Source organism: Pseudomonas sp. RHF3.3-3, assembly GCF_048069595.1.
GTDB lineage: Bacteria > Pseudomonadota > Gammaproteobacteria > Pseudomonadales > Pseudomonadaceae > Aquipseudomonas > Aquipseudomonas fuscovaginae_B.
This window is the reverse complement of the sequence record NZ_CP182250.1, coordinates 4,982,501-5,037,732: the sequence shown is the minus strand read 5'-3', so window position 1 is coordinate 5,037,732 and position 55,232 is coordinate 4,982,501. Positions and strand designations below refer to the sequence as shown.

Here is a 55,232-nt window from a genome sequence, read left to right as displayed (position 1 = left end):
ACAGCTCGCAGGTGTTGGAGCCACGCATGCCCAGCTTGTCGAACTTGTTGCTGCGGCTGAAGCCCTTCCAGTCGCGTTCGACGATGAACGCGGTGATGCCGTGGGGTCCCTTTTCCAGGTCGGTCTTGGCGTAGATCACGTAGGTGTTGGCGTCGGGACCGTTGGTGATCCAGGTCTTGCTGCCGTTGAGCGCGAAATGGTCGCCGCGCCTGTCGGCGCGCAGTTTCATCGATACCACGTCGGAACCGGCGTTGGGCTCGCTCATGGCCAGGGCGCCGACATGTTCGCCGCTGATCAGCTTGGGCAGGTACCTGGTTTTCTGCGCGTGATTGCCGTTGCGGTTGATCTGGTTGACACACAGGTTGGAGTGGGCGCCGTAGGAGAGGGCGACCGAGGCCGAACCGCGGCTGATTTCTTCCATCGCCACCACGTGGGCCAGGTAACCCAGGCCGGCACCGCCGTATTCCTCTGCTACGGTGATACCCAGCAGACCCATGTCGCCGAACTTGCGCCACATGTCGGCGGGAAACAGGTTGTCCGTGTCGATCTGCGCGGCCCGCGGCGCCAGTTCCTGGGCGACGAAGCCCTGCACCTGATCACGGAGCATGTCGAGGGTTTCGCCGAGGTCGAAGTTCAGGGTCGGATAGCTCATGGGGTCGCCTTTTGTTATGGGGAGTTGTGCGTTTTGCTTACCTTTACGTTAACGTAAACCTGATGGCGTTGACTGTCAATCGAGCCAGGATGACGAGCGGGGAGGGGGCAGGCGGGAGTGGGTTGCGAGCAGGGGGGCAAATGGCAGAAACACGAAGGGGAGCCGAAGCTCCCCTTGAATGCGTTTGCGTGCTCTTTTCTTGTTATTGAGGGGCGGCCTGTTGTTGTTTTTGTCGACCGTGGCCCTGGACCGCTGTTTTTGGCGACCCCCATCCGGGGTCAAAGAGCAAACATATTTTTTTGAGCGCTGATCTGCCCTATCAGGAGATCCAACCAGTTCGGGCGCTACCTTGAGGTAGTTTTATTGTTCTCTGCCCGGTTGCGGGTGACCCGGAGGTTCCCTGAAAGCACACCGACTTCAAAAGAATCTGTTAGCTGCGTCTCTGCCGTGTTGTTCTTGTTATGTCAGAGCCGATACGTCTTATTTTTATGGGTTCGCTGCTTTTTTGTTCTTGTTGTGCCAGAGATATAGCAGGTGGCGTGCCAACTTTTTAAAATCCTTTAAAATCAATGGCTTGATTGTTTTGTAGGACAATCGTCCGTCGGCAAAATCGCCGAATCTGTTTCCGTGTTACTCGTTTGTGTTTCCAGCCGGTAACACCCTGACACACTCAGCCCGCCTGCCGCGCCCTGGCGACCCGCGAACCGGTCGCACGGCCCAGTACCGCGCAGATCTCCTGGCCGGCCAGCAGCAGCCGGTCGAGGTCGACCCCGGTGCCGATACCCAGGCCGTCTAGCATGTAGAGCACGTCTTCGGTGGCGACGTTACCGCTGGCGCCCTTGGCATAGGGGCAACCGCCGAGGCCCGCGATGGAGCTGTCGAACACCTGGATGCCTTCGAGCAGGCTGGCGTAGAGGTTGGCCATGGCCTGACCGTAGGTGTCGTGGAAATGTCCGGCGAGCTTTTCCCGCGGGACGCTGGCGGACACCACTTCGAACATCCGGCGGGTCGCGCCGGGTGTGCCGGTGCCGATGGTGTCGCCCAGGGACACTTCGTAGCAGCCCATGGCATACAGCTCGCGGGCGACCGCGGCGACCTGCTCGGCGGCCACCGCGCCTTCGTACGGACAGCCCAGCACGCAGGAGACGTAGCCGCGCACGGTCACGCCGTGCTGGCGGGCGGCGTCCATGATCGGCGTGAAGCGCTCAAGGCTTTCGCTGATGGAGCAGTTGATGTTGCGTTGGGAGAAGGCCTCGGATGCGGCGGCGAACACGGCCACCTCCTTGACCCCGGCGGCCACGGCATCCTCGAAACCGCGCAGGTTCGGCGCCAGGGCGGCATAGGTGACGCCGGGCTTGCGCTGGATGCCGGCGAAGACCTCGGCGGAGCCGGCCATCTGTGGTACCCATTTGGGCGAGACGAAACTGCCGACTTCGATGTAGTCCAGGCCGGCATCGGTGAGGCGGTCGACCAGGCGCACCTTGTCGGCGACGCTGATGGGCTGGGCTTCGTTCTGCAGGCCGTCGCGGGGACCGACTTCGACCAGGCGTACGTGGGTGGGTAGGGACATGGACGGGTACCTTCTGGAATGTGGTGGGCCGGTGCCCCCACAGGGTAGGGGGGCGATCTATTCGACGGTCTGGGCCAGCGCCTGGATGCAGCGTTCTTCGGCGGTGTCGAGCTCCAGTTGCATCTGTTCGATGTCCAGCAGTTGCTGTTCCAGCTGCGCGCGGCGTTCGGCGATTTTCGCCAGCATGCTGTTGAGCTGTTTCTGGTTGCCGCCGCAAGGGTCGTACAACTCGATCAGTTCGCGGCACTCGGCGAGGGAAAAGCCGATGCGCTTGCCGCGCAGGATCAGTTTCAGGGTCACCTTGTCACGGGCCGAGTAGACGCGCTCCAGGCCGCGGCGCTCGGGGGCGAGCATGCCCTGTTCCTCGTAGAAGCGGATGGCCCGGGTGGTGATGTCGAGCTCGCGGGCGAGGTCGGAGATGCTGTAGGTCTGGCTGCTCATGAAAGCGCTCGGAAAAGATCATGTGGCCCTAAGCTAAAGGCGGCTTGACGTATACGTCAAGCTGAAGGCGGGCAAGCCCGTTCGCCATGGGCCTGCCCGTCGCGGGGCGATGGTCGCTCAGGCCTTGTCGAGCTTCTTCTCGTGGGCGGTGACCTGCTGGCAGAGTTCGATGATCTGCTCGCGCATCCAGCGGTTGGCCGGGTCCTGGTCGGTGCTTTCGTGCCAGTAGAGGTGGGTTTCCACCGGTGGCACGTCGTTGACCGGCAGCGTGAAGTAGTGCAGTTCGTGTCGGCGGGCGAAACGCTCCGGCACGGTCATGACCATGTCGGTCTGCTGCAGGACCTGCGAGGCCATCAGGTAATGCTGCGAGCGCAGGGCGATCTTGCGCTGGATGCCCATCTTGCCCAGGGCCAGGTCGACGTAGCCGAGGCCGTTGCGGCGGCTGGAAATATGGATGTGGGTCAGCCCCAGGTAATCGTCCAGGGCCAGCCTGTCCTTGCCCGCCAGCGGGTGGCCCTTGCGCATGGCGCACACGTAGTGGTCTTCCATCAGGCGTACGTGACGCACCTGCGGGTCGGTGTTGAGCGGGGCGTCGACGGCGAAGTCGATGCGGCCGGCGGCCAGTTCCTTGGTGGTCTCGCGGCGCTTGGACAGGAAACTCTCGATCGCCACGGTCGGCGCCAGGCGGCGCAGGCGCTGGAACAGCGGCGGCAGGATCACCGCCTCGGTGAGGTCGGTCATGCTGATGCGGTAGGTCTTGTTCGCCTGCAGCGGGTTGAAGATGCGGCTTTCCTGGACCGACGTGCGCAGCAGCGACAGGGCGTTGCGGACCGGACCGATGATGTTCTGTGCCATCGGCGTGGGCACCATGCCCTGGGCGGTACGCACGAACAGCGGATCGTTGAAGGTTTCCCGCAGGCGCGCCAGGGCGTTGGACACCGCCGGCTGGGTGATGCCGACGATCTGCCCGGCACGGGTCAGGTTGGCTTCGGTGTAGATGGCGTCGAAGACGATGAAAAGATTGAGGTCGACCTTGCTCAGATTCATTTCGCGGCGCTCTTATTGTCAGTATTCGATCAGCCGATCATATATCGGTGATGAATGTTAATACACGCCGAGAATAGCTTTGGTAAATTTTCGTAGCCGGTACTAGCATCGATCCCATGTCTCCAACCACCTGTTCAAGAAGGTAGCTGCCCATGGATTTCGCCTATTCGCCCAAGGTCCAGGAACTGCGTGAGCGTGTCACCGCGTTCATGGACACCTATGTCTATCCGGCCGAACCGGTGTTCGAGCGTCAGGTCGCCGAGGGCGATCGCTGGCAGCCTACCGCGATCATGGAGGAGCTCAAGGCCAAGGCCCGTGCCGAGGGCCTGTGGAACCTGTTCCTGCCGGAGTCCGAACTGGGCGCGGGGCTGACCAACCTGGAGTACGCGCCGCTGGCGGAGATCATGGGCCGCTCGCTCCTGGGGCCGGAGCCGTTCAACTGCTCGGCGCCGGATACCGGCAACATGGAAGTGTTGGTGCGTTACGCCAATGAGGAGCAGAAGCAGCGCTGGCTGGAGCCGCTGCTGCGGGGCGAGATCCGCTCGGCGTTCGCCATGACCGAACCCGACGTGGCTTCCTCCGATGCCACCAACATGGCCGCCCGTGCGGTACGCGACGGCGACCAATGGGTGATCAACGGCAAGAAATGGTGGACGTCGGGTGCCTGCGACCCGCGCTGCAAGATTCTGATCTTCATGGGCCTGAGCAACCCGGATGCGCCGCGTCATCAGCAGCATTCGATGATTCTGGTGCCGGTCGATACCCCCGGCGTGAAGATTGTCCGGCCGCTGCCGGTGTTCGGTTACGACGATGCGCCGCATGGCCATGCCGAAGTGCTGTTCGAGAATGTGCGGGTGCCTTACGAAAACGTGCTGCTGGGTGAGGGCCGTGGCTTCGAGATTGCCCAGGGGCGCCTGGGCCCGGGGCGGATTCACCACTGCATGCGTTCGATCGGCATGGCCGAGCGCGCGCTGGAGCTGATGTGCAGGCGTTCGGTCAACCGTACCGCGTTCGGCAAACCGCTGGCGCGACTGGGCGGCAATATCGACAAGATCGCCGATTCGCGGATGGAGATCGACATGGCCCGCCTGCTGACCCTGAAGGCGGCGTACATGATGGATACCGTGGGCAACAAGGTGGCGAAAAGCGAGATTGCCCAGATCAAGGTGGTGGCGCCGAACGTGGCCTTGAAGGTCATCGACCGGGCGATCCAGATCCATGGCGGGGCGGGGGTCTCGAATGATTTCCCGCTGGCCTACATGTATGCGATGCAGCGCACCCTGCGCCTGGCCGACGGACCGGATGAGGTGCACCGGGCGGCGATCGGCAAGTATGAGATCGGCAAGTATGTGCCGCGGGAGATGATGCGCAGCGGGCATTGAGACCGCGTCGCCTTTTTCGCGGATGAGTCCGGCTCCCCAGGGGACGCGTTGCGCCCACGTGCAGGATTGATCCGCGAACCGGGCCCCGAGGTCTTCAGTAGACCCACACCTCCACCCGGCGGTTCTTGATCCGGCCTTCATCGGCGGTATTGGCCGCCACCGGCATCTGTTCGCCGAAGCCGAGGATGTCGCGCAACACCACGCCACCCTTGAGCAGTTCCCGGCGCACCGCCATTGCCCGCAGCCTTGAGAGCAGTTGTGCCCGCTGCGGGTCGCTCTTTGCGTCGCCGAATCCCACCAGGGTCACCCGGTCGTTCAACTTGCCGCGCTCGCGCAGGTAATCGAGTACCCGCTGCAGATCCTGGCGGGCCTTGTTGTCCAGGCTGGCGCTGCCCTCCTCGAAGCGAAAATTCACCGACAGGCGCTGGGCCCGTTTCGCCAGCGCCTGGTAGTCGGCGGGCATCTGCGCGCCGGCCTGCACTGACATGGCCTGTACCTTCTGCGCGATGAAACCGTTGCGGGCGACGATCGCCTGGCCGGCCCGGCTCTGGGCGAATTGCACCAGCGACTGGGCCCAGGGATTGGCGCTGTCCGGCGGCAGGTAGAAGAACAGTCGGCGCGACAGCGGATAGTCCTCGGTAGCGATCAGGCTGGCCAGCGGCAGCATCGGCTGCGAGTCGCCATCGACGATCGCCACGGCCTTGGCCTGGCGCACATAGGGCAGGCCGATGAAACCGATGCCGGCACGGTCCTGGCTCACCGCATCGGACAACTGCTCGCTGGACTCGAAGCGCCTGGCCGCACTGGCCAGGGCCTTGCCGTGTCGCGCCAGGACCAGCTCGCGGAAGGTGTCCCAGGTACCGGACCGGTCATCGCGGACATACAGATGGATCGGCCCGCCGATGCCGCCCAGTTCCTCCCAGGTTTTCACTTCGCCGCTGAAGATCCGCGCCAGCGTCGCGGTATCGAGCCGGGTCAGCGGGTTCTGCGGGTGCAGGATGATCGCCACGCCATCGATGGCGATCACCTGTTCGGCGTCGGGGCTTTTCAGGTCGCCGAGGTTTTCCAGGGCCTGGCGTTCGCTGTCCTTGATCGGCCGGGACGACGCGACAAGGTCGGCGGTGCCGGCCTTGAGGGCGGCAAAACCGGTGCTGGAACCATGGGCGGCGACTTCCACGCGCACCCGTCGCCCCTGCTCGGTGGTGGCCAGGACCCGCTGTTCGTTGTCCTTGCCGGTGGCGGCGTCATGCACGCCGTGCAGGCCCTGTTCCAGCAGCCAGCCCTTGACCAGAGCGGGGCCGAGGCTGGCGCCGATGGTGTTGGAGCCCTGGATGCGCAGCACCAGACCGTCCTCGGGGGGCGCGGGGAGGGTGGCCTGGGCCAGGGGCGCCAGGGTCCAGAGAAGCAGCAGGGAGAGCGCACGCAACATGGCGGCGGCACCTTCAGAAAACACAAGTGCGGCAAGAATGAGTCAGGGAGGTTGCAGAAAGATGACGAAGCGGTTGGCGCGCTGCGGGAGCCAGGCTTGCCCGCGCGCGGACAAGCCCAGCCTGGAAGGAGCGGATCAGCTCAGTTCCAGCCAGATCGGCGCATGATCGGACGGCTTTTCCATGCCGCGCAGTTCATAGTCGACCCCGCCGGCCTTGACCCGCGACAGCAGGCCGTTGGAGGCCAGGATCACGTCGATGCGCAGCCCGCGCTTGGGCTCGTCCTCGAAGCCGCGGCTGCGGTAGTCGAACCAGCTGAAGCGGTCGTTCACCTCGGGGTGCAGGTGGCGGAAGCTGTCCACCAGCCCCCAGCTCTTCAGGCGCCCCAGCCATTCGCGTTCTTCCGGCAGGAAGCTGCACTTGCCGGTCTTAAGCCAGCGCTTGGCATTGTCGGCACCGATACCGATGTCGCTGTCCTCGGGGGAAATGTTGATGTCGCCCATCACCACCAGCGGCGCGTCGTTGCGGAAGCGGCTCTCCAGCAACTGTTGCAGGTCCTGGTAGAACTTGGCCTTGGCCGGGAACTTGGTCGGGTGGTCGCGGCTTTCGCCCTGGGGGAAGTAGCCGTTCATGATGGTCACCGGGTTGCCGTTCTCGTCGGCGAAGGTGCCCCAGATGAAGCGGCGCTGGGCTTGCTCGTCGTCGCTCTCGAAGCCCTTGTGCAGGCTCAGTGGCGCCTGGCGCGAGAGCAGGGCGACGCCGTAATGGCCCTTCTGCCCGTGGAAGCTGACGTGGTAGCCCAGGGCCTCGATTTCCGCCTGGGGAAACTGGTCGTCGGAGACCTTGGTTTCCTGCAGGCCGATCACGTCCGGCTGGTACTTTTCGATCAGCGCCGCCAGCTGATGGGGTCGGGCGCGCAGGCCGTTGATGTTGAACGAGACGATCTTCATGGGCGGCAGTCCTGGCAAAACAGCGATGCTAGCCGACAAGTCGGATCCGGGCCAGCGTGGCGGTAGGACAAATGCGCTGCTAACGTTTTCTATCAGGCATGGCCGCAGAGGTGATTTGAACTGTCGGACGGCTTCAGCGTTCGTAAACGACAGCCAGCCATGCCCACGCAGCGTCCAGGGAGAGTGACCCCAATGCCCGACATTCCAGAAACCACGGCCGCCATTCACCTGCTCGACAGCGGTTATTCGCGCGAAGCCCGCTCCTTGCTGTATCACGCCTATCGCCACGAACCGACCTTCGGCTACCTGTTCGAGTCCGAGCGCGCCGGTTACGAACAGCGCGTGCGGGCCACCGTGCGGGAGCTGGTCAAGCAGCATTTTTTCCAGGAACTGCCGGCCATCGGCCTGCTGGTCAACGACCGGCTGATCGGTATCGCCCTGATCGCGCCGCCGCTACGGCGCCTGGGCATTACCGAAAGCTGGGCCTGGCGCATGCGCATGCTGCTCAGCACCGGTTTCAAGTGCACCCGGCGGTACCTGGACTATCACCAGGCGGTGCTGGCCTGCATCCCTTCGACGGCTGTGCACGTGCTGCCGCTGCTGGGGATTCATCCGCAGTTCCAGGGCCAGCACTACGGCGAGCAACTGTTGACGGCGGTGCACAACTGGTGCGCCGAGGACGAGCATTCCCAGGGGGTGGTCCTCGATACGGGCAACCCGCGTTATCTGGCGTTCTACAAGCGCCAGGGTTATGAGGAAATTGGCGAGGTCGCTGTAGGACCTATCCTTGAGCACGTGTTCTATCACGCCAATCCACAGGTGTTACAAACAGCAACGGCTTGAGTGTCGAACTTTTAAACGCTGTCGGGGTTCTATGACGGTCCCCAGCCCGTGGTAGCATCCGCGCCTATGACGTTTTCAGGAAGAGTTACCAGCGGCCTGCTCCTGCTTCTGTGCAGTACGGCAGCGCTGGCACAGAGTGAACTCGATGTTCGGGTCAAACCGGCCAACGATGAGTTGAAGTCCAATGTGGAAGGTTATATCGGCAGCCTCGGCGATCGTGGCGAGCGTGCGCTCGAACGCTTCAGCCGGGGGGCCGAGGAGCAGGCGCGCAAAGCGGCCCAGGCCCTCGGCTACTACCAGCCGCGCATAGACAGCGAGGTCGAGGGCGGCAAGACGCCGCGGTTGATCCTCAACATCGATCCCGGCGAGCCGGTGCACCTGCGCAATGTCACGGTGCGGATCGACGGGCCCGCCGCCAGTCTCAAGGCCTTCCGTGTTCCCAAAAGCGATGCGCTGCGTCCTGGCGCCGTGCTCAATCACGGTCATTACGAGGACGCCAAGCGGCTGATCCAGAACCAGGCCTCGCGCTACGGCTTCTTCAGCGGGCGTTTCACCTCACAGAAACTGCTGGTGGACCCGCAGGCCGGCGTAGCCGATATCGAGCTGGTCTACGAAAGCGGCCCGCGTTATGTCCTGGGCAAGGTGCAGTTCTCCGGCGACACGCCGTTCGACGAGGACCTGCTGCAACGCATGGTGCCGTTCAAGCCCAATACCCCGTACGACTCCGAGCTGATCGCCGAACTCAACCAGGCCCTGCAATCGAGCGGCTACTTCGAGGGCGTGCGGGTCGACGCCGTGCCGACCGCCGCCACTGCCCAGGTGATTCCGGTGGATGTCCAGCTGGACACCCGCAAGCCCCGCACGCTCGGCCTCGGCCTCGGCTTCTCGACCGACGTCGGACCGCGCGGCAAGGCCAGCTGGACGCGGCACTGGGTCAACGGCGAAGGCGACAGCTACGGCATCGAAAGCGAGATTTCCGCGCCGCGGCAGAACATCGGCGTGTGGTACGACCATCCGCTGGACCCGCCGCTGACCGACAAGCTGCGCTGGGCGGCCGGTTACCAGTATGAAGAGCTGGCCAACACCGACAGCCTGAGCAAGCTGCTCACCGTCGGCCCGGAGTGGCACAGCAAGCTGCCCAACGGCTGGCAGCGGGTGATCTCGTTGAAATGGCAGCGCGAGGAATATCGCCTGGGCGACGACTCGGGCCTCAGTACCCTGCTCATGCCCGGCGTCAGCTACTCGTACCTGCGCAGTGACAACCGTATCGACCCGCACAACGGCTACCGCCTGCAGTTCGATGCCAAGGTCGCCAAGGAAGGGCTGGGCTCGGACAACAATCTGTTGTACGGCACCGCCTTGCTCAAGGGCCTGACCACGGTCTGGGACAGGCACCGGTTTCTCGGTCGGGTGCAGTTCGGCGGCAGTGCCACCAACGGCTACAAGTCGGTGCCGCCGTCATTGCGCTTCTTCGCCGGTGGCGACCAGAGCGTACGTGGCTACGAGTACCAGACCCTGTCCCCGGAGAACTCCGAGGGTGACCGGATCGGTGGCCGCTACATGGTCGCCGGCAGCCTCGAGTATCAGTACTCGATTGCCGACAAGTGGCGGGTCGCGACCTTCGTCGACCAGGGCAACTCGTTCAACACCCTGGACTTTCCCAGCCTGAAGACCGGCGTCGGTATCGGCGTGCGCTGGGTTTCGCCGGTCGGGCCGATCCGTCTCGACCTGGCCCATGCCCTGGATGATCCGGGCGGTATTCGTCTGCACTTTTCCATGGGGCCTGAGTTGTGACGCGTGGTTTGAAAATTTTCGGCCTGGTGCTGCTTGCGCTGGTCCTGCTCATGGTCGTGAGTGTGACGACCCTGTTGGGCACCCAGGGTGGCAGCCGTTGGCTGCTGGCGCAGGTGCCGGGGCTGACGGTGGACAACTTCCAGGGGCGCCTGGGCGGCCAGTGGAGTGCCGATCGGTTGCGCTGGGAGCAGGACGGCAGTCGCGTCGAACTGAGCCAGCCACGCTTCGACTGGTCGCTGCCGTGCCTGGCGCAACTGAGCCTGTGTATCGATCAACTGGAGGTCGAGCGGGTCGAGCTGCAGTTTCCACCGGGCGGGCAGGCGGCCGATAGCGGGCCGCTGACCCTACCGGATCTGCACCTGCCGCTGAGCGTCCGTCTCGGCCAGGTACGGGTCGGCAGCCTGCTGCTCGATGGCAGCGAGCAGTTCCGTGAGCTGCAACTGGCGGCCCACTGGACCGCGGCCGGCCTGCAGATCGACACCCTGCATGTACGCCGCGACGATCTGAGCCTGGAACTGTCGGGCTTGCTGCAACCGGTGGCCCAGTGGCCGCTGACGTTGCAGGGCCGGCTGATATTGCCGGCACCCGGCGATACGCCCTGGGCGCTGGCCCTGGCTATCCAGGGCGACCTGCTCAAGACCCTGAACCTCAAGGCCGACAGCAGCGGCTATCTGCAGGGGCAATTGACCGGCCAGTTGCAGGCCCTGGCGCAGAACCTGCCGGCCCAGGTGAAGATCACCGCCGACGGCTTCAAGGCCAGTGCCGACCTGCCGGATACCCTGCAACTCAACCAGTTGGAACTGACCGGTAATGGCGACCTGAAGAACGGCTACCAGTTGCAGGGCAAGGCCAGCCTGCCGGCCGAGCAGGGGGCGGTCGGCCTGCTGCTGAACGGCCGGGTCGATGCCAAGGGCGCGCAGATCGATGCGCTGGAACTGGATGCCGGCGCCGACCAGCACCTGAAGGTCAGCGGGCAACTGGACTGGCAGAAGGGCTTCAGCGCCGATGGCACGGTCGACTGGCTGGACTTTCCCTGGCATCGCCTCTATCCGCTGGTCGACGAACCGGCGGTCAAGGCGCGGACCTTCGTCGGCGAGGTGCACTACACCGATGGCAACTACCTGGGCAACTTCAAGGCCGACCTCGATGGCCCGGCCGGGCGTTTCAGCCTGCTCAGCCCGTTCAGTGGCGACCTGCAGCAGATCGCCCTGCCCCAGCTCGAACTGACGGCGGGGCAGGGCAAGGCCAGCGGCTCGCTCAAGCTGCAGTTTGCCGACGGGGTGGCCTGGGACACGGCGCTGGACCTCAGCGCGCTCAACCCCGCCTACTGGGTGGCGCAGTTGCCCGGTACCCTGGCCGGCCCATTGCGCAGCAAGGGCGAGTTCAGGAATGAACGGCTCGAGCTGAGCGCCGATATCGACCTCAAGGGCAAGTTGCGCGGGCAGCCGGCGGTGCTCCAGGCCAAGGCTGGCGGCAGCGGCGAACAATGGACCCTCGGTGCCCTGGATGTTCGCCTGGGGGACAACCGCATCACTGGCAATGGCCGCCTGCAGCAGCAACTGGCCGGCCAGCTCGACCTCAATCTGCCGCGTCTGGGCCAGCTGTGGCCGCAACTGCGGGGCCAGCTCAAGGGCCGCGTCGACGTCGCCGGCAGTCTCAAGGCGCCCCAGGGCAAGCTCAGCCTGCAGGGGCAGCAACTGGCATTCGCCGATAACCGCCTGCAGAGCCTCAGCCTCGATGCCAACCTCGACCAGGCCCAGCGCGCCCGCCTTGAGCTCAAGGGCAACGCGATCCAGCTCGGCGAAACCGACTTGGGAAACCTGCACGTCAGCGGCAACGGTGATCTCAAGCGCCAGCAGGTGCAACTGGACCTGCAAGGCCCGCTGTTGAAGTTGGCGCTGGGTGTCGACGGTACGCTGGACCGGGGCAACTGGCGCGGGCGTCTGGCTTCGGGCGATATCCGCACCGGCGGGCAGGATTGGACGTTGCAGGGGCCGGCGAAGCTTGAGCGCCTGGCCGACGGTCGCCTGACATTCGGTGCCCACTGCTGGGCCTCCGGCGAAGCCAGCCTGTGTGGCGAGGACCAGCGACTGCTGCCCGAACCCAGGTTGCGCATGCACCTCAAGCAATTCCCGCTGGAAAGCCTGGCGCAGTGGATGCCTCGGGATTTCGCCTGGCAGGGCCGGCTCAATGCCGACCTGCAACTGGACCTGCCGGCCAGCGGCCCGAAAGGCCGGATCCTGGTCGATGCCAGCGGCGGCACCTTGCGCGTGCGCGAGAAGCGTCGCCAGTGGCTGGAGTTCCCTTATGAAACCCTCAGGCTGACCAGCGACCTGGCGCCACGGCGGGTCGACACCAGCCTGGATTTTCGCGGTGGCAGGCTGGGCGAACTGACCCTGCAGGCGCAGATCAATCCGCTGGCGAGGAACAAGCCGTTGAGCGGCGATTTTCGTCTCAGCGGCCTCGATATCGCGGTGATCCGGCCGTTCGTGCCGATGGTCGAGAAGCTGGCCGGGCGCCTGGATGGCAGCGGGCGGCTGTCCGGCGGGCTGCTGGCGCCGCAGGTCAACGGCAACCTGCTGCTCAGCGATGGCGCGGTGTCGGGGCCGGAGTTGCCGACCACCCTCAGCGACCTGCGGGTCCAGGCGCAGATCGCCGGGGAAAATGTCCAGCTCAACGGTAGCTGGAAGGGCGGCGAGTCTGGCCAGGGCAGCCTGAGCGGGCATATCGGCTGGGCCGAGGCCCTGGCGGTGGACATCGCGCTCAAGGGCGAGCAGTTGCCGGTGAACGTCGAACCCTACGCGGCGTTGCAGGTGGCGCCGGACCTGCGCATCACGATGCACGGCGACAGGTTGGCGGTGGTCGGCAAGGTGCTGGTGCCCAAGGGCGAGATCACCGTACGCGAGCTGCCGCCATCGACGGTGAAGGTCTCGGACGACACGGTGATCGTCGGGCACCAGACCGAGGAGGGCAAGCCGCCACTGGCGATCGCCATGGACATCGATGTCGTGGTGGGCCAGGACAAGCTCAGTTTCAGCGGTTTCGGCCTGACCGCGACCTTGCAGGGGCAGGTGCACATCGGTGACAACCTCGACACCCGTGGCGAGCTGCGCCTGAACGATGGGCGGTACCGCGCCTACGGGCAGAAGCTGAGCATTCGCCGTGCGCGCCTGCTGTTCGCCGGCCCGGTCGACCAGCCGTACCTGGATATCGAGGCGATCCGCCAGACTGGTGACGTCATTGCCGGGATTCGCCTCAGCGGCAGCGCCGAGCAGCCGACCACGCAGGTCTTCTCGGAGCCGGCGATGAGCCAGGAACAGGCGCTGTCCTACCTGGTGCTGGGACGGCCGTTGAGCACCACCGGCGAAGACAACAACATGCTCGCCCAGGCGGCACTGGGGCTGGGGTTGATGGGCAGTTCGTCGGTGACCTCGGACTTGGCGAACAAACTTGGCGTGCAGGATTTCGAGCTGGATACCCAGGGCAGCGGCAACAAGACGGCGGTGGTGGCCAGCGGCAAGATCACCGAGAAGCTGAGCCTGCGCTACGGGGTCGGGGTGTTCGAACCGGCCAACACCATTGCCTTGCGTTACCTGTTGAGCAAGCGGGTGTACCTGGAGGCGGCGAGTGGTGTGGCCAGTTCGCTGGATATCTTCTACAAGCGCGATTTCTAGTGTTTGGCTGGGGGCCCGTGTTGGATGCTTCGCGGGCAAGTCCTGCTCCTACAGCGGCGAGTCGCAAACAAACCTTGCGCACGCCTGCGCCCTGTAGGAGCCGGGCTTGCCCGCGAAAGCGACCCCAGGACCGCATGCTGCTCCAGGCCTAGCGATTGAGCCCCTGCATCACCGCCTCCGCATAACGGCTACCGGCCGCCGCGTCCATGGGGAACACCTCGTCCAGCGCCCGCAACTCGGTAGCGCTCAGCCGTACTTGCAGCGCCGCGACATTCTCTTCCAGGTACTTGCGCTGCCGGGTCCCGGGAATCGGGATCAGGTAGTCACCCTGGGCCAGCACCCAGGCCAGCGCCAACTGGCCGGTCGTGACGCCTTTTTCTGCCGCCAACGCGCGGACCTGCTCGACCAGTTGCAGGTTTTTGGCGAAGTTCTCGCCCTGGAAACGCGGGTTGTCGCGGCGGAAGTCGTCGGCGGCAAAGTCCTCCGGAGTTTTCAGCGACCCGGTCAGAAAACCACGCCCCAGCGGGCTGTAGGGCACGAACGCGATTCCCAGCTGTTGGCAGGCCCGCAGGCAGCCATTGTGCTCCGGGTCGCGGCTCCATAACGAGTACTCGCTTTGCAGGGCGCTGATCGGATGGACCTTGTGCGCCCGCTCCAGGGTGCTCGCCGAGGCTTCGCTCAAGCCCAGGTAGCGCACCTTGCCGGCCTTGACCAGCTCGGCCATGGCGCCGACGGTTTCCTCGATGGCCACCTGCGGGTCGACCCGGTGCAGGTAGTACAGGTCCAGGGTGTCGATGCCCAGGCGCTGAAGGGTACCGTCGATGGAGCTGCGTACATACTCCGGCCGCCCGTTGACCCCGCGCAGCGCGGGGTTGGCCGGATCGCGCAGGATGCCGAACTTGCTCGCCAGGAACACCTGGTCGCGCTTGCCGACCATGGCCCGGCCGATCAGTTCCTCGTTGCGGTAGGGGCCGTACATGTCGGCGGTATCGAACAGGGTCACGCCCAGTTCGAGTGCCCGGTGCAGGGTGGCGATGGCTTCGCGGTTGTCGTTGTCAGTGTTGCCGGTGGTGTAGAAATCGCTCATGCCCATGCAGCCCAGGCCAATGGCGGAAATCTGCGGGCCGTTCTTGCCCAGTTGGCGAGTTTGCATCGCTGACGCTCCGTTGAGGTGAGGTTGGCCCATTTTGGTCCTCGACAAAAAGCCGATAAACCGGCTAAAAGTGTTATCACTGTTTGTATTTTCCAAATAATCTTTGCCAAAGAATGGACGGCCAATGGACCGCTTCAACGCCATGCGCGTGTTCACCCGGATCGTCGAGCTGGGCGGTTTCGCCAAGGCCGCCGACAGCCTGCAACTGCCGCGGGCCTCGGTGACGATCCTGGTCAAGCAGTTGGAGGCGCACCTGGGCGTGCAACTGCTGCACCGCACCACCCGCCAGGTCAGCACCACCCTCGATGGCGAGGCCTACTACCGGCGTTGCGTGCAACTGCTGGCGGACCTGGAGGAGACCGAGGCGGTATTCCGTTCCGCGCGCCTGAATCCCCGTGGCACCCTGCGGGTCGATATGCCGGCGGCCATCGGCCGCTTGATCGTGATCCCGGCCCTGCCGGAGTTCACCGCGCGTTATCCGCTGATCGAGCTGGAGATCGGCCTGAACGATCGCCCCGTCGACCTCATTCGCGATGGGATCGATTGCGTGCTGCGCGGCGGCGCGGTGCTGGATGAGTCGCTGGTGGCGCGACCGCTGGTGACCATCGAGCAACTGCTCTGCGCCAGCCCGGCGTACCTGCGCGAGCAGGGCGTGCCGCAGTCGCTGGAGGCGCTGGCCGGGCATCGCATGGTCGAATACTTCTCCAGCGTCAGCGGCAGGCGTTATGGCCTGGACATTCTGCGCGACGGCCAGGTGGAGGAACTGCACCTGCCCAGGCAGCTCTCGGTGAGCAGTGCCGATGGCTACCTGGCGGCCTGCGAGGCCGGGTTCGGCCTGGTGCAGATTCCCTACTACCATGTGGTCGAGCAATTGCGTGACGGGCGGTTGTGCGAGGTGCTGCCGGGGCTTGCGCAACCCGGTTTGCCGCTGGCGGCGCTGTACCCGCCACACCGACAGTTGTCGCAACGGGTGCGGGTGTTCGTCGACTGGCTGGTGGAGGTGTGTGCCCGGCCGGGCATCGGCTTCAAGCGTTGAGGGCAAGGGCGCAACAGAAACGAAACGGGTGAGCTGTCGGCTCACCCGTGAATGTCAGCGATGGTAGTAGCCTGGGCCGCCACCGTAATAGCCGGGGCCGCCGTAGTAGCGGTGGTCATGCCAGCCACCGTGGTCGCGCGGCATGATGATGCAGCCGCTCAGTGACAACAGGATCAACGCGGGAATCAGCAGTGTGATTCGACGAAACATGGACACATCCTCATGGTTGAAGGCGGGCAGCGAAAACTCCTGCTCGCCTGTATCATGAGACTGCGTTTTGGTCGGCTTATTCGTCGGGCACTGTAGGTGCTTGGCATGAGTGTCGATACAAAGCGGATACATTTCACCCGAAGCCCGGCGTTCCGGGCTTCCTTCAGGATACATGCAATGACCCAGGCACAACGTTTGAAATACTCGATTCTGGTCGTCCTGGTAGTACTGGGGATCATGTTCGGCCTCACCTACCTGCAGAACATCGGCGTGATCAGCGAGAAGCTGTTCCAGTACATCGCGATTGGCGTGGCGGTGGTGGTGGTGATCATCAACGGCGTGATGCGCCGCAAGGTCAAGCCCTGAAGGCCGGCGCCGCCGGCCCGCAACGGGCGGCGTGCCGACGATGAACGATAACGCGGTATATCTCCATGCCGCGTTGTCGAGTTTCAGTCCTGTTGTTCCAGCGCCGTCAGGGCGTCGGGATGCAGGCTGTAGGTCTTGTCCGTGTTCAGCACCACCACGCCCTCGCTGCACAGGCGCTTGAGCACTTCGCGCACGCTGAGAAAGGACAGCGGAATGTCCAGTTCCAGCAGGTGGCCGTGAACGCCGCGTACGCCCAGGCGTCGCTGGCCGTCGCCGACATTGAGCAGGGCATCGATCACCTTCAGCCGGATCAGGCTGGTGCGCAGGCCAAAATGCTTGAGCAGTTGGCGAATGCGCTCGTTGCCATTGCGCTCGGCAGGTTTGGCAAACATGGCGCCCGAGCTGTAGGTGGGATCGCGTTGCAAGGAAATACCGTCCGTTGGCCTGTGCTGGTCGTACATGCGAAAAACTCCTTTTCAGAGCCTGATCAGGAAAGTGATGTCTGCTCTCTTTGGATAAAGACGAACGAGGCGGATAAATCATGAAGCTTCGTATGTAGAAAATTTGTCGACATCAGGTCACAGCCGTGTTGTCGGGCTGAACTGCAGCTGTCTGGCCGGCTAAATTTATGCAGTTCCGTTCGTTTCTAAGGGCAGGCATCGGCTGCCCCGTGCTTTGGCGTGGGCGCCGGTTTTTCCAGGCGTCCGAGAGGGGCGAGCCCCGCGCGGCCTGGTTTTCGACGGTCTTATCAGGAGTCTGCGTGATCATTTCCCGGCCATTTCCCAGGTGCTGTCTTGCAACGTTGTTGATCGGCCTGAGCCTGGGCGCCCATGCCCGTTCCCAGGGAGCCGATACCCAGGGGGGCCAACTGAGTGCCGATATCCGCCGCACCACCTTCGGCGTCCCGCATATCCGGGCCAGCGACGAGCGTGGCCTGGGCTACGGCATCGGTTACGCCTATGCCCAGGACAACCTGTGCCTGCTGGCCAATGAAATCGTCACGGTCAATGGCGAACGGTCGAAGTTTTTCGGCCCGCACGAAACCACGGTCGAACAGCGGGACAACCTCGCCAGCGACCTGTTCTTCAACTGGTTCAACAGCCCGGCGGCGGTCTCCGCGTTCTGGCAGGCGCAGACCCCGCCGATGCAACAGCGGATCGAAGGGTATGTCGCCGGTTACAACCGCCTGTTGCGCGAGCGCCAGGCCGAGGGCTTGCCGGTGCAGTGCCAGGGGGGCTGGGTCCGACCGATCACCGTGCTCGACCAGGTCAAGCTGACCCGCCGTCTGCTGGTCGAAGGTGGCGTCGGGCAGTTCGTCGAGGCCCTGGCCGCGGCGGCGCCGCCGGAGCAGACCGCACAACGGCCGTCGGCGGCGTTCCAGGTGGCTGCCGAGCGCATGCAGCGGTTCGCCCTGGACCGTGGCAGCAACGCGGTGGCGATCGGTGGCCAGCGCTCGTTCAACGGTCGTGGCCTGCTGCTGGGCAACCCGCATTTCCCATGGGTCGGCGGCATGCGTTTCTACCAGATGCACCTGACTATTCCCGGCCAGCTCGATGTGATGGGCGCGGCGCTGCCGGGCCTGCCGTTGGTCAACATCGGTTTCAGCCGACACCTGGCCTGGACCCATACCGTCGATACGTCCAGGCACTTCACCCTGTATCGCCTGCAACTCGACCCCAAGGACCCGACCCGCTACCTGCTCGACGGCAAGTCCAGGGCCATGGACAAGCGCCAGGTGACCGTCCAGGTCAGGCAGGAGGACGGCAGCCTGAAGCCGGTCTCGCGGCTGGTCTACAGCTCGGTGTTCGGCCCGGTGGTGCAATGGCCCGGCAAGCTCGACTGGAATCGCGAGGTGGCGTTCAGCCTGCGTGATGCCAACCAGGATAACGACCGGGTATTGCAGCAGTGGGCTGAAATGAATCGCGCCGACAGCCTCAAGGCGTTCCAGGCGGCGGTGCACAGGATCCAGGGGATTCCATGGGTCAACACCCTGGCGGTGGATGATCGTGGGCAGGCGCTGTACATGAACCTGTCGGTGGTGCCGTACGTGGATGCCGACAAGCTGCGCGAGTGCAGCGATCCGCGGGCTGGCTACGAGATGATCGTGCTCGACGGCTCGCGCCGTGCCTGTGCCTGGCGTGTCGCCGCGAATGCCCCCCAGAAGGGGATTTTCCCGGCGAGCCGCCTGCCGCAACTGGAGCGCGGCGACTATGTGCAGAACTCCAACGACTCGGCGTGGATGGTCAACCCGGCGGCGCCGCTCAAGGGGTTTTCGCCGCTGATCAGCCGCGAGGACCAGCCGTTGAGTCCGCGTGCACGTTTCGCCCTGGAGCGACTGGAGCGCCTGAAGCAGGACGGGCCGGTCAAGGTCGAGGACTTGCAGGCGATGGTGATGGACAACCAGGTCTATCTCGCCAGCCAGGTGCTGCCGGATCTGCTGCAGTTCTGCAGCGCCGACCTGGGGGCGGACGCCGCGACCCTGGCGCCACTGTGTGCCAGCCTCAAGAGCTGGGACCGGCAGGCCAATCTGCAGAGTGGCGTGGGGTTCGTGCACTTCCAGAACGTCATGGCGCAGTTGCTCGAACAGGAGGATATCTGGCGAATCGGATTCGACCCGGCCAACCCCCGGCATACGCCGCGTGGGCTGAACCTCGGGCAGGCGCAGGTGGCCAGTGCCGTGCGCGAGGCGATGCTGGCGTCGGTGGCGAGCGTGGACAAGGCGGGACTGACGGCTGACACGCAGTGGGGCGATGTCCAGCAGGTCGGCCTGGGCGGGCACCCGGTGCCGGTGCATGGCGGGCCGTCGACGCTGGGTGTGTATAACGCGATCCAGAGTGTGCCCGCCGAGGGCGGCAAGCGGGAAGTGATCAGTGGCACCAGCTATCTGCAGGTGGTCAGCTTCGATGAGCAGGGGCCACGGGCGCTGGGGTTGCTGGCACCGTCATTGTCCAGCGATCCGGCGTCGGCGCACTTCCGTGACCAGACCGAGGCGTTCTCGCAGAAGGCCTGGAGTGTGCTGCCGTTTACCGAGGAGCAGATCAGGGCTGACAAGGAATATCGGCTGCAGGTGATTGGCGAGAAGTACTGAGGCAGGCCATTGCCATAAGGGTGGGCTTCCACGGATGGCCTGAGCAGGCTGCTCAGGCCTTGGGCTTTTCCCGCGGGATGGCGTTGAGCACCGGATTGCCGTCCTTGTTCTGGGTCAGGTAGACCGGCAGGACCTTGGGCAGCGAGATGACCAGTTTCTTCACCTCGGCGGTGCTGTAGATCCCGCCGATGCGGATCCCGCCGGTGTCCGCATCGGCCAGCAGCACTGGCATGGCCAGGTAGCGGTTGATCAGCGGCAGGGCGTCGGCCAGGCTCAGGTTGTCGAGGATCAGCTTGCCGTTGCGCCAGGCCAGGGACGTGTCATTGGCATAGGTCTGGCTGATCTGCGGCTCATAGTCGCCGGCCTTGTAGCGCGCCTGCATGCCCGGATCGAGGCGGTAGCCGCCGGGCTGGCTGCTGTCGCTGTTGACCAGCACGGAACCTTGCAGCAAGGTCACCCGCACCTGGTCCTCATACATCCAGACGTTGAAGCGGGTACCGGTGACCCGGATCTGGCCCTTGGCGGCCTTCACCACGAAGGGGTGCTCGGCGTCATGGCTGACGTCGAAAAAGGCTTCGCCCTTGTTCAGCGTGACCCGCCGTTGATCCTTGTAGTTGCTGTAGGTCAGCTGGCTGCCCAGGTTCAGTTCCACCTGGCTGCCATCGGCGAGGGTGATGTGCTCGACCCGGTTGCCGGCTTCGAAGGTCTGGTAGGAGCTGGGTATCCAGCCCAGGCTCCAGCCGATGTAACCGGCCAGGGGAATGGCCAGCAGGCTGCTGGCCGCCACGCCATAACGCGACCAGTGGCGGCGCTTGACGGGCAGTGGAATGACTTCAGCCTGCGGCGGCCGCGGCAGGTGGTCGGCGACCTCCCAGATCTCCAGCATCGCCTCGTATTCGCTGGCATGCAGCGGGTCGGCCTTGAGCCAGGCGGCGAATTGCTCCCGTTCGGCATCCGTACAGTCCTGCTCATGCAGACGCATGCACCAATGCGCGGCGGCATCGGTGATCGCGTCGTACTCGGCTTCTGAGAGGATCTGCTCTGTCATTGACTCTTCCCTATTTCATACATTCTAACCTTCCCCGGTGCCTGCCGAGAACACTAGATGGCAAATGCATATCAGGTCAGGTTGGATTTTTCCCCCGAATTGTCCTGAAAACCGGCTACGAGTGGGGTGTCCATGATGACTCAGGCAATGTGAAAACATTGAAAAATGGCCGCCTGTACCTTCAACACCGCCGGGTCGAGGGACACGCTGGTGCGCCAGCCCAACTCGATCGGGTAGCGCGGCAGGGGCATGGGGCAGGGTAGCAGGCTCAGCCCGCCGAGTTCGGCGATAGCCTGGGCGGCATGGGCCGGAATGGTGGCGACGGCCTGGCTGCCCTTGAGCAGGTAGGGCAATGCCGCGAAATGGCTGGTGGAGGCGCTGACGTGCCGGCCCAATCCCAGGCCGGCCAGCGCTTCGTCGGTGATGCCGATGAAGCCGCCGGACGACACCAGGATATGTTCACGGGCGACGAACTGCTCCAGGCTCAGCCCGGTCTGGCCGGCCTCCAGGCTCTGCGGGTCGACCAGGCAAAGGTAGTCGCCTTCGCCCAGCACCCGGCGGCTGAGCAGGCGTTCGGCGAAGCCGCCAGCGGTGATGGCCAGGTCGAAATGGCGTTGCATCAGGCCTTCACCGACGATCTGGCTGTGGGTCTGGCGGAAGATCAGGCGCAGACGGGGTGCCTGGATAGCGATCAGTTCCAGCAGACGGCGACCGTAGGCAATCTCGAAATCGTCCGACAGCCCGATGATCACCGAGCGGCCCTCGTACTGTTGGGCCTGCGGGTCGACCAGCGCCAGGCTCTGCCGGCACTTGTTCAGGGCTTCGCTGATCACCGGCTTGAGCTGGTTGGCGCACAGGGTCGGTGCCAGGCCGCGGCCGGTGCGCACGAACAGCGGATCGCCATAGACCTCACGCAACCGGCGCAGGGCGGCGCTGATGGCTGACTGGGTGACGCCCAGGCGCACGGCCGCGCGGCTGGCGCTGGACTCGTCGTGCAGGGCCTCGAAGACCTTGAGCAGGTTCAGATCCAGGGTCTTGATATTCGTGTTGTTCATATCATTCAGTGATGAAGTGGTCTTTATTCATGATCGACTTCGCCGCGACAATCTGCAACACGAACTCACGTCATGGAGAACCGCTCATGTCCAAATCCATCGTTGCCGCCTTGCAGATCGGGTCCTTGCCGGGTGGCAAGGGCGAGACCCTGGAACAGATCCTGTCCTACGAACAGGCGATCATCGACTCCAGCGCCTGCCTGGTGGTGATGCCGGAAGCGCTGCTCGGCGGCTACCCGAAGGGCGAGACCTTCGGCACCCAGCTGGGCTACCGCCTGCCGGAAGGGCGTGAAGCGTTCGCCCGTTATCACGCCAATGCGATCGACGTTCCGGGCCCGGAAACCGAGGCACTGGCCGGGCTGTCGGCCCGCACCGGGGCCAACCTGGTACTCGGCGTGATCGAGCGCAACGGTCACAGCCTGTTCTGCACCGTGCTGTTCTTCGACCCGCAGGCAGGCCTGGTGGCCAGGCACCGCAAGCTGATGCCGACCGGTACCGAGCGGCTGATCTGGGGCAAGGGCGACGGTTCGACCCTGCCGGTGGTGGAAGGCAAGGCCGGGCGGATCGGTTCGGCGGTCTGCTGGGAGAACTACATGCCGCTGCTGCGTACCGCGATGTACGCCAAGGGCGTGGACGTCTGGTGTGCGCCGACGGTGGACGAACGGGAAATGTGGCGGGTGACCATGCGTCATGTCGCCTGCGAGGGCCGCTGCTTCGTGGTCACCGCCTGCCAGGTCCAGCCCTCGCCGGCGGCGCTGGGCGGCAGTGTCGAGAACTGGCCGGACGAGCGCCCGCTGATCAACGGTGGCAGCCTGATCGTCGGGCCGATGGGCGATGTGCTGGCCGGGCCGCTGGTGGGCGAAGCCGGCCTGCTGACCGCCGAGATCGATACCGACGAGCTGGTACGGGCCCGCTATGATTTCGACGTGACCGGCCACTATTCGCGTCCGGATGTGTTCGAACTGCGAGTGGACGAGCGGGCCAAGCCGGGCGTGCGTTTCATTCAGGACTGAGGCGTCAGGCCGCGCCGCCATTGCTCACGGGTGATTTCCCAGATATCACAGGGCAGTCGCCCGCTGACGAAGGCGCGCTCCTCGCTACGGATCAGGCGCATGCCCTCACGCTCCGAAACCCGTCGCGAGGCCAGGTTGGGCGCGGCCTTGGGGACGCGCAGCAGTGGCCGGTCGAGGACTTCGAACCAGTAACGGGTGACCACGCGGCTGGCCTCGCTCATCAGCCCCTGGCCCTGCCACTTCGGTGCGAGCCAGAAGCCGCGGTTGTTGTCGGTTTCGTTCATCAGGCTGATGGAGCCGATCATCTGTTCCGGTGCCGTCTTCAGGCGCATCGACCAGTGCCATTCCTCGCCGCGTTCGACGGCGGGCAGCGCGATATCACGGAGATAGCTCAAGGCGCCGTCGTCCGGATAGGGCCAGGGCACCAGGGCGTTGAGATAGCGCACCACTTCCCAGTGCGGGAACAGTTGCTGGACGGCGGGTGCGTCGGCCAGCGTCATCGGTTGCAGGATCAGCCGTTCGCTGTGCAGGGTGGGGTATCTGTCCATGATGCGTGCCGTCCCGGGCGGAGTCGAAAGGCTCCTTATAACAGCCTTTCGTGTCGCCCAGCAGGTGCTGGTTCACCAGCGGCTGGTATTGGAACCCGGCAGGTCCAGGCGGCCCCGCTCGACGAAACGCATCGTGCCGAACGGTCCCCCGGCCAACTTGCCGCGCAGTACGTAGGGCAGGCCGTCAAGGCTGCGGGCCTGGCTCAGGCCGAAGGTCTGGCGCAGCATGGAAAAGGCCGAGACGCTGACCGGTACCGTCAGCGTTGTTTCGGAAAAGCGCTGCAGTGTGCCCTGCTGGTTGCTGACACCGGAGGCCAGCGGCTGGTCGTTCACCTCCAGGTCGAGGGCTACGCCGTTGTAGGCAATGGCCGTCTCGTTGGGATTCTGCAGGCGCAGGGTCACGGCGAAGCGCATCTCCATGTCCTGGCTGGGCAGTGGCTCGATCCCGACCACGTTGATATTCAACGGGTCGCGACCGGAGAACAGTGCGCAGGCACTGAGGGTCAGTAACAGCAGGCCCAGGCCGAGGAGTTTGCGCATGGTGGAATCCTCTGGATGAATGGCAGGCTCACGATACAGCAAAGCATGGACCCTGCGGCTCCTGACAGTTTCTGACAGGAGTCTCTGCTAGGCTGCGCGCATCCGCTTCTGTTCAGGTTGAATCCACCGTGTCCCGTACTTCCCGTCTATTGACGCTGTTGCAGGTATTGCGGGCCCGTAGCCGCCCGGCCACCGCAGCGGCCCTGGCCCATGAACTGGAGATTTCCGAGCGGACGGTCTATCGCGACATTGCCGAACTGATTGCCCTGGGCGCGCCGATCCAGGGCGAGGCGGGGATCGGCTACGTGTTGCGCAGCGGCCTGTTCCTGCCGCCGCTGATGCTCGATGCCGACGAGGCCGAGGCGATCATGCTCGGCCTGCAGTACGTCAACCAGCGGGCTGACGATGTGCTGGGCAAGGCCGCCTGTGGGGCCCTGGCGAAGATTTCCGCGGTGCTCGGGCCGGCGGCCCAGGAGGCCCTGCGCAACCCCACCGTGCTGGCCGGCCCCGCCGGTTACGGCTTCCCGGAGAACATCGTGCCACTGAGCGTGCTGCGTCAGGCGATCGGCCAGCAGACCAAGCTGTACATCGACTACGCCGATGCCAACCGGATCCCCAGCCAGCGCCTGATCTGGCCCCTGGCCCTGGGCTTTCTGAACGAGGTGCGGGTGATCGTCGCCTGGTGTGAGCTGCGCAACGACTACCGGACCTTTCGTACCGACCGCATCGCTGCCGCCTGCGAGCAGGGCGAACGGTATCCGGGACGGCGCAGCGACCTGTTGCGCGGCTGGCACCAGGCCTGCGAGCAACAACAGAAAACCCAGCCGTTCACTCCTGACAAAAACTGACGCGGGCCTGGCATAGGATGAGGCCAGTCCCACCCGCAAGGAGCTGTGCCCCATGAACACCTCATCCCTGGCCCCGGCTATCGAGGCCTATATTGCCGCCGCCAATGCCCGCGACACCTCGACGATCGACAGTTTCTTCGCCGCGGACGCGAATGTCTTCGATGAAGGCCGGCACCAGGTCGGTACCCTGGAGATTGCCAGGTGGATGGATGAAACCGGTCGCAAGTACCAGCCCCGGGTCGAAGTGCTCGACGTCGCCCAGCGCACCGGCAAGGTGCTGGTGCGCAAGCTCGTCTCGGGCAGCTTTCCCGGCAGCCCGGTGGAGTTGCGCTACACCTTCCGGCTGAACGAACAGGGCAAGATCGCCCGGCTGGATATTTCCCTCTGAGTCGAGCTGGCATACTGCGGGGCCCTGTTCAGCAATGGCCCCGCCCATGACCGTCGATTCCCCCCTGATTGCCTACCAGCGAGCCGTCGCCCAGGGCTTTGTCCACGACCCCGCGCAATGGCAGGCGGTGCAGGCGCTGCAACACTGCCAGGAGGCGCTGCACCAGGGGCAGGTCCCCCGCGGCGTCTACCTCTGGGGGCCGGTCGGGCGCGGCAAGACCTGGTTGATGGACCAATTCCACCAGACCCTGCGGGTGCCGTCCCGGCGCCAACATTTCCATCACTTCATGGGCTGGGTGCACCAGCGCTCCTTTCAGTTGAGCGGGATCGCCGATCCGTTGCGGGCCCTGGCCCGTGAGTTGGCGGCCGAGGTGCGGGTGCTGTGTTTCGACGAGCTGTTCGTCAATGACATTGGTGATGCGATCATTCTCGGGCGGCTGTTCCAGGTGATGTTCGACGAGGGGGTGGTGATCGTCTGTACTTCCAACCAGCCGCCGAACCAGCTGTATGCCGAGGGTTTCAACCGCGAGCGCTTTCTGCCGGCGATTGCCGCGATCGAACGGCACATGACGGTAGTCGACGTCGATGGCGGCGAGGATCATCGTCTGCATCCGGGCGCGGGTCTGCAGCGTTACTGGGTGGTGCCGGTGGAAGGCTCGAGCGGTTTTGCCCAGGCGTTCGACGCGCTGACCGCCGGGCAGCCGGTGTCCGGCGAGCCGGTCGCCATGGGGCATCGGACCCTGGCGGTGGTGCGGGCTTCGCCAAGCGTGCTCTGGTGCCGTTATGCCGAACTGTGTGAGCAGCCGTTGGCGGCGATGGACTTCATGGCACTGTGCGATCGTTACTCGGCGATCTTCCTCGACGAGGTGCCGAACCTCAGCGCCCGCCAGCGTCCCGGTCGGATCGCCCGGGGTACCGAGGATGCCGCGCAACGGGTCGAGGCGGGGGATCGTCAGTTGCCACAACTGTCGATCCACGATGACAGCGTGCGTCGTTTCATCGCGCTGGTGGACGAGTGCTACGACCGCAAGGTGGCCTTGTACGTCGCGGCCCAGGTGCCGCTGGACGAACTGTACAGCGAGGGTTACCTGGCGTTCGCGTTTCGTCGTACCCTCAGTCGCCTGCATGAGATGCAGTTGCAGCGGTTCGGGCAGTGAAGCCAAGTCTGGAGAATTTCCTTCGCCCGGCCCTGGCCCGGGCCTACAATCGGCTGCCCTGAAGCGAGAACCGATTTTCAATGATGCCGTCGAGGATGAACATGGACGTTGCGGATGTACTGATACTGCAGGCGAGCTACACCAACCCGGTGCATGCCGAGGCGATCGCCCTGGTGCTGAACCACTATGCCGAAGACCCGATGGGCGGTGGTCAGTCGCTGGACCCTGACCTGCTGGCGCAACTGCCGGCCGAGTTGGCCAAGCGTGCCCATGCGTTCAGTGTGCTGGCGTTTGTCGGTGGCGAGCCGGCGGGGCTGGTGAACTGCTTCGAAGGCTTTTCGACCTTTGCCTGCCGGCCACTGGTGAACGTGCATGACGTCGCGGTGCTGAGCCGGTTTCGGGGGTTGGGGTTGAGTCGCAGGATGCTGCAGAAGGTCGAGGATATCGCCCGTCAGCGGGGCTGCTGCAAGATTACCCTGGAGGTGCTGGAGGGGAATGCGGTGGCCCGGGCTGCGTACGAGAAGTTCGGTTTCAGTGGTGCCCAGCTGGATCCGAGTCACGGGCAGATGATGTTCTGGAACAAGTATCTGTAATGACTCCCCTCAAGTACCAGGGCGGATATCTTCACTTAACATCCGGTTGGCCGGCATTCAAATAAAAAAGCGCCCCATACAGGGCGCTGAAAGAAAACACCCCTCACAAGAAACTTGTGGAGCAACCAGAGGTGTTATCGGGAGCTCGATCGATGAATCAGGTGTCAGGTTGTTGCTCGGCCGTTTTCACTTCGTTCGAAGAGGCATCGTTCTTTTGTGCCTGAGCGGTCAGGGTCTTCTGTTCGGCCTGCTCGCGCGCCAGCTGCTGGCTGACCTGGAAATTTTCCCAGCGCTCACGGGCACGGTCGGAGCCGCCTTCGGCCAGGGCAGCGAAAGAAGTGGCGGACAATAGACCGGCAATCAGCAAGGTAGGCAGTTTCATGATTGATGTTTCCTGAGTTGTCTAAATGGATGTCGCCGTGGCGATCTGAAATTCGGAGCAACTTTAGGAAGGGGGAATTAAGTGGCAATTAAGATGGATAAATGCCGGATGAGCGGTTGCAGGAATGTTTGATGAATATCAGAAAGATTAAGTAAATATTATGAGCCTGTTTTAAGCGGATAATATTTTTCTGATTTTGCCCGTTGCTTCGCAGGCAGGCATGCCAGCCCGGATCGCTGCCATCGGGTAGGCACCGAGAGAAATGGCCTGTTCCGCTGCGAGCCGCGAGAACAGGCCAGAAGCTCATTTCTTTGCCACGTCTCCCTGCGGCTTGGGCTTGATCAGGCTGAAATCGATCAGCGCCCTCTGTGGACGCGCGTAGGGATCGCCGATCAGCAACGGCCGAACCTTGAACTGATCGCTGACCACGCTCTTGCTCAGGTCCTGCTCATCGAAGCTCAAGCCGGCCAGGTCGGTCCAGGTGTGGATCAGGTGCGAGCTGCTGTAGGGGCGGCTCAGGTCCGAAGCGAAGCTCCAGTCATGGCTTTCGCGCCATTTCGGCGAGGCCCAGGCGATGAACGGTATGGTGTACATCGGCGCCGTCGGCTTGGCCTCGTTGCGGCCCAGGGTGGCATGGCCGGCGGAGTCGAAGACGTCTTCGCCGTGGTCCGACAGATACAGCAGGAAGCCGTTCGGGTCGGTCTTGGCGTAGTCCCTGATCAGGCTCGATACCACGAAATCGTTGTACAGCACGGCGTTGTCGTAGCTGTTGTAGGTCGGTATCTGGTCGTCGCTCAGACCGGGCGGGGCGCCGGTACGGTCGGTGAACTTCTCGAAGGCCGGCGGGTAACGGTACTGGTAGCTCATGTGCGTGCCCAGCAGGTGAACCACGATCAGCTTGCGCGGGGCGCTGTCGGCCAGGGCCTTGTTGAACGGTTCCAGCACATCGCCATCATACTGGCGGGCGTTCTGGTTGCGGTTGTTGTTCAGGTACACCTGCTCGTCGGCCTGCTCGGAGAAGGTCGTGAGCATGGTGTTGCGTTTGGTCATGGTCTGCTGGTTGGTGATCCACCAGGTCTTGTAGCCGGCCTGCTTCATGACGCTGACCAGCGACGGGGTCTTGAGGTACAGGTCGGGGTTTTCTTCGTCGGCGAAGGTCAGGACCTGCTGCAAGGCCTCGATGGTATAGGGACGCGGAGTCACCACGTTGTCGAAGACCGCCAGTTGTTCCCTGAGCTTGTCGAGGTTCGGCGTGGTTTCCCGGCGATAGCCGTACAGGCTCATGCGCTGGCGGTTGGTCGACTCGCCGATGACCAGCACCAGGGTGGTCGGCAGGCCGGCCTGGCGGTCCTTGAGGTTATGCAGCGGTGGAATCCTGCTGACGCTGTCGAGCATGCCCTGCATGTTGTTCAGTTGTTGGCGATAGCTGCGATAGGCTACCACCATCTGCCACGGGACCGCCGGTTCGACACGGCTTTCGAAACGCTCCAGGCCTTCCTCCAGCGTCGAGCTGCGGTTGATCTGGCTGACCAGTGGATAGCCGATGATCGACACCAGCAGCAGCGTCGCCACCGCCAGGGCGCGACCGCGTGGCAGGTGAACCGGGCGTACGCGGGTCCAGAGCAGGAAGGCCACGACGCTGTGGGCGAGCAGCGCGAGCAGGATCCACCACTGGAAGTACTGGGTCAGGTACTCGCTGGCCTCGGCCATGTTCGATTCGAACATGATGAAGATCACGCTCTGCGAGAATTCCTGCTGGTAGATGAAGAAGTAGCCCAGGCTGGCCAGGGAACAGGCCCACAGCATCAGGCCGATCAGGGCGCTGAGCAGGCGGGTGCGACGCGGGAACACCAGCAGCGGTGCCAGCCAGATGGCGCTGAGGAAGAATGCCTGGCGGAACCCGGAGAAGCCGGAAGTGCCGCTCAACTGGATCAGCAACTGGGTGATACCCGAGAAGTACCAGAAGAACAGAAACATCCAGCCGAGCCCGGCCCAATCAAAACCTTTCGCAGACTTGTTGCTGCGTTCGAACAACGCCATCGAGCACTCCAATCAATCGCCAACTGAACCATGGGGCTGGGAAAAAAGTCGCCATGGGGAATGGCCGCACGAATTGCGCACGGCTGGAAGGCCTGGAGTATCGGTAACGACGTGTGAAAAAAACGTTCAGGGCCAGGCACACCGGCGGCGCGCCTGGAGGGGATGGGGAGTCAGCCGTGGGCCGGCGTTCAGTTGCCCAGTCGCGGCAGCGGGGCCTGGGCCGTCAGGGATTGCGCCTGCAGGGCCTCCTGCAAGAGCGCGACCTGCTGCAGCAGCGCGTTGCGCTCGTCCTGCAACTGCCGCAACTCATCGCGGCGGATCGTGACGTACAGGGTTTGTGGGGGACGTACTGCGGCTACCGTACCCATTGCTCACCTCGCGAAGGGTCTGTTTCGGTGGAGCTGGCCCGGCCCGATCAGGGGCAGGGGGCTCGTTCAAGACAATTTTGGATTCTTTTTCGGCGCATGGGAACTTTTTTATTTTTTGTTGTCGCCGTGTCCTGGGAGCGAGTTCGAGCGTAACAAGAGGGTCACGGGCGACACCGGCGAACCAATCATCGCCGTATTTGACTAACCTTTCGCAGGACACACGCCGTTGCGGTGGGCTAAGGTGTCGCCTTTATCTTTTTCGAGTTTTTTCGAACTCGTCGTCTGGAGTAACGCTACATGCAACTTGGAATCATCGGACTGGGCCGCATGGGCGGCAATATCGCACGGCGATTGATGCTCAAGGGCCATGAGACCGTGGTTTACGACCGCAACACCGACTTCGTTGCCGCCCTGGGCCAGGAAGGTTCCACCGGTGTCGCCGACCTGCCGGCACTGGTTGCCGGGCTGAGCGCGCCGCGAGCGGTCTGGGTGATGTTGCCGGCCGGGGCGCCCACCGAGGACACCATTGCCGAACTGGGCAAGCTGCTGCAGCCGGGGGATGTGATCATCGACGGCGGCAACACCTACTACAAGGATGATATCCGTCGTGGCCAGGAGCTGGCGCAAAAGGGCATCCACTATATCGATGTCGGTACTTCCGGCGGCGTCTGGGGCCTGGAGCGTGGCTATTGCATGATGATCGGCGGTGATGCCGAGGTGGTCCGCCGCCTTGATCCGCTGTTCGATGCGCTGGCCCCGGGCCTGGGCAACATTGCGCGGACCCGCGATCGCAGCCCGACCGCCGACGACCGCGCCGAGCGCGGCTACATCCATGCCGGCCCGGCGGGTTCCGGGCACTTCGTCAAGATGATCCACAACGGCATCGAATACGGGATGATGCAGGCCTTCGCCGAGGGTTTCGACATCCTCAAGACCAAGAATTCCGAAAGCCTGCCGGCCGACCAGCGTTTCGACCTGAACCTGGGCGATATCGCCGAGGTCTGGCGCCGCGGCAGCGTGGTCTCCTCCTGGCTGCTGGACCTCACCGCCGACGCCCTGGCCACCGATCCCAAGCTGGACAACTACTCCGGCGCGGTGGCCGACAGCGGCGAAGGCCGCTGGACCATCGAGGCGGCGATCGAACAGGCGGTACCGGTGCCGGTGCTGTCCAGCTCGCTGTTCGCCCGGTTCCGCTCGCGCCAACAGAGCACCTATGGCGACAAGTTGCTGTCGGCGATGCGCTTCGGCTTCGGCGGCCACGTGGAGACGCCGAAAAAATGAAGGCCACCGGCAAGAAAAGCAAGGTTGAGGCCGCCCCGCCGACCACGCTGTTCCTGTTCGGTGCCCACGGCGACCTGGTCAAGCGCCTGCTGATGCCGGCGCTGTACAACCTGAGCCGTGACGGCCTGCTCGACGACGGCCTGCACATCGTCGGCGTCGACCACAACGCCGTCACTGACGCCGAGTTCGCCAAAAAACTGGAAGAGTTCAACCGTACCGAGGTGGCCGCCAAGAGCGGGAAGACTGCGGAGCAGGCGCTGGATGCCGCACTCTGGCGCAAGTTGGCGAAGAACATCAGTTACGTGCAGGGCGATTTCCTCGACGACTCCACCTACACCGCGCTGAACGCAAAGATTGCCGCCAGCGGCACCGGCAACGCGGTGTTCTACCTGGCTACCGCGCCGCGCTTCTTCAGTGAGGTGGCGCGGCGCCTGGGAGCGGCCGGGCTGCTCGAGGAAACGCCCGAGGCCTTTCGGCGGGTGGTGGTCGAGAAGCCGTTCGGCTCCGACCTGGCCACCGCCGAGGCGTTGAACGCCTGCCTGCTCAAGGTGATGAGCGAGAAGCAGATCTACCGGATCGACCATTACCTGGGCAAGGAAACCGTACAGAACATCCTGGTCAGCCGCTTCTCCAACGTGTTGTTCGAGGCGTTCTGGAACAACCACTACATCGACCATGTACAAATCACCGCGGCGGAAACCGTGGGCGTGGAAACCCGCGGCAGTTTCTACGAACACACCGGCGCCCTGCGCGATATGGTGCCCAACCACCTGTTCCAACTGCTGGCGATGGTTGCCATGGAGCCGCCAGCGGCCTTTGGTGCCGACGCCGTACGTGGCGAGAAGGCCAAGGTGGTCGGCGCGATTCGACCCTGGAGCATCGAGGAGGCACGGGCGAACTCGGTTCGCGGCCAATACACCGCCGGTGAAGTGGCGGGCAAGGCCGTGGCCGGTTATCGCGAAGAAAACAACGTGGCGCCCGACAGCAACACCGAGACTTATGTCGCGCTCAAGGTGATGATCGACAACTGGCGCTGGGTCGGCGTGCCGTTCTACCTGCGGACCGGCAAGCGCATGAGCGTGCGCGACACGGAAATCGCCATCTGCTTCAAGCCGGCGCCGTATGCGCAGTTCCGCGATACCGAGGTCGAGCGCCTGCAGCCGACCTACCTGAAGATCCAGATCCAGCCGAACGAGGGCATGTGGTTCGACCTGCTGGCCAAGCGCCCGGGGCCGGCGCTGGACATGGCCAATATCGAGCTGGGGTTCGCCTACAAGGACTTCTTCGAGATGCAGCCGTCCACCGGCTACGAGACGCTGATCTACGACTGCCTGACCGGCGACCAGACGCTGTTCCAGCGTGCCGACAACATCGAGAACGGCTGGCGCGCGGTGCAGCCGTTCCTCGATGCCTGGCGCGAAGACAGCCAGGTGCAGTCGTACAAGGCCGGCGAGAATGGCCCAGCGGCTGCCGATGAACTGTTGGCGCGCGACGGCCGCGCCTGGCACGGCATCGGATGAGCGGCTCGGTGCAATACCCCATCCGCCTGCTGCTCAGCGACATGGACGGCACCCTGTTGCGCCCTGATCACAGCCTCAGCCCACGCACTGTCGAGGCGGTGCGGGCGCTGCGCAAGGCGGGGGTGTTCTTCAGCCTGGCCACCGGTCGGCCGCCACGGGCGATGCGCGAGCAGATCGAGGCGCTGGGTGTCGATTTACCCGTGGCCGCGTTCAACGGCGGCACGTTGATGCATCCCGATGGCCGCTACCTGGTGACTCATTACGTGCCGCGCGAGGCGGCGATCTGCACCCTGGAGTTGCTGTCGCGGCATGAGGAGGTGGAGATCTGGGTGTTTGCCGACAACGAATGGCTGCTGCGCAACCCCCACGGCACCATGGTCCCTCGGGAGCAGCATGCGCTGGGCTATCCGCCGAAGGTGGTGGAGAGTTTCGAGCCGTACCTGGACCGTATCGACAAGATCGTCGGGGCCAGCGGCAATGCGCAACTGCTGATCGAACTGGAGACGGTGCTGCAGCCGCTGGTGGCGGACCAGGCGCTGGCCAGTCGCTCGCAGCGGGCCTACCTGGACATCACCGCGATGCAGGCCAACAAGGGCGAGGCGCTGGTGACACTGGCGAAGTTCCTTGAGGTGCCGCTGGCGCAGACGGCGGCGATCGGCGATGGCGGCAATGACGCGGCGATGTTCCATCGGGCGGGGCTGGCGATTGCCATGGGCCAGGCTGAAGAGGTGGTCAAGCGGCAGGCGGATGTGGTGACCGGCAGCAACACCGAGGATGGAGCGGCGCAGGCCATCGAGCAATGGATCCTGGGGCCTCGCTAGGTGGTGGAGGCTGGCCGCCTCTGGCGGTTCGCGGGCAAGCCTCGCTCCTACAAGTGATCGGGCCGTACAAAGGATTTGAGTTCGACGCCGGTCGCTGTAGGAGCCGGGCTTGCCCGCGAACCGCCGCAGGCGGCCATTCGCCCAAGTCCGGCTTTTGGCACATCCGCTACCCCCGACCGCCCAACCCGCTTGCTATATTCCCTCAAACTCCCATCAGCCCGCCAAGGATGCCCCGTCATGTCCGAATACCAAGCCTTCCGTGTCGAACTGGCCGACAACATCGCCCATGTGCAGATCAACCGTCCGGAAAAGATCAATGCGATGAACGCCGCGTTCTGGAGCGAGATCATCGAGATCTTCCAGTGGGCCGACGACACCGATGAGGTCCGGGTGGTGGTGCTGAGCGGCGCGGGCAAGCATTTTTCCTCAGGCATCGACCTGATGCTGCTGGCCTCGGTCGGTAACGAACTGGGCAAGGACGTGGGCCGCAACGCTCGCCTGCTGCGGCGCAAGATCCTGCAACTGCAGGCCTCCTTCAACGCCGTCGACCACTGCCGCAAGCCGGTCCTGGCCGCCATCCAGGGCTACTGCCTGGGCGGGGCCATCGACCTGATCGCCGCCTGCGACATGCGCTACTGTGCCGAAGACGCGCAGTTCTCGATCAAGGAAGTGGATATCGGCATGGCCGCCGATGTCGGCACTTTGCAACGTTTGCCACGTATCATCGGTGACGGCATGCTGCGCGAGCTGGCCTACACCGGCCGCCAGTTCGGTGCCGACGAGGCGCAGCGCATCGGTCTGGTCAATCGTGTCTATCCTGATCAGGCCGCGCTGCTCGACGGTGTGATGGGGTTGGCGCGGGAAATCGCCGGCAAGTCGCCGATCGCCGTGAGCGGCACCAAGGAAATGCTCAGTTACATGCGTGACCACCGGATCGACGACGGCCTGGAATACGTTGCCACCTGGAACGCCGCCATGTTGCAATCGAACGACCTGCGTGTGGCCATCGCGGCACACATGAGCAAGCAGAAACCTGAATTTCTGGACTGAGGAAGGTTTCCCGGTCCCCAAGGAACCCGCAATGACTCAAGGCTGGACAACCGCAGTACTGGATATCGAACAACCCGGTGGCTGGGCCGTGGCCCGTGGTCCCGAGGGGTTCCTGCTGGATGACAACGGCGTGCTGTTCCCCCGCGAGTGGCTCAAGCGCCAGGGCCTGCCGGTACTCTGCGAGCATGGCATCGGCCATCGCGATGGCGAGCCGGTGTACCTCTTGGAACTCAAGGCCACGGCCGAGGTACCGGGTTGCCGCTGGCAGGGGCTGCGGCGCTTCATGCTCGAAGGTGACTTCACCACCTACCGTATGCTCGGCTATGCCGCGCAGATCGGAACCTGGGCCCGTGAGCATCGGTTCTGCGGCAGTTGCGGACAGCCGACCCGCCAGGTCCCGGGCGAGCGGGCGATGTATTGCCAGCCGTGCGACCTGCGCGCCTACCCACGGATTTCGCCGAGCATGATCGTGCTGGTGACCCGCGGCGATGAAGTGCTGCTGGCCCGCTCGCCGCGTTTCGTGCCCGGGGTCTACAGTACCCTGGCCGGTTTCGCCGAGCCGGGCGAGTCGGCGGAGGATTGCCTGGTGCGTGAGGTCCGCGAGGAGGTGCAGGTCGAGGTCAGCAACATCCAGTATGTCGGCAGCCAGTGCTGGCCGTTCCCGCACTCGATGATGCTGGGCTTCCATGCCGAATATGCCGGCGGCGAGATCGTGCCGCAGGTCGACGAGATCGAGGATGCGCAGTGGTTCAATATCCGCGAACTGCCGCCGTTGCCGGCATCCCGGTCGATCGCCCGCTACCTGATCGACCTGTATGTGGCGCGTCGCCTAGGCCACGCTGAACCAGTGCTGCCAGGCTAGGCGCACGGTCAGCCCGAGGACCACGGTGATGAACACCGGGCGAATGAACTTCGCCCCGCCACTGATGGCGGTGCGGGCGCCGAAGAATGCCCCGAGCATCACCGAAACACCCATGGCCAAGCCGATGATCCAGTCGACCTGACCGGAAAACACGAACACCGACAGCGCGGCGATATTGCTGACGAAGTTCATGCTGCGCGCCACGCCGCTGGCCTTGACCAGGTCGATGGGGTATAGCAGCAGGCTGCTGACGGTCCAGAACGCACCGGTGCCGGGCCCGGCCACGCCGTCGTAGAAACCCAGGCCGAAGCCCTGGGGGAACTGCCACTTCCTGCGGATCGGCGCGTCGCTGTCCAGCGGCGCCTTGGGCGTACCGCCGAACAGCAGGTACAGGCCACAGGCGAAGACGATCACCGGCAGCATCCTGTTCAGCCACTCGGCTGGCATGAAGTGCGCGGCCACTGCGCCGATCAGCGCACCGGCGAGGGTGCCGAAGATCGCCAGTTTCCACTGGCGCGGATGGAACAGCTTGCGCCGGTAGAAGGTGAAGCTGGCGGTGGCCGAGCCGAAGGTCGAACTGAGCTTGTTGGTACCCAGCACCAGGTGCGGTGGCAGGCCGGCGGTCAGCAGTGCCGGGGTGGTCAGCAGGCCGCCCCCGCCGGCGATGGCATCGATGAAACCGGCGACGAAGGCGACGACGGCGAGAATGGCGAGGGTGGTCAGGTCTACGCTGAGATCGAAAGGCATGGGGTCGGCTTAGGCTATGTATGAAATCGCTTGAAACTTGGTTATGCAGCGTTAAAAACCGGCTCGGAATGCTCATTGACAACCAGTCAAGTCGGGCGCGACCCCGGGCGTTCCTCGCCGGTTTTTGCCTTGCCTAACCTGCGTTTCAAACAATTTCGTACACAGCCTAGGTCGGCAGATGGCGCGCAAAGCGCCTGAAGGGGCGCCATCTTACCGAGTCGCGAGGGCCGCTGCGACCTCAGCCCTTGGCCGGGCCGTTGCCGATCTGCCAGACGAACGGTGGCTCGGTGCCGTTGATCGCCCAGTCGCCGATGATCCGGGCCTTGTAGATCACCGGGTTGTGTGACGACACCGTCCGCGCGTTGCGCCAATGGCGATCCAGCGCCTTGCCCTGGCGGACATCGGAGGCGCCGAGGGCATTGAACAGTTCGCTGGTGGCGCGCTGGATCAACTCCGAGACCACCACCTGCGCCGTGGCCGACTCGATTTCCGCGTCGACATTGGCCTGGCGTTCCACCTCATCATCACCGCCGAAGCGCGCGAGGTAGGCCCGCTGTGCCGGTTGCGCGGCGCGTACCGCCGAGGCCTCGGCGGCATACACCAGCGCGGCGACTTCGCCGACCACCTGCTGCACCTGCGCATCCTCGCTGACCCGCTGGGCATTGCCATGGCTGTAGATGCGCTTGCGCTCGCGCACCTGGCGTGCCACGTCCCTGAGCGCCGCACGACCGATGCCCGCCAGGGTCGCCAGCAGCACCAGTTGGTAGAACGCTGTCTGGTACTTGAAGCGGGTGGCGAAGTCGATGACATGGCCGCTTTCCACCACGGCATCGACGAACCGCGAGGTGCCGCTGCCGGTGGTGCGCTGGCCGAAACCGTCCCAGTCGTCGTTGTGTTCGACGCCCGGCTGGCGGGCGCGCACGGCGGCAATCACGTCGCCGCCGGTGTCGCTGCGGCGGGCGTAGACGTCGATCCAGTCGGCAAAGATGCTGCCGGTGCTGTAGAACTTCTCGCCATTGAGGCGCCACTGTTCACCGTCCGGCGAGACCCGGGTCACCACGTCGCCGATGACCACGTTGCCGATCTCGGTCCAGGCGCAGCCGACGATGTCGCCGTCGACGAAGCGTTTGAACCACAGGTCACGGCCGGGGCCCGGGGTGGCGTTCAGCCGGTCCTCGGCAAAGGCGAAATGCCCGCGCAGGGCCTGCGGGACATTGGAGTCGGCCTCGGCCAGTTCGATCAGCAACTGGAACAATTGCGGCAGGGAGGCGCCGCCCCCACCATATTCCACCGGTACCCGTACAGCGCCGAAGCCGGCCTGCTTGAGCCACTGGATCGGCTCGTGGGGCAACTCGCGGGCCAGTTCCCGTTGCACGGCACCGGCGGCGATGCGCGCGAAGATCGGTCGGAAGCGTTCGGCCAGGGACTCGTAGTCGACGCCGAGGGACAGTGGGTTGATTACCTGGTGTTCGGTCATGGGACAGCTCCTTGTGGCAGGCAGAGAAAACTGCGGTTGCCGGGAGCGGTTGCAGGGTCCATGCCGTTGGCGATCACCCCGTGTTCACGGGCTTCTATCTCGCCAGGCGAGGCGGCAACTGTTGTCTGGGCAACAGATCTTCAACAAATCGTCCTGTAGGCCACAGGTTTCCGGAGGCGAGAAGGCTCTGCGTGGGAGCGGGCCTGCCCGCGAACAGGCCCTTGAAACCGGCAGAAACTTTGCGGGCAAGCCCGCTCCCACAGGGTATCGTGCCGTGTTCGTGCGGTTGCCGGGTCGGACGCTGGCACGCTTGCTGCTCCAGTGACCTGACATTCCCTGGTCCGAGGTGCAGCACCATGAGTCAGCAAGCCGTGAAATTCGCCTACTGGGTACCCAATGTCAGTGGTGGCCTGGTGGTCAGCAAGATCGAGCAGCGTACCCGCTGGGACATCGACTACAACCGCAGACTGGCGCAACTGGCGGAGGAGGCCGGGTTCGAGTACGGCCTGACCCAGATTCGCTTTACCGCCGGTTATGGCGCCGAGTACCAGCACGAGTCGGTGGCGTTCAGTCATGCCCTGCTGGCCGCCACCACCCAACTGAAGGTGATCGCCGCGATCCTGCCCGGCCCCTGGCAGCCGGCGCTGGCGGCCAAGCAACTGGCGACCATCGACCAGCTGACCGGTGGGCGGATCGCCGTGAATATCGTCAGCGGCTGGTTCCGCGGCGAGTTCCACGCCATCGGCGAGCATTGGCTGGAGCACGACGAGCGTTATCGCCGCTCCGAAGAGTTCATCCGCGCGCTGAAGGGGATCTGGACCGAGGACGGGTTCACCTTCAAGGGCGACTTCTACCGGTTCAACGACTACACCCTCAAGCCCAAGCCGCTGAGCCAACCGCATCCGGAGATCTTCCAGGGCGGCAGCTCGCGGGCGGCACGGGACATGGCGGCGCGGGTTTCGGATTGGTACTTCACCAACGGCAACACGCCGGAAGGCATCAAGGCCCAGGTCGACGACATCCGTGCCAAGGCCGCGGCCAACGGTCACTCGGTAAAGATTGGGGTGAACGCCTTCATCATTGCCCGCGATACCGAGGAGGAGGCCCGCGCGGTGCTGGCGGAAATCATCGACAAGGCCGATCCCGAGGCGGTTGGCGCGTTTGGCGATGCGGCAAAGCAGGCCGGCAAGTCGTCGCCGGAAGGCGAGGGCAACTGGGCCAAGTCCGGTTTCGAAGACCTGGTGCAATACAACGACGGCTTCAAGACCAACCTGATCGGTACCCCGCAGCAGATCGCCGAGCGCATCGTGGCGTTGAAGGCGGTAGGGGTGGACCTGGTGCTGGCGGGGTTCCTGCATTTCCAGGAAGAGGTCGAATATTTCGGCAAGCGGGTGTTGCCGCTGGTGCGTGAACTGGAGGCGCAGAAGGCGGCGCGACCAGTGGCCGAGCTGGCCTGATTCTGCTGACGCCCCCGTAGGAGCCGGGCTTGCCCGCGAAGAACGATGACGCGTCATGACGGATACACCGCGTCGTCCCGTTCGCGGGCAAGCCCGGCTCCTGGGGGAGGGGGCTGAGGTGTTCTTCCAGCAACAGTGAACTCACATTCTGTTCTGTACAGAAATCACGCCTGTGACCGCTGATAAATAGTAACTGCATGATTTGAAAGAAAAAATAACTTAGGCACAGAAGCTGCATTAGCCCACGCAACACCCTTCGCCCGAGAGCGCTCCATGTCTTCCCTGCCTGAATCCGCCAGCTACCCGATCCATTCCCCCGACGCCCACCTGATCCGTGACGAGGCCGAAGCCCTGGCCGTCGCTCGACGTGTCGCCGCCCGTTTGCTGGAGCAGGATGCCGAGCGCGATCGTACGCGCCAGGTGCCTGCCGAAGTGGTCGACCTGTATTCCAACAGCGGCCTGTGGGGCATCACCGTGCCCCGCGAGTTCGGGGGGGCTCAGGTGTCCTATGCGGTGCTGGCCGAAGTGATCGCGATCATCTCGGCAGCCGACCCGTCTCTGGGACAGATCCCGCAGAACCACTACTGCCTGCTGGAAGACATTCGCCTGCAGGGCACGCCCGAGCAGCAGGCGCATTTCTTCGACCTGGCGCTGCAGGGGCATCGTTTTGCCAATGCGCTGTCGGAAACCGGCGGCAAGAACGTCCAGGACATCCAGGCCACCGTTCGCCGTCACGGCGACGGCCATGTGATCAACGGGCGCAAGGGCTATTGCACCGGTTCGCTGTATGCCCACTGGCTGGCGGTGCTGGCCCTGGACGAAGAGGGCAGGGCCCAATTGGCGTTCGTCGAGCGTGGGACGCCGGGGCTGGTGATCGTCGATGACTGGGACAGCATCGGCCAGCGCACCACCTCCAGCGGTACGGTGCTGGCCCGGGACCTGAAGGTCCCGGCGTTCAACCTGTTCCCCACCTATCGCTCCTATGAGAACCCGACCCTGGCCGGCCCGTTCGCCCAGTTGACCACCGCCGCCATCGATGCCGGCATCGCCCGTGCGGCCTTGCGCGATACCGTGACCTTCGTCCGCGAGCAGGCCCGGCCCTGGATCGACGCCGGGGTCGACAAGGCCAGCGAAGACCCGCTGACCATCATCCAGGTCGGTGCCCTGGAGATTCGTCTCGAAGCCGCCGATGCCCTGCTCGAACGGGCCGGCAAGGCGCTGGATGCCGCCCGCCCCGCGCCCGACGAAGACAGCGTCGCCCGGGCTTCGCTGGCGGTGGCCAAGGCCAAGGTACTGACCACCGAAATTGCCATCGAGGCCAGCAACCGGCTGTTCGAGCTGGGTGGCACCCGCTCGACCCTGAAAAAGCACAATTTCGATCGCCACTGGCGCAATGCCCGGGTGCACACCCTGCATGACCCGGTGCGCTGGAAATACCACGTGATCGGCAACTGGCTGCTCAACGGCATCAAGCCGCCGCGGCACGACTGGTCCTGAAACCATGGGCGAGCTGCTGAAAAACACCTACTGGGCGGATATCGCCCAGGCCTGCCTCGACACCCTGAGCATGCTCGCGGCGGCGCTGGCGTTCATCATCCTGCTGGGCTTGCCGCTGGGGGTGCTGCTGTTCCTCACCGGCAAGCGCCAGTTGCACGAGACCCCCGGGTTGTATCGGGTGTTGTCGGTGGTGGTGAACGTGCTGCGCTCGCTGCCGTTCATCATCCTGCTGATCGTGCTGATTCCGCTGACCACGCTGCTGGTGGGGACCTCCCTCGGGGTACCGGGGACCATTCCACCCCTGGTAGTGGGCTGCACGCCGTTCTTCGCCCGGCTGGTGGAAACCGCCTTGCGTGAAGTGGATCGTGGCGTGGTGGAGGCAACCCAGGCGATGGGGGCCAGCACCTGGCAGACCATCCGCCACACCCTGCTGCCGGAAGCTCGTGGCGGGCTGCTGGCGGCGGTGACGGTGACCGCCATCGTGCTGGTGGACTACACGGCGATGGCCGGGGTGATCGGTGGCGGCGGGCTGGGCGACCTGGCGATCCGCTATGGCTACCAGCGCTTCCAGACCGATGTGATGGTGGTCACGGTGATCCTGCTGCTGCTCCTGGTACAGGCGCTGCAAATGACCGGTGACCGCCTGGTGGCCCGCTACAGCCGACGTTGACCCGCCGAACCGAACTTATAAAACAACCTGGCCCAACGACCACCCGACGCCGGCCCTTTCTGCCTCTCTGGAGCCTTGCATGAAAAAGACCCTGGCCGTATTGGCCGCCCTGATGTCCCTGGCTGCACACGCCAATGAAAAACTGACCGTCGGCGCCACACCGGTGCCCCACGCCGAGATCCTCGAATTCGTCAAGCCGACCCTGGCCAGGGAAGGCGTCGACCTGGATATCAAGGTCTTCAACGATTTCATCCAGCCCAACCAGCAACTGGCGCTGAAGAACCTGGACGCCAACTACTATCAGTACCGGCCGTTCCTCGATGACTACAACAAGACCCGCCACACCAATCTGGTGCCGGTGGTCGGCGTGCATATCGAGCCGTTCGGCGCCTACTCGACAAAGATCAAGAGTCTGTCCGAACTCAAGGATGGCGCTTCGGTGTCGATTCCCAATGACCCGGTGAATACCGGTCGGGCCCTGGTGCTGCTGCACGAGGCCGGGCTGATCAAGCTAAAGGACCCGAGCAATACCCAGTCGACCCCGCGCGACATTGCCGAGAACCCGAAACACCTGAAGATTCGTGAACTGGAGGGAGCGATGCTGGCGCGTTCGGTTAGCCAGGTGGACCTGGCATTCGTGTTCGCCAACTATGCGCTGGAAGCAGGGATCGACACCAACAGTGCGCTGATCGTCGAGAAGGGCAAGGATCTGTACGTCGAGTTCCTGGTGGCGCGGCCGGACAACCTCAATGACCCGGGCATCCAGAAACTGGCCAAGGCGCTGAACTCCGATGAGGTGCGGCAGTTCATCCTGACCCGCTACAAGGGGCAGATCGCGCCGGGCTTCTAGCCCCGGCTTCTACAGGGCGATCAGCTTTCCGGCTCCAGCAGGTGGGGGCCGGGGCCCTGGTCGCCCAGCACGTCGCCCTGGTTGCGCAACGGGCAGGTCTCCATCGACAGGCAGCCGCAGCCGATGCAGCCGTTGAGCTTGTCCCGCAGCCGGGTCAGGCGGGCGATGCGCTCGTCCAGTTCGTCCTTCCAGCGTTCCGACATCCGCGCCCAGTCCGCCGCTGTAGGCGTGCGGCCTTCGGGCAACGCTTGCAGGGCCTGGTGGATCTCCGCCAGCGGAATCCCCAGGTTCTGCGCGACCTTGATCAGCGACACCCGACGCAGCACGTCGCGGGCATAGCGGCGCTGGTTGCCGGCATTGCGGCTGCTCCGGATCAGCCCCTTGGATTCGTAGAAGTGCAGGGCCGTGACCGATACGCCGCTGCGTGCGGCGACCTGGCCGACCGTGAGTGCCTTGTCGGTGGGCAGGGCCTTGTGTAATGCCATGGAAGAAATCCCTTGACCTCTAGTTAACTTGAGGTTTTACCCTGCATCACCTCGGATCTCAAGATCCTGTGCGACTTTCCGGGGAGTTTTCCATGCCAGCGACAGAGCAAAACCGCAGCTTCACCCAACTGATCCAGTTCGAGATCGAACCCCACCAACAGGATGCCCTGGTCTGTGCCCTGGAGCGGCAGACCGAGCGCCTGGCCCAGGATTTCGCCGGCTTCATCAGCGGTAATGTGCAGGTCAGCGACGATGGTCGGCGCGTATTGAATGTGCTGCAGTGGCGATCGAAACAGGCCGGCGAGGCGGCGTTCGCCCGCTTCGAGAGTGGCGAGGAGGATTTCTGGCTGCTGATTCGCCAGCACCGGGCCAGGGCGGTGAGCTTCGGTTCGTTCCAGGTGCTGCGCAGCATCGAGCGCAGCCACGATAACGCGCTGCATTGTGCCCTGGTTGGCTAGGCTATGTACGAAATCGCTTGAAACTTGGTTATGCGGCGTTAAAAACCGGCTCGGAATGCTCATTGACAACCAGTCAAGTCGGGCGCGACCCCGGGCGTTCCTCGCCGGTTTTTGCCTTGCCTAACCTGCGTTTCAAACAATTTCGTACACAGCCTAATGGCGGTGCCAGACGCCTAGATCGATAGCTGCAGCATGCGGTCGCCCTGGACGTTCTCGCCGGGGCGGCGCTTGTTCACCGCCAGTTCGCCGATCCTGATCAGCCGGGTGCGGGTCACGTTGCGGCTCAGGCCCAGCAGGTTGGCGGTGTGCACCTGGTTGTAGTGGCTGAAGCGGTAGGCCGCGCGCAGCAGAGCATCCTCGACCTTTTCGTGGAGGGCGCCGGCCTGTTCCTCGAAGAGTTTCTGGAAGGCGCGCTCGAGCAGGGCTTCGGCCGAGTCGTCGGTGCCTGCGGCGTGGTCGTCCTGGCGCTCGATGCGCATGTTCGACAGGCGCAGGTCGTCGCGTTCGATCACGCCGTTACGGCAGATCAGCAGGGTGTGGTGGATGACGTTTTCCAGTTCGCGGATGTTGCCCGGCCAGCTGTAGCTCTTGAGCTTCTGCTCGGCCGCCGGGCTGATACGGATGTCGCCGTAGCCCAGACGCTGGCAGTAGGCATCGATGAAGTGCCGGGTCAGCGGCAGGATATCGCCGGGCCGTTCGCGCAGCGGGCTGAGTTCGAGGTTGACGACATCGAGGCGGTAGTAGAGGTCCTCGCGGAAATGCCCGGCGTTGATCGCCTTTTCCAGCTGGACGTTGGTCGCCGCCAGCACCCGCACGTTGATCGGGATGCTTTTGCGCGAGCCCAGGCGCACCACTTCGCGTTCCTGCAGGACCCGCAGCAGCTTGACCTGGATCGGCATCGGCAGGTCGCCGATCTCGTCGAGAAACAGCGTGCCACCGTCTGCTTCCTCGAACCAGCCCGCCTTGGCGCTGAGGGCGCCGGTAAAGGCGCCTTTTTCATGGCCGAACAGTTCGGCCTCGACCAGCGACTCGGAAAACGCCCCGCAGTTGACCGCGATGAACGGCCGGTTGCGACGGGCGCTGAGGTTGTGGATATGCCGGGCCACCAGTTCCTTGCCGGTGCCGGTTTCGCCAATGATCAGCACGCTGGCCTCGCTGGGCGCGACCTGTTGCAGATGGGCGAGCAGGGCCTGGGACTTGGGGTCTTCGAAGACCTGGGCGGTGGCGCGGATCGAGGTTGCCAGAGCCGGCGAGGGCGGTAGGGTTAGCAGCTGCATGGGCGTCTCTACGAGTAGAAGGTGGGGATGGGAAGTGTCTGGTTCAGGGCCCAGTCGCCCAGTTCCTGGAGCTTGTAGTCCAGCGGGTCGTGCAGGGTCTGGGTACGCAGGTTGCGCCAGTGGCGGTCCAGCCGCAGAGAGGCGTGGGTGGAGCGTGCACCGGTGACTTCAAACAGCCTGCTGCACAGTTCCAGACCCTGGCGGCTGGCGGCAACCTTGGCCGTGGCGATGGCGGTCGCCAGTTCGCCACGTTCCTCGGCACTGAGCTGCGGGCCCTTTTCCCAGGCCCGGTCGAGCCCTTCGGCGGCACGTTCGACCAGCAGCCGTACACCTTCGAGCGCAACCCAGAAGTCGCCGTAGTGGCTGAGGATGTACGGGTCCTTGCGGATGTCCCCGGCCCCGGACTTGAACCACGGCCGGGTCTCGGTGAGGGTGTATTGCCGGGCTTCGGCGAAGGCGCCTTCGGCAATGCCGAGGAACATGTGGGTGAAGGTCAGTTGCGCGATCAGCGGCCGCAGGCAGGCGAAGGGCGTGCTCAGCGGGCCGGGTTCGAGCAGCAGTTCCGACTCTTCGACCCGCACCCGTTCGAAACTGGCGCTGCCGCTGTCGGTCTGGCGCTGGCCCATGTTGTGCCAGTCGTTGTGCAGGGTGATGCCGGAGCGGCCGCTGGGGATCGCGGCGATCAGCAGTTTGCCGCCGGCGCTTTCGTCGACGGCCGAGGCGATCAGCATTTCCGAGTCGCTGGCACCGGAGCAGAAGCTCTTCTTGCCGGAGAATTCGCGCCAGCCGCCGAGCTTGCGGACCACGGTGCGTGTGTCCAGCGGATTGAGGGCGTTGCCCCAGAACCAGTTCTTGCGGGCGGTCTGCTCGAACCACGGCTGCCATTGCTCGGGGCGCGAGAACAGCCGCACGGTGGCGAGCATCAGATGATGGAAACCGAAAACATGGGCGATGGAACTGTCGACCTTGGCGAATTCGCGCACCACATTGAGGGTTTCGCTCCAACTGGCGCCGAGGCCGCCGTATTGGGTGGGAATGCTCAGGGCCAGCAGGCCGCTGTTGCGCAGGGCGTCGCGCTGGGCTTTCGGCGTGCCGCCGCGCTCGTCGCGTTCGACGGCGGTTTCGGCAAACTCGGCGGCCAGCAGGCGGGCGGTCTGCAGGGGATCGGGAAGGAGGTTGTGTGGTTGAGCCGTCACGCGGTGTTCCTCTGTATAAGGCGGTGTCGAGGCTGTTGAGGGGGCGGCAGCGACCCTGTGGGAGCGGGCTTGCCCGCGAAGCCTTTGGCAGCCTCGAGGCCCAATTCGCGGGCACGCCCGCGCCCATGGATCACTGCCTTGCAGCCGTTGCCCCTCGTCAGGGCGATAGTCCCTTCTCCCGGCTGTCAGGCCCCGGCCTTGGCCGGCAACACATCGTTGGCGATCATTTCGCCGAAGGGGCCGGTCAGGTTGGTCACGCCACGGCCGGCCAGGCTGGCATAGGGCTCGGGCAGCAGCGGGAAAACCAGTTCGGCGAAGCGGTAGGCTTCCTCCAGGTGCGGGTAGCCGGAGAAGATGAAGCTCTCGATCCCCAGGTCCGCGTATTCCCTGATGCGCTCGGCCACCTGTTGCGCGTTGCCTACCAGTGCGGTACCGGCGCCACCGCGGACCAGGCCGACGCCGGCCCACAGGTTCGGCGAAATCTCCAGGTTGTCGCGGCGCCCGCCGTGCAGGGCGGCCATGCGCCGCTGGCCTTCGGAGTCGAAGCGGGCGAAGGATTGCTGCGCCGCGGCGATGGTCTCGTCGCTGATGTGTTCGATCAGCCGGTCGGCGGCTTTCCAGGCTTCTTCGGCGGTTTCGCGGACGATCACGTGCAGGCGGATGCCGAAGCGCACGGTGCGGCCCTTGCGTGCGGCACGCTCGCGGATGTCGGCCAGCTTGGCGGCCACGGCGGCCGGTGGTTCGCCCCAGGTCAGGTAGACGTCGACCTGGTCGGCGGCGAGATCGTGGGCCGCGTCCGAGGAGCCGCCGAAATACAGCGGTGGATAGGGCTTCTGCACCGGTGGGTAAAGTGCCTTGGCGTTCTGCACCTTCAGGTGCTTGCCTTCGAAGTCCACGGCTTCGCCCTGCAACACCCGCCGCCAGATTTTCAGGAATTCGTCGGTGACCTCGTAGCGTTCGCCGTGGCTGAGGAAACTGCCGTCGCCGCGGTTTTCGTCGGGGTCGCCACCGGTCACCACGTTGATCAGCAGGCGGCCGTTGGACAGCCGGTCGAGGGTCGCGGCCATGCGCGCCGAGACGGTCGGCGAGATGATGCCCGGGCGGATCGCCACCAGGTAGCGCAGGCGTTCCGTCAGTGGCACCAGCGCCGAGGCGATGACCCAGGAGTCTTCGCAGGAGCGGCCGGTGGGAATCAGCACGCCGTGGTAGCCGAGGCTGTCGGCGGCCTGGGCCACCTGTTTCAGGTAGTTGAGGGTGACCGGACGGGCGCCCTGGGTGGTGCCCAGGTAGTGACCGTCGCCGTGAGTGGGGAGAAACCAGAAGACATCCATGGCAAGTCCTTAAGCGGTTTTCAGCAGCTGCTTGGAATGGGCGCCGAACAACGGGACGGCGCGTTCTGCGGCAAGGCGGATGCGGGCCTTCAGGGGCTCGCTGGTGATCTGGTAGTTGGCGAAATCGGCTTCGCTGGCATAAACCCCGATGGGCAGGGTCAGGGCCTGGAAGAAGCTGAACAGCGGGCGCAACTGGTGATCGAGCACCAGGGCGTGGCGTTCGCTGCCGCCGGTGGCAGCCAGCAGCACCGGGGTGTCGATCAGGGCGTTGAGGTCCACCAGGTCGAACAGGTGCTTGAGCAGGCCCGGATAGGAACCGCGATAGACCGGCGAGGCGACGATCAGCAGGTCGGCGTTTTCGATGGCCTGCAACTGGGCTTCGACTTCGGCGCTCAGTTCGGCGCGCGACAGGGCCGAACCGAGGGGGCGGGCGATGTCGGTGAGTTCGATCAGGCGGCTTTCGATGTTCAGGTGCCGGGCCAGTTCGGCCAGCAGCGCCTGGGTCAGCACCAGGGTGCGCGAGGGACGATAGGGGCCGCCGGAGAGGGCAACGACTTTCAGTGTACGAGACATGGTCAGTTCCTTTTCAAACAGTTGCTTGGCGAGCAGGTTCGGTGCCCGGGCTTTTGGTGAGAGGGCTTGAGCAAGACCTGTACCAAGCGCCCGAGCCCCGAATCCACGGGCTTGCGCCTCGTCCGGCGATGGGTCGGGTGCTGGCTGGCGGGCTGTTTTGTTGATCGACTGTTGGCTGGCGAACAGTTGCCCAGGCAACATCGATCAAACGCTTGGAGCCGTTGTACGGGGTTTCTGATATTCCGTAAATGAACGTATTTCCATATTTATAGTTCTTTATGGAATATATTTGGTTTCGGTGGCAAGGGGGGGCGATCGATCGATAGCGACTATCGAGAGCGGTGATTTCTGCTGCCGGGGGGTGCCCCGGTAGCCTGTGTCCATCCACTCAAATCGGGCATTCGGGAGTCACCTCATGAAACACACACCTGCGGTTCTGCTGCTTCTGTTGCTGTCGGTCCTGGCCGGTTGCGCCAGCCATCCGTCCCCTGAACTGCGGCCCTATACCGCCGAGGAAACCCGGGAACTGGCGATGGAGGCGTTGAACCGTCGCGGGCTGTCCTTCGAGGAATACCAGCGCAAGAAAGCCGAGCTGCTGGGCCAGCCACAGCAGGTCTATGGTTTTGATGAGAAGGCCGAGATCAGTGCCGATCGCGGCAGTAACAGACAGGTCAACCGAGGATGAAGGTAAAAACTGTACGGGTCGAAGTTTTCGTCAGCTGTGCCTGAGCTTCTCCGGGTCGCTGGGATAGGGTGAGCGCCTGACTGATACGCTTGCCGGATGCCCGCCATGACCCTTTCGCTCGACCTCCTGCTGGGCTTTGCCCTGTTCGCCCTGGTGACTTCCGTGACGCCCGGTCCCAACAACACCATGTTGCTGGCCTCCGGGGTGAACTTCGGTTTCAACCGCTCCATTCCCCATATCCTGGGCATCTCCAGCGGTTTCTTCGTGCTGGTTCTGGCCGTGGGGCTCGGCCTGGGGGCGGTGTTCGAGGCCTATCCGGCGCTCTATACCGCCTTGCGCTACATCGGCGGTGCCTACCTGTTGTATCTCGCCTGGAAAATCGCCGGCTCGGGGCCGGTCTCCGAAACCGACCAGGGACAGGGCAGGCCGTTCGGCTTCTGGAATGCCGCGGCATTCCAGTGGGTCAACCCCAAGGCCTGGGTGATGGCAATCGGTGCGATCAGTACCTACACGCCGCTGCAGGGCTATTTCAGCAACGTGCTGGTGATCGCCGCCGTGTTCGCCTTGATCAATGCCCCCAGCGTCAGCCTCTGGGCCGCCTGCGGCAGTCTGCTGCGCAATGTGCTGCGCGAGCCCCGCTGGTTGCGGCTGTTCAACGTGGCCATGGCGCTGTTGCTGGTGATTTCCCTGTACCCGCTGGTGCATGAGAGTGTGCAGCAACTGTTGCACTGAGCCTTCGACGGAGCAGGGGCGACTGGTGCTCGCAACACCTTTCCCGGCCCTGTAAGCTGGATTCCAGGAGCGTTCCTACGCACTTTGCATGAAAGTCATCTTTCCTTGATCGTTTTCCATCGGGTACAGCTGTTCGTTCAACTCTCGGTTGACTGCAGTGAGAGATCGATCCGCGGGACACGCTTTATGAGTCTTTTGCCATGAATCAACTTCCCTTGTATTTCGACTACGCCGCCACGACACCGGTGGACGAGCGAGTCATTCAGGTCATGGTCGAGTGTCTGGGCTTCTCCGGCAACTTCGGCAACCCGGCCTCCAGCTCCCACGCCTTTGGCCAGCGCGCCCGGCAGACGGTCGAGCAGGCCCGGCAACAGGTGGCGACCCTGGTGGGCGCCAGCGCCGAGCAGATCGTCTGGACCTCCGGTGCCACCGAATCGAACAACCTGGCCCTCAAGGGTGTTGCCCAGGCCCGTGGCGCGAGCGGCGGGCACCTGGTCACCAGCCGGATCGAACACAAGGCGGTCCTCGACACCGCCCGCCAACTGGAGGAAAGCGGGGTCGAGGTGACCTGGCTGGAGCCGGACGCCGAAGGGCTGATCACCGCGCAGAGGGTCGCCGAAGCGCTGCGCGAGGACACCTTCCTGGTGTCGCTGATGCTGGTGAACAACGAACTGGGTACGCTCAACGACATCCGCGCCATCGGTCAGCGGGTTCGCGAACAGGGAGCGCTGTTCCATGTGGACGCCGCCCAGGGCGCCGGCAAGGTGGCCATCGACCTGGGCGAGTTGCCGGTGGACCTGATGTCGTTCTCGGCGCACAAGCTGTACGGGCCCAAGGGCATCGGCGCGTTGTATGTCGGGGCGCGCGCCCGGCAGCGCCTGCATGCGCAGATCCATGGTGGCGGCCATGAAGGTGGCCTGCGCTCGGGGACCCTGGCGACCCACCAGATCGCCGGCATGGGCAGCGCCTTTGCCCTGGCGACCGAGGCCTTCGAAGAAGAGGCGGCGCTGATCCGTGCGCTGCGCCAGCGCCTGCTGGACCAGTTGGCGGATATCCCGGGCCTGCGCCTGAACGGCAGTGCGCAGCAGCGTATTCCCCATACCCTGAGCCTGACCTTCGCCGAGGGTCGGTTCAATGGCGCGCAACTGAGCCAGTCGCTGGCCTATTCGGCCACCTCGGCGTGCAATTCGGCGAGCAATGCGCCGTCCCATGTGTTGCTGGCGCTGGGTCACGATGCCGATTCCGCGGCGCGTACCATCCGGCTCAGCCTCGGACGTTTCACCACCGAGCAGGACATCGACCGGGCGGCCGCGGCAATCAAGGCCTGCGCCAGTGCCGCAGTGCCATTTTGGGCAGTTGCCCCGTCGTGACGGCTGATCCATCATCAGCGCCGCATAACAATCAAACCCGTGAGTAGCAGGAGACATGATGAGCACGCAGACCTCGAGTCAGGGAACCGTACCCCAGCGCCTGGCGCACACCCGCGAGCTGATGAAGCGCGAGGGTATCCACGCCTTGCTGGTGCCATCGGCCGATCCGCACCTGTCGGAGTACCTGCCGGCCTACTGGCAGGGCCGGCAGTGGTTGTCGGGCTTTCATGGCTCGGTCGGTACCCTGATCGTCACGGCGGAGTTTGCCGGGGTCTGGGCTGACAGCCGCTACTGGGAGCAGGCGACCAAGGAACTGGGCGGCAGCGGTATCGAGCTGGTCAAGCTGCAGCCGGGGCAACCCGGGCCGCTGGAGTGGCTGGCCGAGCAGACGCCGGCCGGCGGCGTGGTCGCGGTGGACGGCGCGGTGATGGCTTTGGCTTCGGCGCGTACCCTGGGAGAGAAGCTGCAAGCCCGTGGTGCGCGCCTGCGTACCGACATCGATCTGCTGCAACAGGTCTGGGAAGACCGTCCGGTGCTGCCGAGCCAGCCGGTCTACGAGCACCTGCCGCCGCAGGCGACGGTCAGCCGTGGCGAGAAACTGGCGCAACTGCGCGAAGAACTGAAGAGTCGCGGCGCCGACTGGCATTTCATCGCGACCCTGGACGACATCGCCTGGCTGTTCAACCTGCGTGGTGCCGATGTGTCGTTCAACCCGGTGTTCGTCTCCTTCGCCCTGGTCAACCAGCAGCAGGCCACGCTGTTCGTGGCGCTGGACAAGGTCAGCGCCGAGCTGGTGCAGATCCTCAAGCGCGATGGCGTGAGCCTGCGTGACTATGCCGAAATTGCCGCGGCCCTGGCGGCCGTGCCGGCCGGTTCGAGCCTGCTGGTCGATCCTGCCCGGGTCACCAGTGGCCTGCTGGACAACCTGGGCGCCGAAGTAAGTCTGGTGGAAGGGTTGAACCCGACCACCCTGGCCAAGTCGCGCAAGAGCCTGGAGGACGCGGTGCATATCCGCCAGGCGATGGAGCAGGATGGCGCGGCCCTGTGCGAGTTCTTCGCCTGGCTGGAAACCGCGCTGGGTCGCGAGCGGATCACCGAACTGACCATCGACGAGAAGCTGACGGCTGCCCGGGCCCGTCGTCCTGGTTATGTGTCCCTGAGCTTCAGCACCATCGCCGCCTTCAATGCCAATGGCGCGATGCCGCACTACCATGCGACCGAGCAGGAGCATGCAGTGATCGAAGGCGACGGCCTGTTGCTGATCGACTCCGGTGGCCAGTACCTGGGCGGCACCACCGACATCACCCGGATGGTCCCGGTGGGCACGCCGAGCGCCGAGCAGAAAGCTGACTGCACGCGAGTGCTCAAGGGTGTGATCGCCTTGTCCCGGGCACGTTTCCCCCGCGGCATTCTTTCGCCGTTGCTCGATGCCATCGCCCGCGCGCCGATCTGGGCGGACAACGTCAACTACGGGCATGGCACCGGCCATGGCGTGGGTTACTTCCTCAATGTTCACGAGGGGCCGCAGGTGATCGCCTACCAGGCGGTGGCGGCGCCACAGACGGCGATGCAGCCGGGGATGATCACCTCGATCGAACCGGGCACCTATCGCCCGGGCCGTTGGGGGGTGCGTATCGAGAACCTGGCGATGAACCGTGAGGCAGGCGAGAGCGAGTTCGGCGAGTTCCTGCGCTTCGAAACCCTGACCCTGTGTCCGATCGATACCCGTTGCCTGGAGCCGGCGTTGCTGACGCAGGAGGAGCGCGACTGGTTCAACGGCTACCATGCCGAGGTGCGTGAGCGGCTGAGTCCGCTGCTCAGCGGTGCGGCGCTGGAGTGGTTGAATACCCGTACTGCGGCAATCTGATCTTCAGGGCCCTTTCGCGGGCCAGCCCGCCCCTGCAGGGGAACAGCGCTATACGCAGAATCAGCATGCGATACGTTCCTGTAGGAGCCGGGTTTGCCGGCGAAAACGATCTGGCAGGTGGCATCTGTGCTGCCTGACACTCCTGCCGGTCAGGCCAACGCTTCCCGGACGAATTCCAGACGGTCCTGCCCGAAAAACAACTGTTCGCCGACAAACATGCTCGGCGCACCGAACACCCCGCGCTGCAGGGCCTGCTCGGTCTTCTCCTTCAGTACGGCCTTGACCTGCTCATCCTGGGTCAGCGCAATGATCGGTTGCGGGTCGAAGGCATTCTCGACCAGCACCTGCGCAACCGTAGCCGGATCATTCATGTTGCGCCCATCGACCCACAGTGCGCGATACAACGCATCGACGAATTCGACGAAACGCTGGGGCTGGTGCAATTGTACGCCGGTGGTCGCACGCATCAGCAGCAATGTATTGACCGGGAAGTGCGGGTTGAAGCGAAAGGGGACGCCGTAGCGTTGGGCGTAGCGGGCCAGGTCCTGGATCATGTAGCGCCCCTTGGCCGGAATCTCGGCGGGCGAGGCATTGCCCGTGGCCTTGAACACGCCGCCCAGCAGCATCGGCTGGTAGACCAGTCGGGCGTCGGCCTGGGCACAGATTCCGGGCAGTTGGGTGTAGGCCAGATAGGAGGCAGGGCTGCCCAGATCGAAATAGAACTCGACGTTTTTTTTCATGGATGAAGCATCCTTGTTGTTGTCGTGGGGATGAGCTTACCAGCGTTCGTTCCAGGGCCGCAGGTCGAGTTCGAAGGTCCAGGCGTCCCGCGGCTGGTTGTGCAGGTACCAGTAGTTCTCGGCGATATGGGCCGGGTCGAGGATGCCATCCTGGTCCTTGAGGGCGTACTTTTCCGGAAAGCTGGTGCGGATGAAGTCGGTGTCGATGGCGCCATCGACCACCACATGGGCGACATGGATGTTCAGTGGCCCCAGTTCCCGCGCCATGCTCTGGGCCAGGGCGCGGATCCCGTGCTTGGCGCCGGCGAATGCGGCGAACCCGGCGGCTCCGCGCAGCCCGGCGGTGGCACCGGTGAACAGGATGGTGCCGCGCTGGCGGGTGACCATGCGTCTGGCGACCTCGCGGGCATTGAGGAAGCCGGAGAAGCAGGCCATTTCCCATATCTTGAAATACTTGCGGGCGGTTTCCTCAAGGATGCTGCATGGCACGTTGGCGCCGATATTGAAGACGAAGGCTTCGATCGGACCGATCTGGTTTTCGATCTGCTCGATCAAGGCAACCACCTCTTCTTCCTTGCGTGCATCACAGGCAAAACCATGGGCCTCGCCACCGGCCTGACGGATGCCTTCGACCAGAGGTTGCAGCTTGTCGGCGCTGCGCCGTGTCACGCAGGCGACCAGGCCTTCGGCGGCGAAGCGTCGGGCTATGGCTCCGCCAGTGGCGTCGCCGGCACCGACGACCAATACGACTTTCTTGTGGTTGTTTGCAGTAGTCATGGTCAGCATCGCTCTTTTAGTAAACTATCGTTAACTAAACGAACGTTATGCTACGATTCGACCAGCGTCAAGGTCGTGAACAGGAACAGCACCATGCGTTACTCGCTCAGTCACAAGCAGGAAACCCGCGAGCGTCTGCTGGAAAGCAGTGCGGCTTCGGCGAAAAAATCAGGCTTTGCCACCATCGGGGTGGATGGCCTGATGAAAGCCATCGGTCTTAGCGGTGGGGCGTTTTATGGGCATTTTTCGTCGAAGGACGAGTTGTTCGGGGCGATTGTCGAACGGGAGTTGAGCCGCAGCGTGGCGCGCTTGGGTGGAGAAGGGGAGCCGGATCCTGCTCAGTTGGAACGATGCCTGAGGTTGTACCTGAGCATGAGCCATGTCGAACAGGCGCAGAGTGGCTGTGCGTTGCCGGCGTTGGGTGCGGAGATTGCCCGGGCCGACGTGGCTGTGCGTGAGCGGGCCGAGGCCTGGATGTGTCGGCTGCAACAGCGCTGGGCGCAGGCGCTGGGCAGCGAGAGTCAGGCCTGGTCGATCCTGTCCCAGTGCGTGGGGGCGCTGGTGGTGGCGCGCATGATGTCGACGCCGGAGCTTCAGCAGCAGGTGCTGAAGTCGAGTCGCGACGAAATCGGTCGCCAGATCGGTCAGCCGTCCGCGTAGTGGCGGCTTTGGCCTACTTGCAGATGATGATCATGCTGCGACTGGTATAACCGGCCGGGTTCAGGCCGAAAGGATAGTCGCCGGGATCCTCGACGGCGTCACCGGACTTGGCGAGTATCTTGTAGCCCTTGTCGCTGCAGGAATTGGCGGCCTTGGTGTAGCACTTGTCCCAGGAGGACGTCAGCCCCGAACAGTTGATGTGCAGCCCCCGCTTGCCGTGCTTGATGGGTTTGGAGGTCGCGGCACAACCGGCGACGGCGAGTACTGCCAAGACAATCAAAAAACGCTTCATTACTGTCCTTAATCTCCAGCCCCCGGATCAAACAGCCCGAGTTTGGCTTCTTTCGTGCCCACCTGTTTCTTCCTTGAGCGCCCCGTCCGAATTTATCAAGGCTGGCATTGAGTTAGGCGTAAACATGTCTTATTTGCGCGACAAATGCCAGAGTAACGTCACGTGTTGTATCAATCAGTCGCGATTGCCGGCTTGGGTTCGCTGCGCATGGTCAGCGTCGCACCTATGGAAGCGCAGATAATGCAGGCGATCGCCAGCCACTGCGCCAGGGACAGGTATTCGCCGAGAAACAGCAGGCCGGACAGGGCGCCGAAGGCCGGTTCGATGCTCATCAGGGTACCGAAAGTGCGGGCCGGGATACGGGTCAGGGCGACCATCTCCAGGCTGTAGGGCAGGGCGGTGGAGAGGACGGCGACGCCGAGGGCGGCAGGAATCAGCGCCGGGCTCAGCAGGGCTGTGCCGGCGTGGGCGATGCCGACGGGGGCGACGACCAGGGCGGCGATCATCACGCCCAGTGCGGCGGTCTGGACACCATTGTCCGCGCCGGCCTTCTGGCCGAAAAGAATATAGAGGGCCCAGCAGGCTCCGGCGCCCAGCGCGTAGAGCGCGCCGACCAGATCGATGCTGGTGCTGGTGCCCGAGGTCGGAATCAACAGCAGCAGGCCGGTGACTGCCAGGCCGATCCACAGGAAGTCGATGGCCCGGCGTGACGCGTAGAGCGCCACGGCCAGTGGCCCGGTGAACTCCAGGGCGACTGCGATTCCCAGGGGCACGGTTCTCAGTGCCATATAGAAGAGCAGGTTCATGCCACCCAGGGCGACCCCGTAGATGGCCACCGTGCCGAGGGACCTGGCGGTGAGTGTCGCCCGCCATGGGCGCAGGATCAGCAGCATGATCACGCTGGCGAAGATCAGGCGCAGGGTAGTGGTGCCCTGGGCGCCGACC

At 64.2% G+C, this 55,232-nt stretch carries 54 protein-coding genes (2 of these 54 running past the window's edge); 27 read left to right on the top strand and 27 right to left on the bottom strand.

From position 1 onward, the window contains the following. The 4 genes from ACMGT0_RS22085 to ACMGT0_RS22070 form a co-directional block, all read right to left on the bottom strand. Positions 1-652 carry the 5' portion of an isovaleryl-CoA dehydrogenase gene (locus tag ACMGT0_RS22085; protein ID WP_416769784.1) on the bottom strand. The gene continues 512 nt to the left of window position 1, outside the view, so the window shows 652 of its 1,164 coding nt (coding positions 1-652); it begins with the start codon at positions 650-652; its stop codon lies off the left edge, out of view. Between the two features lie 670 nt (positions 653-1,322). Next, positions 1,323-2,222, bottom strand: a complete 900-nt coding sequence (locus ACMGT0_RS22080) for a hydroxymethylglutaryl-CoA lyase (protein WP_054060328.1) — start codon at positions 2,220-2,222, stop codon at positions 1,323-1,325. Between the two features lie 57 nt (positions 2,223-2,279). Further along, positions 2,280-2,663 (bottom strand): MerR family transcriptional regulator, encoded by a 384-nt coding sequence (locus ACMGT0_RS22075; RefSeq protein ID WP_054060327.1) that lies wholly within the window; start codon positions 2,661-2,663, stop codon positions 2,280-2,282. 117 nt (positions 2,664-2,780) lie between these two features. Further along, positions 2,781-3,710, bottom strand: a complete 930-nt coding sequence (locus ACMGT0_RS22070; RefSeq protein WP_054060326.1) for a LysR family transcriptional regulator — start codon at positions 3,708-3,710, stop codon at positions 2,781-2,783. 152 nt (positions 3,711-3,862) lie between these two features. Here ACMGT0_RS22070 and ACMGT0_RS22065 point away from each other — a divergent pair, with 152 nt between their 5' ends. Beyond that, positions 3,863-5,092, top strand: a complete 1,230-nt coding sequence (locus tag ACMGT0_RS22065; protein WP_054060325.1) for an acyl-CoA dehydrogenase — start codon at positions 3,863-3,865, stop codon at positions 5,090-5,092. 94 nt (positions 5,093-5,186) lie between these two features. On the opposite strand, the gene ACMGT0_RS22060 is transcribed toward ACMGT0_RS22065, so the two are convergent. Further along, positions 5,187-6,521 carry a substrate-binding domain-containing protein gene (locus tag ACMGT0_RS22060; RefSeq protein WP_054062822.1) on the bottom strand — a complete coding sequence of 445 codons (1,335 nt, stop codon included), beginning with the start codon at positions 6,519-6,521 and terminating at the stop codon, positions 5,187-5,189. Between the two features lie 135 nt (positions 6,522-6,656). Continuing rightward, complete coding sequence (gene xthA, locus ACMGT0_RS22055) at positions 6,657-7,469, bottom strand: exodeoxyribonuclease III (RefSeq protein ID WP_273822497.1); 813 nt, start codon at positions 7,467-7,469, stop codon at positions 6,657-6,659. Between the two features lie 192 nt (positions 7,470-7,661). On the opposite strand from xthA, the gene ACMGT0_RS22050 reads away from it, so the two are divergent. From ACMGT0_RS22050 to ACMGT0_RS22040, 3 genes are all read left to right on the top strand, one after another. Further along, positions 7,662-8,312 carry a GNAT family N-acetyltransferase gene (locus ACMGT0_RS22050; protein ID WP_054060322.1) on the top strand — a complete coding sequence of 217 codons (651 nt, stop codon included), beginning with the start codon at positions 7,662-7,664 and terminating at the stop codon, positions 8,310-8,312. Positions 8,313-8,378: 66 nt separating this feature from the next. Beyond that, complete coding sequence (locus tag ACMGT0_RS22045) at positions 8,379-10,106, top strand: autotransporter assembly complex protein TamA (RefSeq protein ID WP_416769782.1); 1,728 nt, start codon at positions 8,379-8,381, stop codon at positions 10,104-10,106. Further along, positions 10,103-13,780 (top strand): translocation/assembly module TamB domain-containing protein, encoded by a 3,678-nt coding sequence (locus tag ACMGT0_RS22040; RefSeq protein WP_054060320.1) that lies wholly within the window; start codon positions 10,103-10,105, stop codon positions 13,778-13,780. The genes ACMGT0_RS22045 and ACMGT0_RS22040 overlap by 4 nt, the downstream gene beginning before the upstream one ends. Positions 13,781-13,928: 148 nt before the next feature. Here the strand turns inward: ACMGT0_RS22040 and ACMGT0_RS22035 are convergent, their stop codons facing one another. Next, positions 13,929-14,933 carry an aldo/keto reductase gene (locus ACMGT0_RS22035; protein ID WP_416769781.1) on the bottom strand — a complete coding sequence of 335 codons (1,005 nt, stop codon included), beginning with the start codon at positions 14,931-14,933 and terminating at the stop codon, positions 13,929-13,931. Between the two features lie 124 nt (positions 14,934-15,057). On the opposite strand from ACMGT0_RS22035, the gene ACMGT0_RS22030 reads away from it, so the two are divergent. After that, positions 15,058-15,969, top strand: a complete 912-nt coding sequence (locus ACMGT0_RS22030) for a LysR family transcriptional regulator (RefSeq protein ID WP_054060318.1) — start codon at positions 15,058-15,060, stop codon at positions 15,967-15,969. A 54-nt stretch (positions 15,970-16,023) separates the two neighbouring features. Here ACMGT0_RS22030 and ACMGT0_RS22025 read toward each other — a convergent pair whose 3' ends face one another. Further along, positions 16,024-16,179, bottom strand: a complete 156-nt coding sequence (locus ACMGT0_RS22025; RefSeq protein WP_192842770.1) for a hypothetical protein — start codon at positions 16,177-16,179, stop codon at positions 16,024-16,026. A gap of 177 nt (positions 16,180-16,356) precedes the next feature. Between ACMGT0_RS22025 and ACMGT0_RS22020 the strand changes: the two genes are divergently transcribed. Beyond that, positions 16,357-16,545: a hypothetical protein gene (locus ACMGT0_RS22020; RefSeq protein ID WP_054060316.1), complete on the top strand. Its 189-nt coding sequence runs from the start codon at positions 16,357-16,359 to the stop codon at positions 16,543-16,545. An 83-nt stretch (positions 16,546-16,628) separates the two neighbouring features. Here ACMGT0_RS22020 and ACMGT0_RS22015 read toward each other — a convergent pair whose 3' ends face one another. After that, positions 16,629-17,006 carry a fe2+ zn2+ uptake regulation protein gene (locus tag ACMGT0_RS22015; protein WP_054060315.1) on the bottom strand — a complete coding sequence of 126 codons (378 nt, stop codon included), beginning with the start codon at positions 17,004-17,006 and terminating at the stop codon, positions 16,629-16,631. Positions 17,007-17,305: 299 nt separating this feature from the next. On the opposite strand from ACMGT0_RS22015, the gene ACMGT0_RS22010 reads away from it, so the two are divergent. Then, on the top strand, positions 17,306-19,633 hold the full coding sequence (locus tag ACMGT0_RS22010) for an acylase (RefSeq protein WP_416769780.1): 2,328 nt from the start codon (positions 17,306-17,308) through the stop codon (positions 19,631-19,633). Positions 19,634-19,685: 52 nt separating this feature from the next. Here ACMGT0_RS22010 and ACMGT0_RS22005 read toward each other — a convergent pair whose 3' ends face one another. Further along, positions 19,686-20,681: a FecR family protein gene (locus tag ACMGT0_RS22005; protein WP_416769779.1), complete on the bottom strand. Its 996-nt coding sequence runs from the start codon at positions 20,679-20,681 to the stop codon at positions 19,686-19,688. 140 nt (positions 20,682-20,821) lie between these two features. Further along, positions 20,822-21,736 carry a LysR family transcriptional regulator gene (locus ACMGT0_RS22000; RefSeq protein WP_416769777.1) on the bottom strand — a complete coding sequence of 305 codons (915 nt, stop codon included), beginning with the start codon at positions 21,734-21,736 and terminating at the stop codon, positions 20,822-20,824. Between the two features lie 86 nt (positions 21,737-21,822). On the opposite strand from ACMGT0_RS22000, the gene ACMGT0_RS21995 reads away from it, so the two are divergent. Further along, positions 21,823-22,749 (top strand): carbon-nitrogen hydrolase family protein, encoded by a 927-nt coding sequence (locus ACMGT0_RS21995; protein WP_416769776.1) that lies wholly within the window; start codon positions 21,823-21,825, stop codon positions 22,747-22,749. Here ACMGT0_RS21995 and ACMGT0_RS21990 read toward each other — a convergent pair. Beyond that, the gene (locus tag ACMGT0_RS21990; RefSeq protein WP_416769775.1) at positions 22,740-23,297 is read right to left on the bottom strand and encodes a GNAT family N-acetyltransferase; all 558 of its coding nucleotides are present in this window, start codon (positions 23,295-23,297) and stop codon (positions 22,740-22,742) included. The two genes, ACMGT0_RS21995 and ACMGT0_RS21990, sit on opposite strands and share 10 nt — an antisense overlap. Positions 23,298-23,369: 72 nt before the next feature. Then, positions 23,370-23,837 (bottom strand): LEA type 2 family protein, encoded by a 468-nt coding sequence (locus ACMGT0_RS21985; RefSeq protein ID WP_054060309.1) that lies wholly within the window; start codon positions 23,835-23,837, stop codon positions 23,370-23,372. A 128-nt stretch (positions 23,838-23,965) separates the two neighbouring features. Between ACMGT0_RS21985 and ACMGT0_RS21980 the strand changes: the two genes are divergently transcribed. The 4 genes from ACMGT0_RS21980 (at position 23,966) to ACMGT0_RS21965 (ending at position 26,822) form a co-directional block, all read left to right on the top strand. Beyond that, a complete protein-coding gene (locus ACMGT0_RS21980; RefSeq protein WP_054060308.1) occupies positions 23,966-24,685 on the top strand; it encodes a helix-turn-helix transcriptional regulator in 720 nt (239 codons plus the stop codon). A gap of 52 nt (positions 24,686-24,737) precedes the next feature. Next, positions 24,738-25,073, top strand: coding sequence for a nuclear transport factor 2 family protein (locus tag ACMGT0_RS21975; RefSeq protein ID WP_054060307.1), 336 nt, complete (start codon positions 24,738-24,740; stop codon positions 25,071-25,073). A 46-nt stretch (positions 25,074-25,119) separates the two neighbouring features. Next, positions 25,120-26,229, top strand: coding sequence for a cell division protein ZapE (zapE, locus tag ACMGT0_RS21970; RefSeq protein WP_416769772.1), 1,110 nt, complete (start codon positions 25,120-25,122; stop codon positions 26,227-26,229). A gap of 101 nt (positions 26,230-26,330) precedes the next feature. Continuing rightward, positions 26,331-26,822, top strand: coding sequence for a GNAT family N-acetyltransferase (locus tag ACMGT0_RS21965; protein WP_054060337.1), 492 nt, complete (start codon positions 26,331-26,333; stop codon positions 26,820-26,822). Between the two features lie 157 nt (positions 26,823-26,979). Here the strand turns inward: ACMGT0_RS21965 and ACMGT0_RS21960 are convergent, their stop codons facing one another. The 3 genes from ACMGT0_RS21960 to ACMGT0_RS21950 form a co-directional block, all read right to left on the bottom strand. Then, positions 26,980-27,204 carry a hypothetical protein gene (locus tag ACMGT0_RS21960; RefSeq protein ID WP_273822478.1) on the bottom strand — a complete coding sequence of 75 codons (225 nt, stop codon included), beginning with the start codon at positions 27,202-27,204 and terminating at the stop codon, positions 26,980-26,982. 303 nt (positions 27,205-27,507) lie between these two features. After that, a complete protein-coding gene (locus ACMGT0_RS21955) occupies positions 27,508-29,244 on the bottom strand; it encodes a phosphoethanolamine transferase CptA (RefSeq protein WP_054060304.1) in 1,737 nt (578 codons plus the stop codon). A 188-nt stretch (positions 29,245-29,432) separates the two neighbouring features. After that, entirely contained in the window at positions 29,433-29,612 is a 180-nt protein-coding gene (locus ACMGT0_RS21950) for a DUF6026 family protein (protein WP_054060303.1), read from the bottom strand. A 297-nt stretch (positions 29,613-29,909) separates the two neighbouring features. On the opposite strand from ACMGT0_RS21950, the gene gnd reads away from it, so the two are divergent. From gnd to nudC, 5 genes are all read left to right on the top strand, one after another. Beyond that, the gene (gene gnd, locus ACMGT0_RS21945) at positions 29,910-30,893 is read left to right on the top strand and encodes a phosphogluconate dehydrogenase (NAD(+)-dependent, decarboxylating) (protein WP_054060302.1); all 984 of its coding nucleotides are present in this window, start codon (positions 29,910-29,912) and stop codon (positions 30,891-30,893) included. Further along, the gene (gene zwf, locus ACMGT0_RS21940; RefSeq protein WP_416769768.1) at positions 30,890-32,413 is read left to right on the top strand and encodes a glucose-6-phosphate dehydrogenase; all 1,524 of its coding nucleotides are present in this window, start codon (positions 30,890-30,892) and stop codon (positions 32,411-32,413) included. The genes gnd and zwf overlap by 4 nt, the downstream gene beginning before the upstream one ends. Further along, positions 32,410-33,234, top strand: a complete 825-nt coding sequence (locus ACMGT0_RS21935) for an HAD family hydrolase (protein ID WP_416769767.1) — start codon at positions 32,410-32,412, stop codon at positions 33,232-33,234. The genes zwf and ACMGT0_RS21935 overlap by 4 nt, the downstream gene beginning before the upstream one ends. 237 nt (positions 33,235-33,471) lie before the next feature. Then, positions 33,472-34,284: a crotonase/enoyl-CoA hydratase family protein gene (locus tag ACMGT0_RS21930; protein ID WP_054062811.1), complete on the top strand. Its 813-nt coding sequence runs from the start codon at positions 33,472-33,474 to the stop codon at positions 34,282-34,284. Positions 34,285-34,315: 31 nt separating this feature from the next. Then, on the top strand, positions 34,316-35,146 hold the full coding sequence (gene nudC, locus ACMGT0_RS21925) for an NAD(+) diphosphatase (protein WP_416769765.1): 831 nt from the start codon (positions 34,316-34,318) through the stop codon (positions 35,144-35,146). Here nudC and ACMGT0_RS21920 read toward each other — a convergent pair. Together ACMGT0_RS21920 and ACMGT0_RS21915 are read right to left on the bottom strand one after the other, a co-directional pair. Beyond that, positions 35,114-35,893 carry a TSUP family transporter gene (locus tag ACMGT0_RS21920; RefSeq protein ID WP_054062810.1) on the bottom strand — a complete coding sequence of 260 codons (780 nt, stop codon included), beginning with the start codon at positions 35,891-35,893 and terminating at the stop codon, positions 35,114-35,116. The two genes, nudC and ACMGT0_RS21920, sit on opposite strands and share 33 nt — an antisense overlap. A 238-nt stretch (positions 35,894-36,131) precedes the next feature. Then, on the bottom strand, positions 36,132-37,370 hold the full coding sequence (locus ACMGT0_RS21915) for an acyl-CoA dehydrogenase family protein (RefSeq protein WP_054059917.1): 1,239 nt from the start codon (positions 37,368-37,370) through the stop codon (positions 36,132-36,134). 356 nt (positions 37,371-37,726) lie between these two features. On the opposite strand from ACMGT0_RS21915, the gene sfnG reads away from it, so the two are divergent. The 4 genes from sfnG (at position 37,727) to ACMGT0_RS21895 (ending at position 41,844) form a co-directional block, all read left to right on the top strand. Continuing rightward, on the top strand, positions 37,727-38,827 hold the full coding sequence (gene sfnG / locus ACMGT0_RS21910; RefSeq protein WP_054059916.1) for a dimethylsulfone monooxygenase SfnG: 1,101 nt from the start codon (positions 37,727-37,729) through the stop codon (positions 38,825-38,827). A 273-nt stretch (positions 38,828-39,100) separates the two neighbouring features. Continuing rightward, a complete protein-coding gene (locus ACMGT0_RS21905) occupies positions 39,101-40,324 on the top strand; it encodes an SfnB family sulfur acquisition oxidoreductase (protein ID WP_054059915.1) in 1,224 nt (407 codons plus the stop codon). A gap of 4 nt (positions 40,325-40,328) precedes the next feature. Beyond that, complete coding sequence (locus ACMGT0_RS21900; protein WP_416769764.1) at positions 40,329-40,994, top strand: methionine ABC transporter permease; 666 nt, start codon at positions 40,329-40,331, stop codon at positions 40,992-40,994. A 79-nt stretch (positions 40,995-41,073) separates the two neighbouring features. After that, complete coding sequence (locus ACMGT0_RS21895) at positions 41,074-41,844, top strand: MetQ/NlpA family ABC transporter substrate-binding protein (protein ID WP_054059913.1); 771 nt, start codon at positions 41,074-41,076, stop codon at positions 41,842-41,844. Between the two features lie 20 nt (positions 41,845-41,864). Here the strand turns inward: ACMGT0_RS21895 and soxR are convergent, their stop codons facing one another. Beyond that, a complete protein-coding gene (soxR, locus tag ACMGT0_RS21890) occupies positions 41,865-42,329 on the bottom strand; it encodes a redox-sensitive transcriptional activator SoxR (protein ID WP_054064819.1) in 465 nt (154 codons plus the stop codon). A gap of 92 nt (positions 42,330-42,421) precedes the next feature. On the opposite strand from soxR, the gene ACMGT0_RS21885 reads away from it, so the two are divergent. Beyond that, entirely contained in the window at positions 42,422-42,787 is a 366-nt protein-coding gene (locus ACMGT0_RS21885; RefSeq protein ID WP_054059911.1) for an antibiotic biosynthesis monooxygenase, read from the top strand. A gap of 173 nt (positions 42,788-42,960) precedes the next feature. On the opposite strand, the gene ACMGT0_RS21880 is transcribed toward ACMGT0_RS21885, so the two are convergent. The 4 genes from ACMGT0_RS21880 to msuE form a co-directional block, all read right to left on the bottom strand. After that, positions 42,961-44,064 carry a sigma-54 interaction domain-containing protein gene (locus ACMGT0_RS21880; RefSeq protein ID WP_054059910.1) on the bottom strand — a complete coding sequence of 368 codons (1,104 nt, stop codon included), beginning with the start codon at positions 44,062-44,064 and terminating at the stop codon, positions 42,961-42,963. An 8-nt stretch (positions 44,065-44,072) separates the two neighbouring features. Further along, on the bottom strand, positions 44,073-45,260 hold the full coding sequence (locus ACMGT0_RS21875) for an acyl-CoA dehydrogenase family protein (protein WP_054059909.1): 1,188 nt from the start codon (positions 45,258-45,260) through the stop codon (positions 44,073-44,075). Between the two features lie 185 nt (positions 45,261-45,445). After that, positions 45,446-46,591, bottom strand: a complete 1,146-nt coding sequence (ssuD, locus tag ACMGT0_RS21870; protein WP_416769761.1) for an FMNH2-dependent alkanesulfonate monooxygenase — start codon at positions 46,589-46,591, stop codon at positions 45,446-45,448. A 9-nt stretch (positions 46,592-46,600) separates the two neighbouring features. Then, positions 46,601-47,164 carry an FMN reductase gene (gene msuE / locus ACMGT0_RS21865; RefSeq protein WP_054056394.1) on the bottom strand — a complete coding sequence of 188 codons (564 nt, stop codon included), beginning with the start codon at positions 47,162-47,164 and terminating at the stop codon, positions 46,601-46,603. A gap of 415 nt (positions 47,165-47,579) precedes the next feature. Between msuE and ACMGT0_RS21860 the strand changes: the two genes are divergently transcribed. The 4 genes from ACMGT0_RS21860 (at position 47,580) to ACMGT0_RS21845 (ending at position 51,818) form a co-directional block, all read left to right on the top strand. After that, complete coding sequence (locus ACMGT0_RS21860) at positions 47,580-47,849, top strand: hypothetical protein (protein ID WP_054056393.1); 270 nt, start codon at positions 47,580-47,582, stop codon at positions 47,847-47,849. 105 nt (positions 47,850-47,954) lie between these two features. Then, positions 47,955-48,581, top strand: a complete 627-nt coding sequence (locus ACMGT0_RS21855) for a LysE family translocator (RefSeq protein WP_416769758.1) — start codon at positions 47,955-47,957, stop codon at positions 48,579-48,581. Positions 48,582-48,781: 200 nt separating this feature from the next. Then, complete coding sequence (locus ACMGT0_RS21850) at positions 48,782-49,951, top strand: aminotransferase class V-fold PLP-dependent enzyme (protein WP_416769756.1); 1,170 nt, start codon at positions 48,782-48,784, stop codon at positions 49,949-49,951. A gap of 58 nt (positions 49,952-50,009) precedes the next feature. Next, positions 50,010-51,818 carry an aminopeptidase P family protein gene (locus ACMGT0_RS21845; RefSeq protein ID WP_054056390.1) on the top strand — a complete coding sequence of 603 codons (1,809 nt, stop codon included), beginning with the start codon at positions 50,010-50,012 and terminating at the stop codon, positions 51,816-51,818. Between the two features lie 149 nt (positions 51,819-51,967). Here the strand turns inward: ACMGT0_RS21845 and ACMGT0_RS21840 are convergent, their stop codons facing one another. Beyond that, positions 51,968-52,558: a 2-hydroxychromene-2-carboxylate isomerase gene (locus ACMGT0_RS21840; RefSeq protein ID WP_054056389.1), complete on the bottom strand. Its 591-nt coding sequence runs from the start codon at positions 52,556-52,558 to the stop codon at positions 51,968-51,970. Between the two features lie 36 nt (positions 52,559-52,594). Then, the gene (locus ACMGT0_RS21835; RefSeq protein ID WP_054056395.1) at positions 52,595-53,335 is read right to left on the bottom strand and encodes an SDR family oxidoreductase; all 741 of its coding nucleotides are present in this window, start codon (positions 53,333-53,335) and stop codon (positions 52,595-52,597) included. 93 nt (positions 53,336-53,428) lie between these two features. Between ACMGT0_RS21835 and ACMGT0_RS21830 the strand changes: the two genes are divergently transcribed. After that, positions 53,429-53,995 carry a TetR/AcrR family transcriptional regulator gene (locus ACMGT0_RS21830; protein WP_054056388.1) on the top strand — a complete coding sequence of 189 codons (567 nt, stop codon included), beginning with the start codon at positions 53,429-53,431 and terminating at the stop codon, positions 53,993-53,995. 13 nt (positions 53,996-54,008) lie between these two features. Here ACMGT0_RS21830 and ACMGT0_RS21825 read toward each other — a convergent pair whose 3' ends face one another. Together ACMGT0_RS21825 and rhtA are read right to left on the bottom strand one after the other, a co-directional pair. Beyond that, on the bottom strand, positions 54,009-54,287 hold the full coding sequence (locus ACMGT0_RS21825; protein WP_054056387.1) for a hypothetical protein: 279 nt from the start codon (positions 54,285-54,287) through the stop codon (positions 54,009-54,011). Positions 54,288-54,457: 170 nt separating this feature from the next. Continuing rightward, positions 54,458-55,232, bottom strand: the 3' portion of a protein-coding gene (gene rhtA, locus ACMGT0_RS21820) for a threonine/homoserine exporter RhtA (RefSeq protein ID WP_054056386.1). Its footprint extends 113 nt past the window's final position; only the last 775 of its 888 coding nucleotides appear in the window; the start codon falls outside the window, past its right edge; the stop codon is at positions 54,458-54,460.

Coding starts and splice junctions, on each gene's coding strand:
- ACMGT0_RS22080 (WP_054060328.1), bottom strand. CDS start 2,222: ATGTCCCTACCCACCCACGTACGCCTGGTCGAAGTCGGTCCCCGCGAC.
- ACMGT0_RS22075 (WP_054060327.1), bottom strand. CDS start 2,663: ATGAGCAGCCAGACCTACAGCATCTCCGACCTCGCCCGCGAGCTCGAC.
- ACMGT0_RS22070 (WP_054060326.1), bottom strand. CDS start 3,710: ATGAATCTGAGCAAGGTCGACCTCAATCTTTTCATCGTCTTCGACGCC.
- ACMGT0_RS22065 (WP_054060325.1), top strand. CDS start 3,863: ATGGATTTCGCCTATTCGCCCAAGGTCCAGGAACTGCGTGAGCGTGTC.
- ACMGT0_RS22060 (WP_054062822.1), bottom strand. CDS start 6,521: ATGTTGCGTGCGCTCTCCCTGCTGCTTCTCTGGACCCTGGCGCCCCTG.
- xthA (WP_273822497.1), bottom strand. CDS start 7,469: ATGAAGATCGTCTCGTTCAACATCAACGGCCTGCGCGCCCGACCCCAT.
- ACMGT0_RS22050 (WP_054060322.1), top strand. CDS start 7,662: ATGCCCGACATTCCAGAAACCACGGCCGCCATTCACCTGCTCGACAGC.
- ACMGT0_RS22045 (WP_416769782.1), top strand. CDS start 8,379: ATGACGTTTTCAGGAAGAGTTACCAGCGGCCTGCTCCTGCTTCTGTGC.
- ACMGT0_RS22035 (WP_416769781.1), bottom strand. CDS start 14,933: ATGCAAACTCGCCAACTGGGCAAGAACGGCCCGCAGATTTCCGCCATT.
- ACMGT0_RS22030 (WP_054060318.1), top strand. CDS start 15,058: ATGGACCGCTTCAACGCCATGCGCGTGTTCACCCGGATCGTCGAGCTG.
- ACMGT0_RS22025 (WP_192842770.1), bottom strand. CDS start 16,179: ATGTTTCGTCGAATCACACTGCTGATTCCCGCGTTGATCCTGTTGTCA.
- ACMGT0_RS22020 (WP_054060316.1), top strand. CDS start 16,357: ATGACCCAGGCACAACGTTTGAAATACTCGATTCTGGTCGTCCTGGTA.
- ACMGT0_RS22015 (WP_054060315.1), bottom strand. CDS start 17,006: ATGTACGACCAGCACAGGCCAACGGACGGTATTTCCTTGCAACGCGAT.
- ACMGT0_RS22005 (WP_416769779.1), bottom strand. CDS start 20,681: ATGACAGAGCAGATCCTCTCAGAAGCCGAGTACGACGCGATCACCGAT.
- ACMGT0_RS22000 (WP_416769777.1), bottom strand. CDS start 21,736: ATGAACAACACGAATATCAAGACCCTGGATCTGAACCTGCTCAAGGTC.
- ACMGT0_RS21995 (WP_416769776.1), top strand. CDS start 21,823: ATGTCCAAATCCATCGTTGCCGCCTTGCAGATCGGGTCCTTGCCGGGT.
- ACMGT0_RS21990 (WP_416769775.1), bottom strand. CDS start 23,297: ATGGACAGATACCCCACCCTGCACAGCGAACGGCTGATCCTGCAACCG.
- ACMGT0_RS21985 (WP_054060309.1), bottom strand. CDS start 23,837: ATGCGCAAACTCCTCGGCCTGGGCCTGCTGTTACTGACCCTCAGTGCC.
- ACMGT0_RS21975 (WP_054060307.1), top strand. CDS start 24,738: ATGAACACCTCATCCCTGGCCCCGGCTATCGAGGCCTATATTGCCGCC.
- zapE (WP_416769772.1), top strand. CDS start 25,120: ATGACCGTCGATTCCCCCCTGATTGCCTACCAGCGAGCCGTCGCCCAG.
- ACMGT0_RS21965 (WP_054060337.1), top strand. CDS start 26,331: ATGGACGTTGCGGATGTACTGATACTGCAGGCGAGCTACACCAACCCG.
- ACMGT0_RS21960 (WP_273822478.1), bottom strand. CDS start 27,204: ATGAAACTGCCTACCTTGCTGATTGCCGGTCTATTGTCCGCCACTTCT.
- ACMGT0_RS21955 (WP_054060304.1), bottom strand. CDS start 29,244: ATGGCGTTGTTCGAACGCAGCAACAAGTCTGCGAAAGGTTTTGATTGG.
- ACMGT0_RS21950 (WP_054060303.1), bottom strand. CDS start 29,612: ATGGGTACGGTAGCCGCAGTACGTCCCCCACAAACCCTGTACGTCACG.
- gnd (WP_054060302.1), top strand. CDS start 29,910: ATGCAACTTGGAATCATCGGACTGGGCCGCATGGGCGGCAATATCGCA.
- zwf (WP_416769768.1), top strand. CDS start 30,890: ATGAAGGCCACCGGCAAGAAAAGCAAGGTTGAGGCCGCCCCGCCGACC.
- ACMGT0_RS21935 (WP_416769767.1), top strand. CDS start 32,410: ATGAGCGGCTCGGTGCAATACCCCATCCGCCTGCTGCTCAGCGACATG.
- ACMGT0_RS21930 (WP_054062811.1), top strand. CDS start 33,472: ATGTCCGAATACCAAGCCTTCCGTGTCGAACTGGCCGACAACATCGCC.
- nudC (WP_416769765.1), top strand. CDS start 34,316: ATGACTCAAGGCTGGACAACCGCAGTACTGGATATCGAACAACCCGGT.
- ACMGT0_RS21920 (WP_054062810.1), bottom strand. CDS start 35,893: ATGCCTTTCGATCTCAGCGTAGACCTGACCACCCTCGCCATTCTCGCC.
- ACMGT0_RS21915 (WP_054059917.1), bottom strand. CDS start 37,370: ATGACCGAACACCAGGTAATCAACCCACTGTCCCTCGGCGTCGACTAC.
- sfnG (WP_054059916.1), top strand. CDS start 37,727: ATGAGTCAGCAAGCCGTGAAATTCGCCTACTGGGTACCCAATGTCAGT.
- ACMGT0_RS21905 (WP_054059915.1), top strand. CDS start 39,101: ATGTCTTCCCTGCCTGAATCCGCCAGCTACCCGATCCATTCCCCCGAC.
- ACMGT0_RS21900 (WP_416769764.1), top strand. CDS start 40,329: ATGGGCGAGCTGCTGAAAAACACCTACTGGGCGGATATCGCCCAGGCC.
- ACMGT0_RS21895 (WP_054059913.1), top strand. CDS start 41,074: ATGAAAAAGACCCTGGCCGTATTGGCCGCCCTGATGTCCCTGGCTGCA.
- soxR (WP_054064819.1), bottom strand. CDS start 42,329: ATGGCATTACACAAGGCCCTGCCCACCGACAAGGCACTCACGGTCGGC.
- ACMGT0_RS21885 (WP_054059911.1), top strand. CDS start 42,422: ATGCCAGCGACAGAGCAAAACCGCAGCTTCACCCAACTGATCCAGTTC.
- ACMGT0_RS21880 (WP_054059910.1), bottom strand. CDS start 44,064: ATGCAGCTGCTAACCCTACCGCCCTCGCCGGCTCTGGCAACCTCGATC.
- ssuD (WP_416769761.1), bottom strand. CDS start 46,591: ATGGATGTCTTCTGGTTTCTCCCCACTCACGGCGACGGTCACTACCTG.
- msuE (WP_054056394.1), bottom strand. CDS start 47,164: ATGTCTCGTACACTGAAAGTCGTTGCCCTCTCCGGCGGCCCCTATCGT.
- ACMGT0_RS21860 (WP_054056393.1), top strand. CDS start 47,580: ATGAAACACACACCTGCGGTTCTGCTGCTTCTGTTGCTGTCGGTCCTG.
- ACMGT0_RS21855 (WP_416769758.1), top strand. CDS start 47,955: ATGACCCTTTCGCTCGACCTCCTGCTGGGCTTTGCCCTGTTCGCCCTG.
- ACMGT0_RS21850 (WP_416769756.1), top strand. CDS start 48,782: ATGAATCAACTTCCCTTGTATTTCGACTACGCCGCCACGACACCGGTG.
- ACMGT0_RS21845 (WP_054056390.1), top strand. CDS start 50,010: ATGAGCACGCAGACCTCGAGTCAGGGAACCGTACCCCAGCGCCTGGCG.
- ACMGT0_RS21840 (WP_054056389.1), bottom strand. CDS start 52,558: ATGAAAAAAAACGTCGAGTTCTATTTCGATCTGGGCAGCCCTGCCTCC.
- ACMGT0_RS21835 (WP_054056395.1), bottom strand. CDS start 53,335: ATGACTACTGCAAACAACCACAAGAAAGTCGTATTGGTCGTCGGTGCC.
- ACMGT0_RS21830 (WP_054056388.1), top strand. CDS start 53,429: ATGCGTTACTCGCTCAGTCACAAGCAGGAAACCCGCGAGCGTCTGCTG.
- ACMGT0_RS21825 (WP_054056387.1), bottom strand. CDS start 54,287: ATGAAGCGTTTTTTGATTGTCTTGGCAGTACTCGCCGTCGCCGGTTGT.